The organism is Streptomyces sp. NPDC048411 (assembly GCF_040704695.1).
In the GTDB taxonomy this organism is placed as follows: Bacteria; Actinomycetota; Actinomycetes; order Streptomycetales; family Streptomycetaceae; genus Streptomyces.
The window spans coordinates 1-40,556 of sequence record NZ_JBEZKL010000065.1 but is presented as its reverse complement, the minus strand read 5'-3'; the positions used below and the strand labels follow the sequence as shown (position 1 = coordinate 40,556).

Sequence of the window (40,556 nt, the reverse complement as noted above, 5' to 3'; positions counted from 1 at the left end):
GGCTCGCCCCGATACGCCCAGTATCGGGGCGACCCTCCGCCTTGCGATCGCACGCACCAGACGCCGCCAGGCCCGCCCTACGGGCGGACGACGCTACTTTCGACACACGCCCTAGTGCCGGGAGGGGCACTAGCCGCGCTCCGGGGGCCTCTTCTCGTCCTCCCGGGTGAACACCTGCACCAGCCACGACGAGAACGAACCCGTCACGGCCCCCAGCAGCGCCAGACCGCAGACCATCAGCCCCACCGCGATGGTCCTGCCGCTCGGCGTGACCGGCGCGACGTCCCCGTATCCGACCGTGGTGAGCGTCGCGCACGCCCACCACGCCGCGTCGCCGAACGTCCGGATCGTGGCGCCCGGAGCCACGCGCTCCTGGTCGTACACGGCGAGCGCGGCCGAGAACCCGAGCAGCAGGGCGGTCATACCGGCGTAGCTGATCACCCGGGCGTACAGGCTCAGCCGCGGCCGCTCCCGCTGCCGCTGGACCGCTGTGTAGACCCGGATCAGACGCAACGGCCTCAGCAGCGGGAGCACCAGCACCACTGTGTCCAGCCAGTGGGTATGGAGGTAACGCAGACCCTGGCCGCTGAGCCGGATCCGTACGGCATAGTCCGCCGCGAAGAGGAGCCAGGTGCCGACGACCAGGGCCATGCCGAGGTCACGCCACGGCTGGGTGTGGTCGGGAACGAGGACGCGGACCGCGTACCCGAGGAGGAAGAACAGCGACGCGACGAAGAGCGGCACCTCCGTGCGCTGCTCCCAGCGCCTGAACCGGAGAGGGGCGGAGGAGTCCGAGGGCTGGTCGCTCATGGCCTCAGGATCGTCGCCCGGCGGTGGGGGGCGGCCCCGGCGACACGCTCCGCAGGAGTGAAGCAATATGCTGATCTGCATGACGACTGAGCCGGAGCAGCAGATCGGAGTGGGAACGCCCGACGCGTTCCAGCGCCTGTGGACGCCCCACCGGATGGCGTACATCCAGGGTGAGAACAAGCCGACCGGCCCCGAGGCCGGCGACGGCTGTCCGTTCTGTGCGATCCCGGCGAAGTCGGACGAGGACGGGCTCATCGTGGCGCGCGGCGAGAAGGTCTATGCCGTGCTGAACCTGTATCCGTACAACGGCGGACATCTGATGGTGGTGCCGTACCGGCACGTCGCCGACTACACGGAGCTGGACGGTCAGGAGACGCTGGAGCTGGCCGACTTCACCAAGCGGGCGATGACGGCGCTGCGGGCGGCCTCGGGGGCGCACGGTTTCAATATCGGGATGAATCAGGGGACGGTGGCGGGCGCCGGCATTGCTGCGCATCTGCATCAGCACCTGGTGCCGCGCTGGGGCGGTGACACCAACTTCATGCCGGTCGTCGGTCACACGAAGGTGCTGCCGCAGCTGCTCGCCGATACCCGGAAGATGCTGGCCGACGCCTGGCCCGCGGTCTGAGCCGAGCGGTACGAGCACGAGGCGCCCGGGATGTCCCGGGCGCCTCGTCCGTCTGCCCTACGCGTCGTACAGGTCGGCCTTCTTGGGGATCGGGTCCTGCACCAGTCCGCTGAGGATCATGGACCGGTTGTCGAAGCGCTCCGTGTCGACACCGTTCTCGTCCAGGACACGCATGGCCGCACTGTGCACGGCACGCAGGACGGGCGTGGCGGCGCGCATCGCGTCGTCCGCCATGAAGCGGTGGCGCCACGGCTTCTCCGCCCAGGCGTGGCGCAGGCCGAACGGCTCCGGGAGGGTGATCTTGCCGCCCAGGTAGTCGAGGAGCGGCGGGTACCAGGTGAAGGGGGCGCGCAGGGCCAGGCGGACGACCTCCTTGGACTCCACCAGCGGGAGAGTGATCTTGCGGGTCTCCCAGAATCTGACGGTCTTGTTGACCGTCTTCGTCTTGGCCTCGGGCTTGCTCGTGAAGAGCGAGTGGACGGGGCCGAGGGCGTGCCCGGTGACCTCGATCCGAAGCGTCTCGTGGAGCACCGTGACGGTGATCATCATGGTGATGACCAGCTGGCCGTCCCAGAGGGTGAACTGGACACCCAGGTAGTGGCGGTCGCCGCTGCCGAACTGCTGGTGGTTGCAGATGCGCTGTATCTCGTGCGGCTTGATCTGGAAGGTGGAGACGTCCTCGCCCTCCGGACGGGAGACCGAGTCGGCGTTCTCACCGACGGGCGAGACGATCCAGTGGGTGACCGAGGGCGTGGTGAATCCGCCGGTGTGCAGCGGTCCGCGTTCCAGCTGCTTGAGCTGGTCGTGGATGACGCGAATCAGGTCCCAGCTGCGGAACTGGTGGAATTCCTTGCCGGGTTCCTTGGGGACGAGCTCCTCGGCGAGCTGCCAGCTGCCCCAGCGGGTACCCATGCCGAGGATGCCCTTGGGACCGGCATAGAAGACGGAGTTGGACTGCTGTTCGGCGGACAGCTTCTCCAGGCCCTGGCGCAGCGCCTCGCGGGCGGTCTCGTTGGGATTCTTCGGTACGGCCTCGGGGATCTTGGCGATGACCCCGCCGCCGGAGAGCAGCCCCTCCCAGCGGGCGCGCATGTCCTTGGCGGAGGTCTCGGCGATCCGTTTGGCGATCAGCCAGCCGATGACGGGGGCGACGATCATCGCGCGCAGGTACAGCGCGAGGAGACCGCCGACCGGCAGTTTGATCAGGAAGATCAGGGCCACGATGCCGATGACGGGGAGCAGGGCGATGCCGAGGGCGCTGAGGGCCTTGTCCTTGGTGGAGCCCAGGCCGTCGCGGAGGCGGAACGCGAGGACCCACAGGAGCAGTCCGGGCAGGAAGAGGAAGCCGAAGAGCGCGGTCACCAGGGTCAGTTTGGTGTCCCGTGCCTTGCGGAGCCGGGTCGCGGACAGACAGTGCTCGACGACGGTCTGCGGATCGGTGCCGAAGGACTGGATGAGGGCCTTGCGGGCGCCGCCCAGCATGCGCTCCTGGACGGCGCGGGAGAATGCCTCGCCGAGGTTGGGAGTGAAGTACTTGCTCTTGAAGAGCTTGGACCGGCCTTCCTCGACCTTGGACTTGTGCCACTCGCTGTCGGCCTTGAGGATCTCTTCCACCGGGCTGTCGCGGTACGCGGCGGAGGCGAGGGCGTTCGTCGCCACCGCCTGTCCGGCCGCCCCCTGGAGCGGGATCTGCGCTCCGGGAGAGAAATCGAATCCGTCGTTGGCCACTGTCGCCCCCACTTGCCGCCAAGGAACCGCTCTTGCGGCTGTTTCCCAACTGCCGTGCCCGGCACACCTTCTGAGCTGGGACCACAGCGTATCGTCCGGATCGGAGCTCCGTCCGCCCTTGTGGACAAGGGCGGACGGAGCCGTTGGCTACACACTGTTTGTGGTGTTTTCCTGCTGTTCGCGGAAGCGGTCGGCGAGCTGCGGTGGCATCGGTTCGTGCCGGGCGTACGACCGGTCGAACCGGCCGGTGCCGTGCGACAGGGAGCGCAGGTCGATCGCGTACCGGCCGATCTCCAGCTCAGGCACCTCGGCCCGCACGAGCGTGCGCCCCGCCCCTGACTGCTCGGTGCCGACCACCCGGCCGCGCCGCCCCGACAGATCGCTCATGACCGGTCCCACGTAGTCGTCGGGGACGAGGACCTGGACCTCGGAGACAGGTTCGAGGAGCTGGATCCGGGTCTCCGCGGCCGCTTCCCGAAGGGCCAGTGCGCCCGCCGCCTGGAACGCCGCGTCGGACGAGTCCACGGAGTGGGCCTTTCCGTCCCGCAGGGTGATCCTCACGTCGACGAGGGGGTGGCCGGCCGCCACTCCGCGGGCGGCCTGGGCGCGTATCCCCTTCTCCACGGACGGGATGAACTGGCGGGGTACGGCTCCGCCGACCACCTTGTCGACGAATTCGATACCCGAACCGGGTGGCAGCGGCTCCACCTCGATCTCGCAGATGGCGTACTGGCCGTGGCCGCCGGACTGTTTGACGTGCCGTCCGCGGCCGGTCGACGGGCCGGCGAACGTCTCGCGCAGGGACACCTTGTGGGAGACGGTGTCCACCTGTACCCCGTACCGGGAACGCAGCCGGTCCAGTGCCACGTCCTGATGGGCCTCGCCGAGGCACCACAGAACCACCTGATGGGTGTCCTGGTTCTGTTCGAGGCGCATCGTCGGGTCCTCGGCGACGAGCCGTGCGAGCCCCTGGGAGAGCTTGTCCTCGTCCGCCTTGCTGTGGGCCTCGATGGCCAGCGGCAGCAGCGGGTCGGGCATGGACCAGGGCTCCACCAGCAGCGGATCCTCCGGAGCGGAGAGGGTGTCCCCGGTCTCGGCGCCGCCCAGTTTGGCGACGCAGGCCAGGTCCCCGGCGATGCAGCTGGTCAGGGCGCGCTGCTGCTTGCCGAACGGGGCGGACAGCGCGCCGACGCGGACATCTGCCTCGTGGAAGGGACGGGGTTCGTGGCCGGGGTCGGTGAGTCCGTGGCCGAGGACGTGGACCGTTTCGTCGGGCCGCAGCGTGCCGGAAAAGACGCGGACCAGGGAGACACGGCCGACGTACGGGTCGGAGGCCGTCTTGACGACTTCGGCGACCAGCGGTCCGTCGGGGTCGCAGGACGGGGCGGGGCGGAGGGCGCCGCCCGGCGTGGTGACAGCGGGCAGCGGGTGCTCCAGCGGGGTCGGGAAGCCCCCGGTGATCAGATCCAGCAGTTCGACCGTACCGATGCCCTGGCGGCCGTCCTCGCCGGCGGGCGCCGCCGTGAGGACGGGGTGGAAGGCGTCGCGGGCGACAGCGCGCTCCAAGTCGTCGATCAGGGACTTGATGTCGATGTCCTCGCCGCCGAGGTACCGGTCCATCAGGGTCTCGTCCTCGCTCTCGGCGATGATCCCTTCGATCAGCCGGTTACGGGCGTCCTGGAGCGGTACGTGCTGGTCGTCGGCGGGCGGAGTCTCTTTCCGTTCGCCGGAGGAGTAGTCGAAGATGCGCTGTGTGAGCAATCCGGTGAGCCCGGTCAGCGGGGCGTGCCCGTCCGGGCCCTCGGGCCCGAGCACGGGCAGATAGAGCGGCAGTACGGCGTCGGGGTCGTCGCCCCCGAAGATCTCGCCGCAGACGCGGGTCATCTCGTCGAAGGACGTGCGGGCGGTGTCGAGGTGGGTGACGACGATGGCGCGCGGCATGCCGACGGCGGCGCACTCCTCCCACACGGCGCGGGTGGTGCCCGCCACGGCGTCGGCCTCCTGGGCCGCCGAGACAACGAAAAGGGCCGCGTCCGCTGCTCGCAGACCGGCCCTGAGTTCCCCGACGAAGTCGGCGTATCCGGGGGTGTCCAACAGATTGATCTTGTACCCGCCCCATTCGACGGGGACCAGGGAGAGTTGTACGGAGCGTTGCTGGCGGTGTTCGATCTCGTCGTAGTCGGAGACCGTGCCGCCGTCCTCGACCCGGCCGGCCCGGTTGACTGCTCCGGCGGTCTGCGCGAGGGCTTCGACGAGGGTGGTCTTGCCCGATCCGCTGTGGCCGACCAGCACCACGTTCCGTATGGAGGAGGGCCGGTCGGCCGTTGCTGCTCTGCCGGCGGCCCCGGTGTGTGCATGTGCCTTGTCGCCCATGATGTGCCTCCCGGTGGGGGTGCGCTGTGCGGGGAGATTGCTGGCGAGGTGAGGGGAGAAGGAGGGCGCGGGCGCGAGGAGCCGCCGCGGCGGCTACGACGACGCTCGCGGTAATTCGAGCTTTCCACTCCGGTCAGGCTGCGTCCATACGTCGGACGCCGACGCACGAGCACGGACGCCCGGACAGTGGACGCGTCCGACTGGTGACTACGATGGGCCAGCCGGTGGCCGAAGGGGCCGCGCGGCCCACCGACCCTCGGGAAGGCCATGCTGAACAAGTACGCGCGTGCATTTTTTACGCGTGTCCTCACACCGTTCGCCGCGCTGCTGCTCCGTCTCGGCGTGAGCCCTGACGCGGTCACGCTCATCGGTACGGCCGGAGTGGTGGCAGGTGCGCTGGTCTTCTTCCCCATGGGGGAGTTCTTCTGGGGCACGATCGTCATCACGATCTTCGTCTTCTCCGACCTCGTCGACGGCAATATGGCCCGGCAGGCCGGCATCTCCAGCCGCTGGGGCGCCTTCCTGGACTCGACCCTGGACCGGGTCGCCGACGGAGCGATCTTCGGCGGGTTCGCGCTCTGGTACGCGGGCAACGGCGACGACAACATGATGTGCGCGGTGGCGATCTTCTGCCTGGCCAGCGGCCAGGTGGTCTCCTACACGAAGGCCCGGGGCGAGTCGATCGGGCTGCCGGTCGCGGTCAACGGTCTGGTGGAGCGGGCGGAGCGGCTGGTCATCTCGCTGGTGGCGGCCGGGCTCGCCGGGCTCCACACGTTCGGTGTGCCTGGGGTCGACATTCTGCTGCCGATCGCTCTGTGGATCGTCGCCGTGGGCAGCCTGGTGACGCTGGTGCAGCGGGTGGTGACCGTGCGCCGCGAGTCCGCGGAGGCCGACGCGGCAGCCACGGCGGACCGGGGGAGCGAGGCGACGAAGTGAGCGGCGCCGGGCGGGAACCGAGGACCGGGCTGAAGGATCGGCTGACCGACTGGCTGTACGGGCTCGGCTGGGGCGCGGTCAAGAAGCTCCCGGAGCCGGTTGCCCAGGCGCTCTTCCGTACCCTCGCCGACCAGGTCTGGAAGCGGCGCGGCAAGAGCGTGCTGCGGCTGGAGTCGAACCTGGCCAGGGTGGTGCCGGATGCGAGTCCGGCCCGGCTCGCCGCACTGTCCAAGGCCGGGATGCGCTCGTACATGCGCTACTGGATGGAGTCGTTCCGGCTGCCCACCTGGAGCCCCGAGCGGATCAAAGCCGGCATAGACGTCACGGACGTCCACCGGCTGACCGGGGGCCTGGAAGCCGGGCGCGGTGTGATCCTTGCGCTGCCGCACCTGGGGAACTGGGACCTGGCGGGAGCCTGGGTCACCACCGATCTGAAGGTGCCGTTCACCACGGTCGCCGAGCGGCTGAAGCCCGAGTCGCTGTACGACCGGTTCGTCGCCTACCGCGAGGGGCTCGGCATGGAGGTCCTGCCGCACACCGGCGGGTCGGCCTTCGGCACCCTGGCACGGCGGCTGAGGGACGGCGGACTGGTCTGCCTGGTCGCCGACCGCGACCTCTCCGCCTCCGGCGTCGAGGTGCAGCTCTTCGGTGACACGGCACGGATGCCCGCCGGACCCGCGCTGCTGGCCCAGCAGACCGGCGCGCTGCTGCTGCCCGTGACGCTCCGGTACGACGCGACCCCCGTGATGAAGGCCCGGATCCACCCGGCCGTCGAGGTGCCTGAGTCAGGTACGCGCACGGAGAAGACGTCTGTGATGACGCAGGCGCTGGCCGATGCCTTCGCCGCCGGAATCGCCGAGCACCCGGAGGACTGGCACATGCTGCAGCGGCTCTGGCTCGCCGACCTCGAACACCGTGGGGAGCAGCCATGAAGATCGGCATCGTCTGCCCGTACTCCTGGGACGTACCGGGCGGCGTCCAGTTCCACATCCGCGACCTGGCCGAACACCTGATCGGCCTGGGCCACCAGGTGTCGGTGCTGGCCCCCGCCGACGACGAGACGCCGCTGCCGCCGTACGTGGTGTCGGCGGGCCGGGCCGTGCCCGTCCCGTACAACGGCTCCGTCGCCCGGCTGAATTTCGGCTTCCTGTCCGCGGCGCGGGTGCGCCGCTGGCTGCACGACGGCACCTTCGATGTGATCCACATCCATGAGCCGACCTCGCCGTCACTCGGCCTGCTCACCTGCTGGGCCGCGCAGGGACCGATCGTCGCCACGTTCCACACCTCCAATCCGCGGTCCCGCGCGATGATCGCCGCGTACCCGATCCTGCAGCCCGCGCTGGAGAAGATCAGTGCGCGCATCGCGGTGAGCGAGTACGCGCGCCGGACTTTGGTCGAGCACCTCGGCGGCGACGCGGTCGTCATCCCGAACGGGGTCGATGTCGGCTTCTTCGACAAGGCCGAGCCCAAGGCCGAGTGGCAGGGCGGGACGATCGGCTTCATCGGGCGTATCGACGAGCCCCGCAAGGGCCTGCCCGTCCTGATGCGGGCGCTGCCCGCCATCCTCGCCGCACGCCCGGAGGCCAGGCTGCTGGTGGCGGGGCGCGGCGACGAGGAGGAGGCGGTCGCCTCACTGCCCGAGGCGATGCGCGAGCGCGTCGAATTCCTCGGCATGGTGAGCGACGAGGACAAGGCGCGGCTGCTGCGCAGTGTCGATGTGTATGTCGCGCCGAATACGGGTGGCGAGAGCTTCGGGATCATCCTGGTCGAGGCGATGTCGGCGGGCGCGCCGGTCCTCGCCAGCGATCTGGACGCGTTCGCCCAGGTACTGGACCTGGGTGCGGCGGGCGAACTGTTCGCCAACGAGGACGCGGAGGCGCTGGCGTCGGCGGCGATCCGGTTGCTCGGTGACCCGGAGCGGCGCGCGGAGCTGAGCGACCGTGGCCGGGCGCATGTGCGACGGTTCGACTGGTCGACGGTGGGGGCGGACATCCTCGCGGTGTACGAGACGGTGACGGACGGGGCCGCGTCGGTGGCGACGGACGAACGTACGGGACTGCGGGCCCGGTTCGGGCTGGCCCGGGACTGAGGCGGGCCCGGGCGCTCCCCTCGCGGGGCACGATGGCCTGGTCGGAACCCCGTCGTCCGCGGCCCAGGACCGAGCGGAAGAACGCTGTTACGCGGCGTGGGCACCGTCCTTCGCCCGGCCGCCGGGGCCGCGCACGCGGTGTCCTTCATCAGCCCGTTCACGGTTTCCTGATCACCGGTACCTGGCAGGACCGTCTCGCTGACGGGCCGCTCGGCGGGATCGGCTGAGGGACGGGCCTCGGAACCCCGCTCCCGGTGGCGGGCGTCGGCACCATCGGCAACGCGAGGCCCCGGTTCCCGGCCCGGTGTCCCGCGTTGCCGCGGGCCGGAGGGCGGGACAGGGCGCCCTCGACGGTAGCCTTGCGGCCCGTGATCGAAACCCTCATCTGGATCGCCGTCGCGCTCGTCGCGATCGGCCTGTACCTCAGCTGGACCGCCGGACGGTTGGACCGGCTGCACACGCGGATCGATGCCGCCCGCGCCGCCCTCGACGCCCAACTGCTGCGCCGCGCCTCGGTCACCCAGGAACTGGCCACGTCCGGTGTCCTCGACCCGGCCGCGTCCATCGTGCTGTACGAGGCCGCGCACGCCGCCCGGCAGTCCGAGGAGGAACAGCGTGAGGTGGCGGAGAGCGAGCTCAGCACCGCGCTGCGGGCGGTGTTCGGCGAGACGGCGCAGGTGGAGGCGGTGAAGGAGATTCCCGGCGGTGAGGAGGCGGCGTCCGAACTGGCCGCGGCCGTGCGCCGGGTGCCGATGGCGCGGCGGTTCCACAACGACGCGGTGCGCGCGGCGCGGGCGCTGCGCCGCCACCGCACGGTGCGCTGGTTCCGGCTGGCCGGGCACGCACCGTTCCCGCTGGCCTTCGAGATGGACGACGAGCCGCCTGTGGCCCTGGCGGACCGCCCGGTCAGCTGACCGGGACGCGGCGCCGCCGCCCACCCCGTACGGGGCCGTACGAGGCGGTACGCGGCCGTACACGGCCAAAACGATCCACCGGCCTCTTATTGGCCCTTGTCGTGGACTGGTCCCGGAGAGTTTGCTCTGCAGTGCATCACCCAGCACTTTCAGCATCTTTTTCTCCGAGTGAGGTCGATCCGTGTCCACGCTTCCCAGCACCCCGCAGTCCGCCGACTCCCCGGCTACCGGCACCGCCCGCGTGAAGCGCGGCATGGCCGAGCAGCTCAAGGGCGGCGTGATCATGGACGTCGTCAACGCCGAGCAGGCGAAGATCGCCGAGGACGCGGGCGCCGTGGCCGTCATGGCCCTGGAGCGGGTGCCCGCCGACATCCGCAAGGACGGCGGCGTGGCCCGGATGTCCGACCCGAACATGATCGAAGAGATCATCGAGGCCGTCTCCATCCCGGTGATGGCGAAGTCCCGCATCGGCCACTTCGTCGAGGCGCAGGTCCTGCAGTCCCTCGGTGTCGACTACATCGACGAGTCCGAGGTCCTCACCCCGGCCGACGAGGTCAACCACAGCGACAAGTTCGCCTTCACCACGCCGTTCGTCTGCGGCGCCACCAACCTGGGCGAGGCGCTGCGCCGCATCGCCGAGGGCGCGGCCATGATCCGCTCCAAGGGCGAGGCCGGCACCGGCAACGTCGTCGAGGCGGTCCGCCACCTGCGCCAGATCAAGAACGAGATCGCCCGGCTGCGCGGCTACGACAACAACGAGCTGTACGCCGCCGCCAAGGAGCTCCGCGCCCCGTACGAGCTGGTCAAGGAGGTCGCCGAGCTCGGCAAGCTGCCCGTCGTGCTGTTCTCCGCCGGTGGCGTCGCCACCCCGGCCGACGCCGCGCTGATGCGCCAGCTCGGCGCCGAGGGCGTCTTCGTCGGCTCCGGCATCTTCAAGTCCGGCGACCCGGCCAAGCGCGCCGCCGCCATCGTGAAGGCCACCACCTTCTACGACGACCCGAAGATCATCGCGGACGCCTCCCGCAACCTGGGCGAGGCCATGGTCGGCATCAACTGCGACACCCTGCCCGAGGCCGAGCGCTACGCCAACCGCGGCTGGTAGTCACAGATGAGCGACACCCCTGTGATCGGAGTCCTGGCTCTCCAGGGCGACGTACGGGAGCACCTGATCGCCCTGGCCTCGGCAGACGCCCTGGCCAGGCCGGTCCGGCGCCCCGAAGAGCTCGCCGAGGTCGACGGTCTCGTCATACCCGGCGGCGAATCCACCACGATGTCCAAGCTCGCCACCCTGTTCGGCATGCTGGAACCTCTGCGCGAGCGGGTCCGCGCCGGCATGCCGGTCTACGGCACGTGCGCCGGAATGATCCTGCTGGCCGACAAGATCCTCGACCCTCGCTCGGGCCAGGAGACCGTCGGCGGCATCGACATGATCGTGCGTCGTAACGCCTTCGGGCGGCAGAACGAGTCCTTCGAGGCCGCCGTCGAGGTCGCCGGGATCGAGGGCGGCCCGGTCGAGGGCGTCTTCATCCGCGCCCCCTGGGTGGAATCGGTCGGCGCCCGGGCCGAGGTGATCGCCGAGCACGGCGGCCATATTGTCGCCGTACGTCAGGAAAACGCCCTGGCGACGTCATTCCACCCGGAGCTGACCGGTGACCACCGGGTTCACGCACTCTTCGTCGACATGGTGCGCGCCAAGGGGTGAACGGATCCCGGTAGGATCTCCGTTGTTCATTTCTACTGGCGACGCGTTGTAAGGAGCTGGCGATGTCCGGCCACTCTAAGTGGGCTACCACCAAGCACAAGAAGGCCGTGATTGATGCCAAGCGCGGCAAGCTCTTCGCCAAGCTGATCAAGAACATCGAGGTCGCGGCCCGCACCGGCGGCGTGGACCCCGAGGGCAACCCGACCCTCGTCGATGCGATCCAGAAGGCGAAGAAGAGCTCCGTCCCGAACAAGAACATCGACTCCGCGGTCAAGCGCGGTGGCGGTCTCGAAGCGGGCGGCGTCGATTACCAGACCATCATGTACGAGGGTTACGGCCCGAACGGTGTCGCGGTGCTCATCGAGTGCCTCACCGACAACCGCAACCGTGCCGCCTCCGACGTGCGTGTCGCGATGACCCGCAACGGCGGCTCGATGGCCGACCCGGGTTCGGTCTCGTACCTCTTCAACCGCAAGGGCGTCATCATCGTCCCCAAGGGCGCGCTCACCGAGGACGACGTCCTCGGTGCGGTGCTCGACGCGGGCGCCGAGGAGGTCAATGACCTCGGTGAGTCCTACGAGGTCGTCAGCGAGGCCACCGACATGGTCGCGGTCCGTACCGCGCTTCAAGAGGCCGGTATCGACTACGACTCGGCCGAGGCCAACTTCCTGCCCACCATGCAGGTCGACCTGGACGAAGAGGGCGCGCGCAAGATCTTCAAGTTGATCGACGCGCTGGAGGACAGCGACGACGTGCAGAACGTCTTCGCCAACTTCGACGTCTCGGACGAAGTCATGGAGAAGGTCGACGCCTGAGACGGCGGGCGACGCATCGCCGCGTGAGCGGGGATGCCCCGGAGACGGGCAGCGTCCGGCCGCTGTACAGGGCACTCTCCGCGCGGGCGGAGCCGACGGGCCGACGGGGACACACCCCGTCGGCCCGTCGCATTGTCAGTGCGAGCCGATAGCCTGCGGGAACAGTTGACCGATCGGCGGAGGGGGCGCTTCATGCGGGTGCTGGGCGTGGACCCGGGACTGACCCGGTGCGGCGTCGGCGTCGTCGAAGGAGTGGCGGGCCGCCCCCTGACGATGCTCGGGGTCGGCGTCGTCCGCACCTCCGCCGATGCCGATCTGGGCCACCGGCTGGTCGCGATCGAGCGCGGTATCGAGGAGTGGCTCGACGAGCACCGCCCCGAATTCGTCGCCGTGGAGCGGGTGTTCAGCCAGCACAACGTCCGTACGGTGATGGGCACCGCCCAGGCCAGTGCGGTCGCCATGCTCTGCGCGTCCCGCCGCGGCATCCCCGTCGCCCTGCACACTCCCAGCGAGGTCAAGGCCGCCGTCACCGGCAGCGGCCGCGCCGACAAGGCGCAGGTCGGAGCGATGGTCACCCGGCTGCTTCGGCTCGACGCACCGCCGAAGCCCGCCGACGCCGCCGACGCCCTGGCCCTCGCCATCTGTCACATCTGGCGGGGACCGGCCGTCAACCGCCTCCAGCAGGCGCACGCGGCCGCCGCCCGTGGCCCCCGCGTTTCCCGTACACCCGCAGTTCCCGTCCGGAAGGTCCCCCGATGATCGCCTTCGTCAGCGGCCCCGTCGCCGCACTCGCCCCGACCACGGCCGTGATCGAGGTCGGCGGCATCGGCATGGCCGTCCAGTGCAGCCCCCACACGCTCGCCGACCTGCGGATCGGCCAGGAGGCCAGGCTGGCCACCTCCCTCGTCGTACGGGAGGACTCGCTCACCCTCTACGGCTTCGCCGACGACGACCAGCGGCAGGTCTTCGAGCTGCTCCAGACCGCCAGCGGCGTCGGCCCCCGGCTCGCCCAGGCGATGCTCGCCGTGCACAGTCCTGACGCCCTGCGCCTTGCCGTCTCCACCGGTGACGAGAAGGCCCTCACCGCCGTCCCCGGCATCGGCAAGAAGGGCGCGCAGAAACTCCTCCTCGAACTGAAGGACAGACTGGGCGAGCCCGTCGGCGCCCACATCGGCCACCAGGGTGTCGGCACCGCCGTCACCTCTTCGTGGCGCGACCAGCTGCAGGCCGCCCTGATCGGCCTCGGATACGCGACCCGTGAGGCCGACGAGGCGGTCACCGCTGTCGCCCCGCAGGCCGAGGCCGCGCTCGCGGAGGGCGCCCAGCCGCCCGTACCGCAGCTGCTGCGGGCCGCTCTGCAGACCCTCAACCGCGCACGCTGACCGCACGCCGGCCGGACGCGACACCCCCGACGCCCGGGCACCGCACGGCCCGGCACCGAAACACCCGAGGCGGGACTGACCGAATGAACTGGGACGACACCGGACCCGACACCGACGAGCGCCTCGTCGACGCCGGCGCGGACGGCGAGGACACGGCGGTCGAAGCCGCCCTGCGGCCGAAGGACCTCGACGAATTCGTCGGCCAGGAGAAGGTGCGCGAACAGCTCGACCTGGTCCTGAAGGCCGCCCTGGCCCGCGGCGCCACCGCCGACCACGTCCTGCTCTCCGGCGCCCCCGGCCTCGGCAAGACCACCCTCTCCATGATCATCGCTGCCGAGATGGGCGCCCCGATCCGGATCACCTCGGGCCCCGCCATCCAGCACGCGGGCGACCTCGCCGCGATCCTCTCCTCCCTCCAGGAGGGCGAGGTCCTCTTCCTCGACGAGATTCACCGCATGTCACGGCCCGCCGAAGAGATGCTCTACATGGCGATGGAGGACTTCCGCGTCGACGTCATCGTCGGCAAGGGTCCCGGCGCCACCGCCATCCCGTTGGAACTGCCGCCCTTCACCCTTGTCGGCGCGACCACCCGGGCCGGACTCCTGCCGCCCCCGCTGCGCGACCGCTTCGGCTTCACCGGACACATGGAGTTCTACGCCCCCGCCGAACTGGAACGCGTCATCCACCGCTCCGCCCGCCTCCTCGACGTCGCGATAGACGCCGAGGGCGCAGCCGAGATCGCCGGGCGCTCCCGCGGCACGCCCCGTATCGCCAACCGGCTGCTGCGCCGCGTCCGCGACTATGCCCAGGTCAAGGCTGACGGCCGGATCGACCGCGGCGTCGCCTCCGCCGCCCTCGGGGTGTACGAGGTCGACGGGCGGGGCCTCGACCGCCTGGACCGGGCGGTGCTCGGCGCGCTCCTGAAGCTCTTCGGCGGCGGACCGGTCGGTCTGTCCACTCTCGCGGTTGCCGTGGGGGAGGAACGCGAGACGGTCGAGGAGGTCGCGGAGCCCTTCCTGGTACGGGAAGGACTCCTGGCCAGGACGCCGCGGGGCCGGGTCGCCACCCCCGCGGCCTGGGCACATCTCGGTCTCGTCCCCCCTCAGCACGGCGGAAAGGGACAACAGGGTCTGTTCGGGGCGTGATGCGTCACAGGTTCACTCGGACTGGAACCAGGGTGCGATGCTGGGCGTTGTTCCATCGATGCGGACTCGCTTAGACTCCGCCGATGCCGCCCGTACGGGGCGGTGTACCCACCCCCGTAGATCAGGCCGCATTCCAGCGCGGTCGTGCGAAGGAAAATCGTCCCGTGAATCCCGTGACTCTCCTCCCCTTCATCGTGCTCATCGGGGCCATGTTCCTGATGACCCGGTCCGCCAAGAAGAAGCAGGCCGCCGCCGCGCAGATGCGCGACGAGATGCAGCCCGGCACCGGCGTTCGGACGATCGGGGGCATGTACGCCACCGTCAAGGAGCTTCACGACGACACGGTTCTCCTCGAGGTCGCGCCCGGCGTCCACGCCATCTACGCCAAGAACGCCATCGGTGCCGTCCTGGACGACGCGGAGTACAACCGCATCGTCCACGGTGACGACGAGATCGACGGCGCGGTCGTGCCGGACGACGCGTCCTCGCTGACCGAGCACGTCGAGGCCGACACGGACGTCGACACCGACGCGGACGACGCGGACGATGCCAAAATCGACCTGGGCAAGAAGGCCGAGGCCGACGACGTCGAGCCGAAGGACGCCAAGGCCGACGAGAAGTCCGAGGGCAAGGCCGACGGCGAGGCCGACGCGAAGTAATTCACGACCCGGGGATGCCATGAGCCCACCAGCGTCCGGCATCCCCGGGACCGTGCGATCTTCTGCGGGGGCAGGTCCCCACAACACTTCGTGGCCGCCCGTGCGCACAGCCGGCGCGGGGCGGTTGGACAGGGAGAAACGAGAAGGTGGCAGCACCGAAGAAGGGCCGAGGGCCGTCCGGCGGTCAGGGCAGGCCGGGGCGCGCCCTGGCTCTGATCCTGATCGCCATGGTCGCGCTCACCGGCGGGATGTTCTTGTCCGGTCACACCACGCCACGGCTGGGTATCGACCTGGCGGGCGGCACGTCGATCACGCTCAAGGCGCAGAGCCAGCCCGGTAAGCCGGACGCGATCAACCAGACCAACATGGACACCGCGGTCAGCATCATCGAACGCCGTGTCAATGGTCTGGGTGTCTCCGAGGCCGAGGTCCAGACCGAGGGCCGGGACAACATCATCGTCAACATCCCCAAGGGAACGAACTCGAAGCAGGCCCGGGAACAGGTCGGTACGACCGCCCAGCTCTACTTCCGGCCCGTGCTCGCCGTCACCGACGGCAAGGCGACGCCCACCGGCACCGCCAGCCCCTCGGCCTCCGGCTCGCCGAAGCCGAGCGCGTCGCCCAGCAGCAAGGAGACGGCCTCCGGATCCAAGGCCACTCCCTCGGCGAGCGCCACCACCCAGGGCCGTGCGGTCACCGGTGCGCTGACGAAGGACACGTCGCCCAGCCCCAGCGCCTCCGGCACGCCGAAGGCGTCCGCGAGCCCGTCGGCCTCGGTCGACCCGGCCGCCGCCGAGCTGCAGCAGAAGTTCGCGGCGCTGGACTGCTCCACCAAGGCCAGCCGCGCGAAGGCCGGTGCCAACGTCAAGCCCACCGACACCACGGTCGCGTGCAGCTCCGAGGGCGACGCCAAGTACGTCCTCGGCCCGGCCGCGGTCTCCGGTACGGACGTGGACAGCGCCAAGGCCGCGATCGACCAGCAGCGCGGCATGTGGATCGTGCAGATGGACTTCACCGACAAGGGCTCGAAGAAGTTCCAGCAGATCACCTCGAAGCTGTCCACGCAGCAGCCGCCGATGAACCAGTTCGCCATCGCGCTCGACGGCGAGGTCGTCTCCGCGCCCCAGGTGAACGAGACGCTCAGCGGCAGCGCCGAGATCTCCGGCAGCTTCACCCAGCAGTCCGCCCAGGACCTGGCGAACGTGCTGTCCTACGGTGCGCTCCCGCTGTCCTTCCACGAGGACACGGTCACCACGGTCACTGCGGCGCTCGGCAGTGAGCAGCTCCAGGCGGGTCTGATCGCCGGTGCGATCGGTCTGGCCCTGGTCGTCATCTACCTGGTGGTCTACTACCGCGGTCTGTCGCTCATTGCACTCCTGAGCCTTACGGCCTCCGGGATACTGACCTACACGCTCATGGCGCTGCTCGGCCCGGGCATCGGCTTCGCGCTGAACCTCCCCGCGGTCTGTGGTGCCATCGTGGCGATCGGTATCACCGCGGACTCGTTCATCGTGTACTTCGAACGCATCCGGGACGAGATCCGCGAGGGCCGCACCCTGCGTCCGGCCGTCGAGCGTGCCTGGCCGCGCGCCCGTCGCACCATCCTGGTCTCCGACTTCGTGTCGTTCCTCGCCGCGGCGGTGCTCTTCGTCGTCACCGTCGGCAAGGTCAAGGGCTTCGCCTTCACGCTGGGTCTCACCACCCTGCTCGACGTGGTCGTGGTGTTCCTCTTCACCAAGCCCGTCATGACGTTGTTGGCCCGTACGAAGTTCTTCTCCAGCGGTCACCCGTGGTCCGGCCTGGACCCGAGGCGGCTCGGCGCCAAGCCGCCGCTGCGCCGCTCGCGCCGTGTCAACGCCCCCACCGACCCGAAGGAGGCGTGAGATGTCGCGACTCGGCAATCTCGGCGCCCGGCTCTACCGCGGCGAGGTCGGTTACGACTTCATCGGCAAGCGCAAGATCTGGTACGGCATCTCGATCCTGATCACCATCACGGCCGTCGTCGCCCTGGCGGTCAGCGGACTCAACATGGGGATCGAGTTCAAGGGCGGCGCGGTCTTCACCACCCCGTCGACCAGTGCCACGGTTGCCCAGGCGGAGGAATCCGCGGTTTCCGCCTCCGGCCACCAGGCGATCGTCCAGAAGCTCGGCAACGGCGGTCTGCGCATTCAGGTCAGCGAAGTCGACCTGGCGAAGTCCGACGCGGTCAAGGCGCAACTCGCCAAGGACCTCAAGGTCCCCGAGGAGAAGATCAACGCCGACCTGGTCGGCCCCAGCTGGGGTGAGCAGATCGCCAAAAAGGCCTGGACCGGCCTCGGCGTCTTCATGGTCCTCGTGGTGATCTACCTGGCCATCGCGTTCGAGTGGCGCATGGCCATCGCGGCCCTGGTCGCGCTGATTCACGACATCACGATCACGGTCGGGGTCTATGCCCTGGTCGGCTTCGAGGTCACCCCGGGTACCGTGATCGGTCTGCTGACCATCCTCGGTTACTCCCTGTACGACACGGTCGTCGTCTTCGACAGCCTCAAGGAGGGCACGAAGGGGATCACCAAGCAGACCCGCTGGACGTACAGCGAGATCGCCAACCAATCGATCAACGGCACGCTGATCCGCTCCATCAACACCACGGTCGTGGCGCTGCTGCCGGTCGCCGGTCTGCTGTTCATCGGTGGCGGTGTCCTCGGTGCCGGCATGCTGAACGACATCTCGCTGTCCCTGTTCGTCGGCCTCGCCGCCGGCGCTTACTCCTCGATCTTCATCGCCACCCCGCTGGTCGCCGACCTCAAGGAACGCGACCCGCAGATGAAGGCCCTGAAGAAGCGGATCCTCGCCAAGCGCGCGGCAGCCGCCGCCAAGGGCGAGTCCGAGGACGAGCAGCCGTACGAGGACGACGCCATCGGGGACCCCGCCCCCGCCGCCGCGGTCGTCGGTCAGCGCCAGCAGCCCCCCAGGGGCCACGGCCGGACCTCGGGGAATCGTCGATGACCAGCACCACCGAGAGCACCAGGGAACTGCTGCTCAGCCGGATCCGTGACGTGGCGGACTATCCGAAGCCGGGCGTGATGTTCAAGGACATCACCCCGCTGCTCGCGGACCCGGTCGCGTTCACGGCCCTCACCGACGCCCTCGCGGAGCTGTGCGTACGGCACGGCGCCACGAAGGTCGTCGGTCTGGAGGCGCGTGGCTTCATCCTGGCCGCCCCGGTCGCGGTCCGGGCCGGGCTCGGCTTCGTACCCGTCCGCAAGGCGGGGAAGCTGCCCGGTGCCACGCTCAGCCAGGCGTACGAGCTGGAATACGGCACCGCGGAGATCGAGATACACGCGGAGGACCTCACGGCCGAGGACCAGATCATGGTCATCGACGACGTCCTTGCCACCGGCGGCACCGCCGAGGCGTCGCTGCAGCTGATCCGACGGGCCGGCGCCCGGGTCGCCGGTGTCGCGGTCCTCATGGAGCTCGGCTTCCTCGACGGCCGGGCCCGTCTGGAGGCCGGTCTGGCCGGTGCTCCGCTGGAGGCGCTCATCCGCGTCTGAGACTGTCACGCATGCATCGGGTGCCCGGAACTATTTCCGGGCACCCGATGGCGCGTCTGCGGTATTCACACCCACGTCCCAAGGAGCCGGGCCGGGCCCCGCCTCACCCGTCGCGCCGCTGCTCAGCCCCTGCGGCGCTTCGGACATCGGCACACAAAGGACGGGCACCGGGAACAGCTGGGTGCCCGTCCGGCGTTGTGAGGGTCCTACGGTCCGCGGGGGAGGCCGGGCCGCAGTCTCGATACGATGGCCTTTCCGGGAGTCCGGATCCGCACGAGGAGCGCTCTTGCCAGACGAGGCCCAGCCAGTCGCCGCCCCGCAGCCCGACAAGCCCGCGGCGGTCCCAGCCACGCCCGGGAAGAAGCAGCCCGCGGCGAAGGAGAAGCCGAAGCCCCCGGCTCCCGAACCGGCGAGCAGCGCCTCGCAGACTGCCCCCGCCGTGAACGGGGCCGCGCCGGTGTCCCCTGCCCAGCCGGCCCCCGTCTTTCCTCCTCCGGTCACCCCGAAGCCCCCGGCCAAGCCGACCGCCAAGCCCGCGGCCCCGGTCGGCCCGGCCCGCTCCAGCGGCTCCTCCAACCGGGTACGGGCCAGGCTCGCCCGGCTCGGCGTGCAGCGCTCCAGCCCGTACAACCCGGTCCTCGAACCGCTCCTGCGGGCAGTCCGCAGCAACGACCCCAAGATCGAGACGTCCACGCTGCGCCAGATCGAGCGCGCCTACCAGGTCGCCGAGCGCTGGCACCGCGGTCAGAAGCGCAAGAGCGGCGACCCGTACATCACGCATCCGCTCGCCGTCACGACGATCCTTGCCGAGCTCGGCATGGACCCGGCGACGCTGATGGCCGGTCTGCTGCACGACACGGTCGAGGACACCGAATACGGCCTGGACACCCTGCGCCGGGACTTCGGCGACCAGGTCGCCCTGCTCGTCGACGGCGTCACCAAGCTGGACAAGGTGAAGTTCGGCGAGGCGGCGCAGGCCGAGACCGTACGCAAGATGGTCGTCGCCATGGCCAAGGACCCCAGGGTCCTCGTCATCAAGCTCGCCGACCGGTTGCACAACATGCGCACCATGCGCTACCTCAAGCGGGAGAAGCAGGAGAAGAAGGCCCGCGAGACGCTTGAGATCTACGCGCCCCTGGCCCACCGCCTGGGCATGAACACCATCAAGTGGGAGCTTGAGGACCTCGCGTTCGCGATCCTCTACCCCAAGATGTACGACGAGATCGTCCGCCTCGTCGCCGAGCGGGCCCCCAAGCGCGACGAATACCTCGCCATAGTGACCGACGAGGTCCAGGCCGACCTGCGCGCGGCCCGGATCAAGGCCACCGTCACCGGACGGCCGAAGCACTACTACAGCGTCTACCAGAAGATGATCGTGCGAGGCCGGGACTTCGCCGAGATCTACGACCTGGTGGGAATCCGCGTCCTCGTCGACACCGTCCGTGACTGTTACGCGGCGCTCGGCACCGTGCACGCGCGATGGAATCCGGTCCCCGGCCGGTTCAAGGACTACATCGCGATGCCCAAGTTCAACATGTACCAGTCACTGCACACCACGGTGATCGGTCCCAGTGGCAAGCCCGTCGAGCTGCAGATCCGTACGTTCGACATGCACCGCCGCGCCGAGTACGGCATCGCCGCGCACTGGAAGTACAAGCAGGAGGCCGTCGCCGGCGCCTCCAAGATCCGCACCGACGTACCCAAGCACACCGGCCGCGGCCAGGACACCGTCAACGACATGGCGTGGCTGCGCCAGCTCCTCGACTGGCAGAAGGAGACCGAGGACCCCAGCGAGTTCCTCGAGTCCCTGCGCTTCGACCTCTCCCGCAACGAGGTCTTCGTCTTCACGCCCAAGGGCGACGTCATAGCGCTGCCCGCGGGCGCGACCCCGGTCGACTTCGCCTACGCCGTGCATACGGAGGTCGGCCACCGGACCATAGGGGCACGGGTCAACGGGCGGCTCGTACCGCTCGAATCCACCCTCGACAACGGCGACCTCGTGGAGGTCTTCACCTCCAAGGCGGCCGGTGCCGGACCGTCCCGGGACTGGCTGGGCTTCGTCAAGTCGCCGCGGGCCCGGAACAAGATCCGCGCCTGGTTCTCCAAGGAACGCCGCGACGAGGCGATCGAGCAGGGCAAGGACGCCATCGCGCGCGCCATGCGTAAGCAGAACCTGCCGATCCAGCGGATCCTGACCGGCGACTCGCTCGTCACCCTGGCCCACGAGATGCGCTACCCGGACATCTCGTCGCTGTACGCGGCGATCGGCGAGGGCCATGTCGCGGCCGCGGGTGTCGTGCAGAAGCTGGTCCAGGCGCTCGGCGGCGAGGACGCAGCCAACGAGGACCTGGCCGAGAGCGCGCCGCCCTCACGCAGCCGCGGCAAGCGCCGCTCCAACGCCGATCCGGGTGTGGTCGTCAGGGGCGTCGAGGACGTGTGGGTCAAACTGGCCCGCTGCTGCACGCCCGTCCCCGGCGACCCGATCATTGGCTTCGTCACCCGTGGCAGCGGCGTCTCCGTGCACCGGGCCGACTGCGTCAACGTGGACTCGCTGTCCCAGCAGCCGGAGCGGATCCTGGATGTCGAATGGGCGCCGACCCAGTCCTCGGTCTTCCTGGTCGCCATCCAGGTCGAGGCCCTCGACCGGTCGCGGCTGCTCTCGGACGTCACTCGCGTCCTGTCCGACCAGCATGTGAACATCCTGTCGGCGGCCGTCCAGACTTCACGGGACCGGGTGGCCACCTCGCGGTTCACTTTCGAGATGGGTGACCCGAAGCACCTCGGACACGTGCTGAAGGCCGTACGGGGCGTGGAGGGCGTCTACGACGTCTACCGCGTGACCTCGGCCCGCAGGCCCTGACCCCGACCGCCCCGGCAGCCCCCGCCCGACCCGGCGGGGGCTGCCGTGCGTCGTCGCACCGGCGGCCGGCTCCCCGTTGACCTCGGCGGCGCCGCGGACACCGTCGTCCGCCGCCGAAACTGGCCCTCCGCCGAAACGCCGAAGGGCCCTCCGTCGGCGACGGAGGGCCCTTCGGGCTGTCTGACCACAGCGGTCAGCCGCCGAACTCCTCCAGGCCCTTCAGCGCCTGGTCCAGCAGGGCCTGACGGCCCTCCAGTTCACGGGCCAGCTTGTCGGCGCGGGCGTTGTTGCCCGCGGCGCGCGCCGTGTCGATCTGCGTACGCAGCTTGTCGACGGCCGCCTGCAGCTGTCCGGTCAGACCCGCGGCGCGCGCACGCGCCTCCGGGTTCGTCCGGCGCCACTCCGACTCCTCGGCCTCCTGGAGCGCCCGCTCCACCGCCTGCATCCGCCCCTCGACCTTCGGGCGGGCGTCGCGCGGCACGTGGCCGATGGCCTCCCAGCGCTCGTTGAGGGCACGGAACGCGGCCCTGGCCGCCTTCAGGTCCTTCACCGGCACCAGTTTCTCGGCCTCGACCGCGAGCTCCTCCTTCAGCTTGAGGTTCTCGCCCTGCTCCGCGTCCCGCTCGGCGAAGACCTCGCTGCGGGCGGCGAAGAAGACGTCCTGCGCACCGCGGAAACGGTTCCACAGATCGTCCTCGGCCTCGCGCTGGGCGCGGCCCGCCGCCTTCCACTCCGTCATCAGGTCGCGGTAACGCGCGGCCGTCGTTCCCCAGTCCGTGGAACCGGAGAGCGCCTCGGCCTCGACGACCAGCTTCTCCTTGGCCTTGCGGGCCTCCTCGCGCTGGGCGTCCAGCGAGGCGAAGTGCGCCTTGCGGCGCTTGGAGAACGCCGAGCGCGCGTGCGAGAAGCGGTGCCACAGCTCGTCGTCCGACTTGCGGTCGAGCCGCGGCAGGCCCTTCCACGTGTCGACGAGTGCCCGCAGCCGCTCGCCCGCGGAGCGCCACTGCTCGCTCTGCGCCAGCTCCTCGGCCTCGGCGACCAGCGCCTCCTTGGCGTGCTTCGCCTCGTCGGTCTGCTTCGCCTTCTGGGCCTTGCGCTCCTCGCGACGGGAGTCGACCGTCGCGACCAGCGCGTCGAGCCGCTGCCGGAGCGCGTCGAGGTCGCCGACGGCGTGATGCTCGTCGACCTGCTGACGCAGATGCTCGATGGCGGTCGTCGCGTCCTTCGCCGACAGGTCGGTGGTCTTCACCCGCCGTTCGAGGAGGCCGATCTCGACCACGATGCCCTCGTACTTGCGCTCGAAGTAAGCCAGAGCCTCCTCGGGAGAACCGGCCTGCCACGATCCGACGACCTGCTCGCCATCGGCTGTACGCACGTACACGGTGCCTGTCTCGTCGACACGGCCCCACGGGTCGCTGCTCACAGCGCCTCCTCCACCTGATGCCTGTGAGAGGGTTCGCCCCCCCGGCATCGTCCACAGTTTCCTGGGGCGGGCCGCGCCCGCCCTGCACAACGCCAATCTAGGCGACCGGCCGCCCGGCTGTCCGCACTCCGCGCGGCCGAAATTCTTGAGCCCGCACACCGAGGGCCTGACCGGCACCGCCGGTCAGGCCCTCGGTGTCCGGTCAGACCTTGTCGACGGCCGCCTTGGAGATGGTGACGGCCTTGTTCGGAGCACCGTCGGCAGCACCGCCGGCGACACCCGCGGTCCCGACCTTCTGCACGGCCTTCAGCGAGGCGGCGTCCATCGTGCCGAACGGCGTGTAGGTCGGCGGCAGCTTGCTGTCCTTGTACACCAGGAAGAACTGGCTGCCGCCGGTGTGCGGCTGTCCGGTGTTGGCCATCGCCACCGTGCCGGCGGGGTACGTCACCGTGCCGTCCTTGCCCGCCTTGCCCAGTGCGGTCAGGTTCTCGTCCGGGATCGTGTAGCCGGGGCCGCCCGTGCCGTCGCCCTTCGGGTCACCGCACTGCAGGACGAAGATGCCCTGTGTGGTCAGCCGGTGACACTTCGTGCCGTCGAAGAAGCCCTTGTCGGCGAGGGACTTGAACGAGTTCGTCGTGTGCGGGGTCTTCGCCGCGTCCATCGTGAACGCGATGTCGCCCTGGCTCGTCTTGAGCGAGAACGTGTACTTCGCTTTCGTGTCGATCTTCATCGCAGGCTCGGGCGCACTGCTCTCGCTCGCCGAGGGCGACGCGGACGGGCTCGCGCTCGCCGCCGCGTCGCTCTTCTTGTCCTTGTCGTCGTTGCCGACGGAGACGTACGCGGCAGCCCCGACGACCGCCACCACGGCCAGCGCCGATGTGATGACGACGGTGAGCCGCCTCGTCTTCCGGCGGGCCTCCTCCCGGCGCTGCTGCTGCCGCTCGAACTTCTCCCTGGCGAGCTGCCGCCGCCGCTGATCGCTGCTGACCACCGGGTGATCTCCTTGTACGTCGTCTGATCGGGCCTGGGTTGCCCGTACCGTATATGGGTTAGCTGTGGAATGAGGAGCGCCGGTAGGCTCTGAACTGCCGCGACCCCCTCGGTCGCGGTCACCGCAGCCCTCCGTCGGACGACCATTAAGGACGATCGTGCTCATTGCCGGGTTCCCCGCCGGGGCCTGGGGGACCAATTGCTACCTGGTCGCCCCTGCCGCAGGCGAGGAGTGCGTGATCATCGACCCGGGCCACCAGGCCACGCAAGGAGTCGAGGAGACGCTGAAGAAGCATCGGCTGAAGCCCGTCGCCGTCGTGCTCACCCATGGCCACATCGACCATGTCGCCTCCGTCGTCCCGGTGTGCGGCGCGCATGACGTCCCTGCCTGGATCCACCCCCAGGACCGGTACATGATGAGCGACCCGGAGAAGGCCCTCGGCCGCTCCATCGGGATGCCGCTCATGGGCGAGCTGACGGTGGGGGAGCCGGACGACGTCAAGGAGCTGAGCGACGGCGCCCTCCTGAAGCTGGCCGGTCTGGAGTTCGGTGTCGCGCATGCGCCCGGCCATACCAAGGGGTCGGTGACGTTCAGGATGCCCGAGGCCGCGGATGTTCCGCAGGTGCTCTTCTCGGGCGACCTGCTCTTCGCCGGCTCCGTCGGACGCACCGACCTGCCCGGCGGCGACCACGCCGAGCTGCTCGAGTCGCTGGCCCGTGTGTGCCTGCCGCTCGACGACTCGACCGTGGTGCTGTCCGGCCACGGCCCCCAGACGACCATCGGCCGCGAGCGCGCAACGAACCCGTATCTGCACGGTATGGACGCGCCCCGACGAGGAATGTGACGAGAGACAGACTGTGAGCACGTTCAAAGCCCCCAAGGGCACGTACGACCTGACCCCGCCCGACTCCGCGACGTATCTCGCGGTGCGCGAGGCGATCTCCGCACCCCTGAAGAACTCCGGCTACGGCTACATCGAGACGCCCGGCTTCGAGGACGTCGCGCTCTTCTCGCGCGGTGTCGGTGAGTCCACCGACATCGTGTCCAAGGAGATGTACACCCTCACCACCAAGGGCGGCTCCGAACTCGCGCTGCGCCCCGAGGGCACCGCGTCCGTGCTGCGCGCCGCACTGGAGGCCAACCTCCACAAGCTCGGCAACCTGCCGGTCAAGCTCTGGTACTCCGGCTCGTACTACCGCTACGAGCGCCCGCAGAAGGGCCGCTACAGGCACTTTTCGCAGGTCGGCGCCGAGGCGATCGGTGCGGAGGACCCGGCACTGGATGCCGAACTGATCATCCTGGCCGACCAGGCCTACCGCTCCCTGGGCCTGCGGAACTTCCGGATCCTGCTGAACTCGCTGGGCGACAAGGAGTGCCGCCCCGTCTACCGGGACGCGCTTCAGGGCTTCCTGCGCGAGCTCGACCTGGACGACGACACCCGCCGCCGCATCGAGCTCAACCCGTTGCGGGTCCTCGACGACAAGCGCCCCGAGGTGCAGAAGCAACTGGTCGGCGCCCCGGTGCTGCGCGACTACCTGTGCGACGCGTGCAAGGCGTACCACGAGGAGGTCCGCGACCTGCTGACCGCCGCCGGTGTCGCGTACGAGGACGACGAGAAGCTCGTCCGCGGCCTCGACTACTACACCCGCACCACCTTCGAGTTCGTCCACGACGGACTCGGCTCGCAGTCCGCGGTGGGCGGCGGCGGCCGCTACGACGGCCTGTCCGAGATGATCGGCGGCCCGGCGCTTCCGTCGGTCGGCTGGGCGCTCGGTGTGGACCGTACGGTGCTCGCGCTGGAGGCGGAGGGCATCGAGCTCGAACTGCCCGCGTCCACCAGCGTCTTCGCGGTGCCGCTCGGCGAGGAGGCCCGCAGGGTGCTGTTCGCCAAGGTGACGGAGCTTCGCAAGCTGGGCGTGGCCGCCGACTTCGCGTTCGGCAGCCGCGGTCTCAAGGGGGCGATGAAGAGCGCCAACCGGTCCGGTGCGCGCCTGACCGTCGTCGCCGGTGAGCGCGATCTCGCCGACGGCGTGGTTCAGCTCAAGGACATGGAGTCGGGCGAGCAGCAGCCGGTCGCGCTCGACGCGCTGGTCGCCGAGATCCAGCAGAAACTGGCCTGATCCACCGATGCCTCTGTGCCCGCCCGGTCCGCCGGGCGGGCACAGAGCGTGGTGATCGCGCCGAGTGCCGCGTCCGGGCGGCGCCGCCGACCGCCGGAGAACGCCTTGATCCGGGTGTCCGCATACTGCTCCAGACCCACCATCGCGATGACGTCCGTGACGTCCGGCGGCTGCGGGCAGGAGCGGGCGAAGTGCGTCACGGCCTCCCGTACCGTCAACTCGGCGGGTGCCGATTCATCCTGCCGGACGACCCCGACCCCGGAACGCCGGCGACGGTCGGCGGACGCGAGCACCGAGACCGTTCCCGCGTCGCGGCTGCGATGCCCCTGGAGGATCTCCACCGCGGTGCTCTTCCCGGCCCCGTTCGGCCGCGGATGCCGAGCACCTCGCCCGGGCGGATTCCCAGGTCGAGGCCGTCCGGCGCGGTCGCTTCGCCGCAGCGCTTGCGCAGACCCTGTACGGCCACAGTGAATTCGGTCATGGCGCGGAGCGTCTCGCGGAGCTGTGAGTTCCGTGCCGCCGTCCGTACATCTTTATGTCCACCGAACGGTTGACCCGAGCGGTGGTGCGGCACAATGACCATGCTCAGTAGGCCACTCACTGATGGAACGGCGATATGACGACTGCAGCGGTTGACCATCCCTCATCCGACCAGGACGAGGACGGCGGGAAGACGACCTTCGGCGGCAGTCGCGCGTTCGCACTGCTGCTGGTGATCGCAGGCGCTGCCGGGCTTCTCGCCGCCTGGGTCATCACGATCGACAAGTTCAAGCTGCTCGAAGACCCCTCCTTCACCCCGGGCTGCAGCCTCAACCCCGTGGTCTCGTGCGGCAACATCATGAAGAGCGATCAGGCGTCCGCCTTCGGGTTCCCGAATCCGATGCTCGGACTCGCCACGTACTCGGTGGTCATCGGAATCGGCATGGCGCTGCTTGCCGGGGCCCGGTTCCGCAGCTGGTACTGGCTCGGACTCAACGCGGGCACCCTGTTCGGAGTCGGCTTCTGCACCTGGCTGCAGTACCAGTCGCTCTACCAGATCAACTCGCTCTGCCTGTGGTGCTGCCTGGCGTGGGTCGCCACGATCTTCCTGTTCTGCTACGTCACCACGCACAACATCAAGCACCGGATCCTTCCCGCGCCGAACTGGCTGCGCAACGGACTGACGGAGTTCCACTGGGTTCCGCCGGTCGTCTGGGTCGGCATCATCGGCATGCTGATCCTGACCCGCTGGTGGGACTTCTGGACCAGCTGAACCGGCAGGTCCCGTGCGGGAACCGGCCCGGCGGCGCTGTCGGTGCCGTGACATAGGCTTCACATCGTGGAGCCCGACCTCTTTACCGCAGCCGCCGAAGACCGCCAGGAGAGGGACCCGTCCAGCAGCCCACTCGCTGTCCGGATGCGTCCCCGTACGCTCGATGAGGTCGTCGGCCAGCAGCATCTGCTGAAGCCGGGCTCGCCGCTGCGCCGCCTCGTCGGCGAGGGGAGCGGCGGGCCGGCCGGCCCGTCGTCGGTGATCCTCTGGGGTCCGCCCGGCATCGGCAAGACGACCTTGGCGTACGTGGTCAGCAAGGCCACCAACAAGCGTTTCATCGAGCTCTCCGCGATCACCGCGGGCGTCAAGGAAGTGCGGGCCGTCATCGAGGGCGCCCGCCGGGCCACCGGCGGCTATGGCAAGGAGACCGTTCTCTTCCTCGACGAGATCCACCGCTTCTCCAAGGCCCAGCAGGACTCCCTGCTGCCGGCCGTGGAGAACCGCTGGGTGACGCTCATCGCCGCGACGACTGAGAACCCGTACTTCTCGATCATTTCGCCGCTGCTGTCGCGCTCGCTGCTCCTCACCCTGGAATCGCTCACCGACGACGATCTGCGCGCTCTCATGCACCGCGCCCTGACCGACGAGCGCGGACTCGGCGGCGCGGTCACCCTGCCCGAGGACGCGGAGGCGCATCTGCTGCGGATCGCCGGGGGAGACGCGCGGCGCGCGCTGACGGCGCTGGAGGCAGCGGCCGGCGCGGCGCTCGCCATGCAGGAGAAGGAGATCACTCTCCAGACCGTCGAGGCGACCGTCGACCGGGCAGCGGTGAAGTACGACCGGGACGGCGACCAGCACTACGACGTGGCGAGCGCCCTCATCAAGTCGATCCGTGGCTCCGACGTGGATGCCGCGCTGCACTATCTGGCCCGGATGATCGAGGCGGGGGAGGACCCCCGGTTCATCGCCCGGCGGCTGATGATCTCCGCCAGCGAGGACATCGGCCTCGCCGACCCGACAGCCCTGCCCACGGCGGTCGCTGCCGCCCAGGCCGTGGCCTTGATCGGTTTTCCGGAGGCGGCGCTCACCCTCAGCCATGCCACGATCGCGCTGGCGCTCGCCCCCAAGTCCAACGCGGCGACGCTCGCGATCTTCGCGGCCCAGGAGGACGTACGGAAGGGGCTGGCCGGTCCGGTCCCGGCCCATCTGCGCGACGGCCATTACAAGGGCGCCGTCGCGCTCGGGCACGCACAGGGCTACGTCTATCCGCATGATGTCCCCGGCGGGATCGCCGCCCAGCAGTACGCCCCCGATGCCGTCCGCGACAGGCACTACTACCGGCCCACGCGGTACGGCGCGGAGGCGCGGTACGCGGACGTGGTGGACCGGGTCCGCGAGCGGCTCGGCCGCAGCGGCTTCGACGGCGCGGCAGACGCCTGAGGCGCACGCTCAATGCACCGCCGCCTCGAACAGCGTGTGCATGGGCCCGCACCTCACCCGTGCCCAGCCGCAGCATCATCCGGCCCGGCCATCCCGGGTACGGGCGTGAGCCGGCCGGCGACCCGGCCGCGGATGCGGTGCGGCACCGATACCGGCGCGACGTCCGTGATCTCCAGCACAACGGCCAACTCCTCGTCCTGGGCGTGCGCCGCGGCCCGTACGGCCGGGGAATCGGCAGGAAGTCCGAGAAACAGATCCCTTCGGGGCCCACGCTCCGGCCCAGGGGAATCAGCTGATCGAAGCCCGCAGAGCTCATCCCGGGGACGAGCAGTACCGCCGAACAGGTACTCTGTACGAGAGTTCGTGTGCGCTCGGCTGCTGACGGCATCCGAGTGAGTTCAAGCCCGCTGGGACGCGGCTGACCACGATCTGATCGGTCCTCCGTCGTATCGACGCCCTCGGTGGCGTCGACGCTGTCTGTGCTGTCCGTGACGTGTGTGTGGTGTTCCCAGGGCGAGACATGCGATCTCCTTGAGTAAGGTGAGCCTAACCTAACCCACAATGGAGGTCTGGAGAACGTGCCTAACCAGTCGCGTCCCAAGGTCAAGAAGTCCCGTGCGCTCGGCATTGCCCTGACGCCGAAGGCCGTCAAGTACTTCGAGTCCCGCCCCTACCCGCCGGGCGAGCACGGCCGTGGCCGCAAGCAGAACTCGGACTACAAGGTCCGTCTGCTCGAGAAGCAGCGTCTGCGCGCCCAGTACGACATCAGCGAGCGCCAGATGGCGCGCGCGTACGACCGCGCCAAGAAGGCCGAGGGCAAGACGGGCGAGGCGCTCGTCGTCGAGCTCGAGCGCCGTCTCGACGCGCTGGTCCTGCGTTCGGGCATCGCCCGCACGATCTACCAGGCCCGTCAGATGGTCGTGCACGGCCACATCGAGGTCGACGGCCGCAAGGTCGACAAGCCGTCGTTCCGCGTCCGTCCCGACAACATCGTGATGGTCCGCGAGCGCAGCCGCGACAAGCACCCCTTCCAGGTGGCCCGCGAGGGTGGTTACGCTCCCGACGGCGAGACCCCGCGCTACCTGCAGGTGAACCTGAAGGCCCTGGCCTTCCGCCTGGACCGGGACCCGAACCGCAAGGAGATCCCGGTGATCTGCGACGAGCAGCTCGTCGTCGAGTACTACGCCCGCTGATCCAGGCGTAGCCGCTCTCACCAGCGCTCAGGCCCGCCCCTCCCCGATGTCGGGGAGGCGGCGGGCTTCCGCGTTCTGCTGCCCGGCGCGGGCACGGGTCCCGGCCGGTCCACGGGCCGGGCCGCCAGCGCCCTGGCCACAGCCGAGTCAGGATCCAGTCTGCCGCCCGAGCGTCGCATGAAACACGCAGAGCACTGGCACGGAAGCTCTCCGTACCATCTCCTTTGCACAACTACGGCTCCGCCCACCAGGAATGCGGTAGGGGGCGTGGCCCCCGGCGCGATAGGGTCGGGAGACGACGATTCGACAAGCCAGAGAGCGGTGCATTGTGTCCGGTGGAGAGGTGGCCGGGATCCTGGTGGCCGTCTTCTGGGCGATCCTGGTCTCGTTCCTCGCCGTCGTCCTGGTGAGGCTGGCCCAGACGCTCAGGGCGACCACCAAACTCGTGGCGGACGTGACCGAGCAGGCCGTTCCGCTGCTCGCCGACGCGTCCGCGACCGTGCGCTCCGCGCAGACGCAGCTCGACAAGGTCGACGCGATCGCGACGGATGTCCAGGAGGTCACCTCCAACGCCTCGGCGCTCTCCACGACTGTCGCATCGACCTTCGGCGGACCGCTGGTCAAGGTCGCCGCCTTCGGTTACGGAGTTCGGCAGGCCATCGGCCGCCGGGCCGCTCCGGAAGCCGAGCCGGCCCGCCGGGAACCCCGACGCACGGTGATCGTCGGCCGCACGGTGCCGTCCGCGCGAGCCAAGAAGCAGGGCGGCAGAAGCTCCCGCGGATCGAAGGACTGACGCAGCGATGTTCCGCCGTACGTTCTGGTTCACCGCCGGCGCAGCCGCCGGCGTCTGGGCCACCACCAAGGTCAACCGGAAGCTCAGGCAGCTGACCCCCGAGAGCCTCGCGGCGCGCGCCGCCGACAGGGCGATCGAGAGTGGTCACAAGCTCAAGGACTTCGCCCTCGACGTCCGCGACGGCATGGTCCGGCGCGAGGCCGAACTGGGCGAGGCGCTGGGCCTTGAGGCGCCGGTCGACCCCGAACTCCCCCTGCAGCGTCACTTCGCGGTCGAGGCGGCCGAGCCCGCCCCGGCCGCCGACGCCACCGCCTACCGCAAGCTCCCCTACAACTCGTACAACCGGAATGAGGACCACTGATGGAGTCGGCTGAAATTCGTCGCCGCTGGCTGAGCTTCTTCGAGGAGCGCGGGCACACCGTCGTGCCTTCGGCGTCGCTCATCGCGGACGACCCGACTCTGCTGCTGGTTCCCGCGGGCATGGTCCCCTTCAAGCCGTACTTCCTCGGCGAGGTCAAGCCGCCTGCCCAGCGCGTCACCAGCGTGCAGAAGTGTGTGCGTACGCCGGACATCGAAGAGGTCGGCAAGACCACCCGGCACGGCACCTTCTTCCAGATGTGCGGCAACTTCTCCTTCGGCGACTACTTCAAGGAAGGCGCCATCAGCTACGCCTGGGAGGCTCTCACCAGCTCCGTGGCGGACGGCGGCTTCGGTCTCGACCCCGAGCGGCTGTGGATCACGGTCTACCTCGACGACGACGAGGCCGAGCAGATCTGGCGCGACAAGATCGGCGTTCCGGCCGAGCGCATCCAGCGCCTGGGCAAGAAGGACAACTTCTGGTCCATGGGCGTCCCCGGCCCGTGCGGCCCCTGCTCCGAGATCAACTACGACCGCGGCCCCGAGTTCGGCGTCGAGGGCGGCCCCGCCGTCAACGACGAGCGGTACGTAGAGATCTGGAACCTGGTCTTCATGCAGTACGAGCGGGGCGCGGGCGACGGCAAGGAGGACTTCCCGATCCTCGGCGACCTGCCGTCGAAGAACATCGACACCGGCCTCGGCCTCGAGCGCCTCGCGATGATCCTCCAGGACGTGCAGAACCTGTACGAGATCGACACCTCGATGGCCGTCATCGAGAAGGCCACCGAGCTGACCGGGGTGCGCTACGGCAACAACCACACTTCGGACGTCTCCCTCCGGGTCGTCACCGACCACATGCGTACGTCCGTCATGCTCATCGGCGACGGCGTCACCCCCGGCAACGAGGGCCGCGGTTACGTGCTGCGCCGCATCATGCGCCGCGCCATCCGCAACATGCGCCTCCTCGGCGCCACCGGCCCGGTCGTCGCCGAGCTCGTCGACACGGTCATCGCGTCGATGGGCCAGCAGTACCCGGAGCTGATCACCGACCGCAAGCGCATCGAGACCGTCGCCCTCGCCGAAGAGGCCGCCTTCCTGAAGGCTCTCAAGGGCGGCACCAACATCCTCGACACCGCCGTCACCGAGACCAAGGCCGCCGGCGGCAAGGTCCTCGCCGGCGACAAGGCGTTCCTGCTCCACGACACCTGGGGCTTCCCGATCGACCTCACCCTGGAGATGGCCGCCGAGCAGGGCCTCGCCGTGGACGAGGACGGTTTCCGCCGCCTGATGAAGGAACAGCGGGACCGCGCCAAGGCCGATGCCAAGGCCAAGAAGACCGGCCACGCCGACCTGTCCGCCTATCGCGAGGTGGCCGACAACTCCGGCACCACCGAGTTCACCGGCTACACGTCCACCGAGGGCGAGTCGACCATCGTCGGCCTCCTGGTCGACGGTGTGCCCTCGCCCGCCGCCACGGAGGGCGACGACGTCGAGGTCGTCCTCGACCGCACCCCGTTCTACGCCGAGGGCGGTGGCCAGCTCGCCGACCAGGGCCGGATCCGGCTCGACACCGGCGCCGTCATCCAGGTGCGCGACGTCCAGCAGCCCGTCCCGGGCGTCTCCGTCCACAAGGGCACGGTCCAGGTCGGTGAGGTGACGATCGGCGCCTCCGCCTACGCCGCCATCGACAACACCCGTCGCCGCGCCATCGCCCGCGCCCACAGCGCCACGCACCTCACGCACCAGGCGCTGCGCGACGCACTGGGCCCGACGGCCGCCCAGGCCGGTTCGGAGAACTCGCCGGGCCGCTTCCGCTTCGACTTCGGTTCGCCCGCCGCCGTCCCCGGCACGGTCCTCACCGACGTCGAGCAGAAGATCAACGAGGTCCTCTCCCGGGAGCTCGACGTCCAGGCCGAGGTCATGTCCATCGACGAGGCCAAGAAGCAGGGTGCCATCGCCGAGTTCGGCGAGAAGTACGGCGAGCGGGTCCGCGTGGTCACCATCGGCGACTTCTCCAAGGAGCTGTGCGGCGGTACGCACGTCCACAACACCGCCCAGCTGGGCCTGGTGAAGCTGCTCGGCGAATCGTCCATCGGTTCCGGTGTGCGCCGCATCGAGGCCCTCGTGGGCGTCGACGCGTACAACTTCCTCGCCAAGGAGCACACGGTCGTCGCCCAGCTCCAGGAGCTGGTCAAGGGCCGCCCCGAGGAGCTTCCGGAGAAGGTCTCCGCCATGCTCGGCAAGCTGAAGGACGCCGAGAAGGAGATCGAGAAGTTCCGCGCGGAGAAGGTCCTGCAGGCCGCCGCCGGGCTCGTCGAGTCCGCCAAGGACGTGCGCGGTGTCGCCGTCGTCACCGGTCAGGTACCGGACGGCACCTCGGCCGACGACCTGCGCAAGCTGGTCCTCGACATCCGCGGGCGCATCCAGGGCGGCCGCGCTGCCGTCGTGGCCCTGTTCACCACGGCCAATGGCCGCCCGCTGACCGTCATCGCCACCAATGAGGCCGCCCGCGAGCGCGGACTCAAGGCCGGTGACCTGGTCCGCACGGCCGCCAAGACCCTCGGCGGCGGAGGCGGCGGCAAGCCGGACGTGGCCCAGGGCGGCGGCCAGAACCCGGCCGCCATCGGCGAGGCCATCGCCGCGGTCGAACGCCTCGTCACCGAAACGGCGTGACGGCGGGAGTGACGCAGATGCGCCGCGGACGTCGTCTCGCGATCGACGTCGGGGATGCCCGGATCGGGGTCGCCTCGTGCGACCCCGACGGGATCCTCGCCACGCCGGTGGAGACCGTGCCGGGACGTGACGTCCCGGCCGCCCACCGGCGGCTGGGACAGATCGTCGAGGAGTACGAGCCGATCGAGATCATCATCGGCCTGCCGAGGTCTCTGGGCGGCGGTGAAGGGCCCGCGGCGGCCAAGGTCCGGCTCTTCGCCCAAGAGGTTGCCCGCTCGGTTGCACCCATTCCAGTGCGATTGGTGGACGAGAGGATGACCACAGTGACGGCGAGTCAAGGACTGCGCGCCTCGGGCGTGAAGTCCAAGAAAGGCCGGTCTGTCATCGATCAGGCTGCCGCTGTGGTGATCCTTCAGAACGCTCTGGAGTCCGAGCGAGCCTCAGGCAAAGCTCCGGGCGAGGGCGTCGAAGTGGTTGTCTGATCGCGATACGGTAACGTTCCGCGCGATGCGGCGGTGTTCGAACAAACACCGCACAGCAAAGAGGCGGAACGTTGTCTCGCGGCTCTAGGGGATCGATGACTGAGTATGGCCGGAGCCCCGGCTCCGAACCGTGGCGCCCCGAGGATCCCTTGTACGGGGACCAGGGATGGGGAGGCCAGCAGGCTGCCCACGGCCAGAGCCAGTACGGCCCTCCGCAGGACCCCTACGCCCAGCAGCCGCCGCAGCAGGCGTACCCGCAGCACCAGCAGTACGGCGCTCCGCAGGACCCGTACGCGCAGCAGCCGCCGCAGCACGACCCGTACGGACAGCAGGCCCCTCAGCCACAGCAGCACGACCCGTACGCGCAGCAAGCCCCTCAGCCGCCGCAGCATGACCCGTACGGACAGCAGGCCCCTCAGCCGCAGCAGCATGACCCGTACGCGCAGCAGCCACAGCAGCACGACCCCTACGCCCAGCAGGCCCCCCAGCCGCAGCACAACGGCGGCTGGGACACCGGCCAGCAGGCCGCGATGCCGTACGGCACCCCCCCGAACGATCCGTACGGGAACGGAACGAACGGCTACGGCGAATCGCACGACAACTACGGCACGCCCGATGCGTACCCGCCGCCGCAGCCCCCGGGCCGACGCGAGGCGGGGCCCGAACAGGCCCCGCCGCAGAACACCGACTGGGACCCGGACGTGCCCCAGGAGGAGACGCACCCCTTCTTCACGGGCACCGACGACGACCGTGACGGCCGGGACCCCCGTGACGACGATGACGAGTACGACGACGATCCGCGCGACGGTCGCAGGGGCGGCCGAGGCGGCGGCGAACGCCGCGGCAAGGGCAAGAAGAAGAACCGCAGCGGTTGCGCCTGCCTCGTCGTCGCCGTGGTCCTCGCCGGAGGTGTCGGCGGGGCGGGCTACGTCGGCTACACGTACTGGCAGAACAAATTCGGCGCGGCACCCGACTACTCGGGCCAGGGCTCCGGCAGCGTCGACGTGGAGATCCCGGAGGGCGCCCTCGGCAACGAGATCGGCAGCATCCTGAAGGCGAAGGGCGTCGTCAAGAGCGTCGACGCGTTCATCGCCGCGCAGGCCGAGAACCCCAAGGGGAAGTCGATCCAGGCGGGGGCCTATCTCTTGCACAAGGAGATGTCTGCGGCCGAGGCCGTGAAGCTGATGCTCGACCCGAAGAGCCAGAACGCGCTGACCGTCCCGGAGGGCCGGCGCAACGCCGACGTCTACACGCTGATCGACAAGAAGCTCGGTCTCAAGGCAGGCACCACCGGCGATGTCGCCAAGAAACAAGCTGGCAGCCTCGGGCTCCCGCAATGGGCCAAGAACCACCCGGAACTCAAGGACCCACTGGAGGGCTTCCTCTACCCCGCGACCTATCCGGCTGCCAAGGGGATGAAGCCGGAGGCCGTCCTCAAGCAGATGGTCGCCCGGGCCAACGAGGAATACAACAAGGTCGACCTCGAGGCGAGCGCCAGGAAGCTGGGCCTCAAGGACCCCTGGCAGCTGATGACGGTCGCCAGCCTCGTTCAGGCCGAGGGTAAGTACAAGCATGACTTCGACAAGGTCGCGCGGGTCGTCTACAACCGTCTTAAGCCGGGCAACGTCGAGACGAATGGTCTGCTGGACTTCGACTCGACCGTGAACTATGCGAAGAGCCAGAGCACCCTGGACATCGGTACGGTGAAGGATCTGCGCCAGTGGAAGGAGCCGTACAACACGTATTACATCCACGGCCTGCCACCTGGGCCGATCAACAACCCCGGTAGTGCCGCTCTGCACTCCGCCATGAACCCGACGCCCGGACCATGGTTCTATTTCGTGTCGGTGACGGCGGACAAAACCCTGTTCTCCGTGACCAATGCCGAGCACAACAAGAACGTGGCCAAATACGAGGCAGAACGGAAGAAGTCGGGCCAGTGACCCACGCGCACAGGGCAGCCGTCCTCGGCTCGCCGATCGCCCACTCGCTCTCCCCGATCCTGCACCGGGCCGCGTACGCAGAGCTCGGTCTCACCGACTGGACCTACGACCGGTTCGAGATCGACGAGCAGGCGCTGCCCGGCTTCATCGCGGGCCTGGACTCTTCCTGGGCCGGACTCTCGCTGACCATGCCGCTGAAGCGCGTGATCATTCCGCTGCTGGACTCCGTCAGCGAAACCGCCTCCTCGGTCGAGGCCGTGAACACAGTGGTCTTCACGAGGGACGGCCGTCGCGTCGGCGACAACACCGACATCCCCGGCATGATCGCCGCTCTGCGCGAACGCGGCGTGGACACCGTGGAGTCCGCCGCGGTCCTCGGTGCCGGGGCCACCGCGTCCTCCGCGCTCGCCGCGCTCGCGGTGATCTGCACAGGGCCGGTCACGGCCTACGTACGCAGCCGGGAACGTGGCGACGAGATGCGCGGCTGGGGCGAACGCCTCGGCGTCGACGTGAGGATCTCCGACTGGGCGCAAGCGAAGCAGGCACTGCACGCCCCCCTGGTGATCGCGACCACGCCGGCCGGGGCGACGGACGCGCTGGCCGGTGCGGTACCGGACGCACCCGGCACGCTCTTCGATGTGCTGTACGAGCCCTGGCCCACCGTACTCGCTGCCGCCTGGGCAGCACATAACGGTGCAGTCGTCGGAGGTCTCGACCTTCTGGTGCACCAGGCCGTCCTCCAGGTCGAGCAGATGACGGGCCGCTCGCCCGCCCCGCTCGCAGCCATGCGGAACGCCGGCGAAGAGGCGCTCGCCGCCCGCTGACCACTTCGATCGCGGGCCGCGATCCGTCCGTCTGCTGGACCGGCGGCCGGTTCGGGGGCCTGGGCGTGGGAGGATCGAAGGCGGCGGGCCAGGGCCGCGCACCCGGTCGCGCCGTTGCAGTTCCAGGCGCGAGCATGAGGAGCACCGTTGAGCAGGTTGCGCTGGCTGACCGCGGGGGAGTCGCACGGCCCCGCACTGGTGGCGACGCTGGAGGGTCTTCCCGCCGGTGTCCCGATCACCACGGAGATGGTGGCGGACGCACTCGCCCGGCGGCGGCTCGGCTATGGCCGCGGCGCACGGATGAAGTTCGAGAAGGACGAGGTCACCTTCCTGGGTGGCGTACGCCACGGTCTGACCATGGGGTCCCCGGTCGCCGTGATGGTGGGCAACACCGAATGGCCCAAGTGGGAGCAGGTCATGTCGGCCGACCCGGTCGACCCCGACGAGCTCGCCACCCTGGCCCGTAACGCCCCGCTGACCCGCCCGCGGCCCGGCCACGCCGACCTCGCGGGCATGCAGAAGTACGGCTTCGACGAGGCCCGGCCGATCCTGGAGCGCGCCAGTGCCCGGGAGACCGCGGCCCGGGTGGCGCTCGGCGCCGTCGCGCGCTCGTACCTCAAGGAGACCGCGGGCATCGAGATCGTCAGCCATGTCGTCGAGCTGGCCGCGGCCAAGGCGCCGTACGGCGTCTACCCCACGCCCGCCGACGTCGAGAAGCTCGACGCCGACCCGGTGCGCTGCCTCGACGCCGCCGCGAGCAAGGAAATGGTCGCCGAGATCGACCAAGCCCACAAGGACGGCGACACCCTGGGCGGTGTCGTCGAGGTGCTCGCGTACGGGGTGCCGGTCGGCCTCGGCTCGCACGTGCACTGGGACCGCCGCCTCGACGCACGCCTCGCCGCTGCACTGATGGGCATTCAGGCGATCAAGGGTGTCGAGGTCGGCGACGGCTTCGACCTGGCCCGGGTTCCCGGTTCGAAGGCGCACGACGAGATCCTGGTCACCGAGGACGGCATCAAGCGCGCCTCCGGCCGCTCCGGCGGTACCGAGGGCGGTCTGACCACCGGCGAGCTGCTCCGGGTCCGTGCCGCGATGAAGCCCATCGCCACCGTGCCCCGCGCGCTCGCCACCGTCGACGTCGTCACCGGTGAGCCGGCCAAGGCACACCACCAGCGCTCCGATGTCTGCGCGGTGCCGGCTGCCGGCATCGTCGCCGAGGCGATGGTCGCGCTGGTCCTGGCCGACGCGGTGGCGGAGAAGTTCGGCGGGGACAGCGTCCCCGAGACCCACCGCAACGTGCAGTCGTACCTCGACCACCTCCAGATCCGATGAGCGGCCCGCTGATCGTCCTCGTCGGCCCGATGGGTGTCGGCAAGTCCACGGTCGGTGAGCTGCTCGCCGACCGGCTCGGCACCACCTACCGGGACACCGACGCGGATGTCGTGGCCACGGCAGGCAAGCCGATCTCGGAGATCTTCTACGACGAGGGCGAGGAACACTTCCGCGAGCTGGAGCGGCAGGCGGTACGCACCGCCGTCGCCGAGCACACCGGCGTCCTCGCGCTCGGCGGCGGCGCCGTGCTCGACGGGACGACCCGCGCCCTGCTCGCCGGCCACGCCGTCGTCTATCTCTCGATGGACGTGGAGGAGGCCGTCAGGCGGGTCGGGCTGAACACCGCGCGCCCGCTGCTCGCCGTCAACCCGCGCCGGCAGTGGCGCGAGCTGATGGAGGCGCGCCGCCACCTCTACGACGAGGTGGCCCGGGCGACCGTTGCCACCGACAAGCGCACACCCGAAGAGGTCGCCCAGGCGGTCCTCGACGCACTGGAACTGCCGGAGCGCGCGGTCGACCCCGCGGCGCCCGGCCGGGAGAACACACGCATGACGGACCAGGGCCCCACACGCATCCAGATCGCCGGCAGTGCGGGCACCGACCCGTACGAGGTGCTGGTCGGCCGACAGCTGCTCGGTGAGCTGCCCTCGCTGATCGGCGACCGCGCCCGGCGGGTCGCGGTCCTGCACCCCGAGGCGCTCGCCGAGACCGGAGAGGCAGTCCGTCAGGACCTCGCCGACCAGGGGTACGAGGCCATCGCCATCCAGCTGCCGAACGCCGAGGAGGCCAAGACCGCCGAGGTCGCGGCGTACTGCTGGAAGGCGCTCGGCCAGACCGGATTCACCCGCACCGACGTCATCGTCGGCGTCGGCGGCGGCGCCACCACCGACGTGGCCGGGTTCGTCGCGGCGACGTGGCTGCGCGGGGTGCGCTGGATCGCCGTACCGACGACCGTGCTCGCCATGGTCGACGCGGCCGTCGGCGGCAAGACCGGCATCAACACCGCCGAGGGCAAGAACCTCGTCGGCGCCTTCCACCCGCCGGCCGGGGTGCTCTGCGACCTCGCCGCCCTCGACTCGCTGCCGGTGCACGACTACGTCAGCGGCATGGCCGAGATCATCAAGGCCGGTTTCATCGCCGACCCTGCGATCCTCGACCTGATCGAGTCGGACCCGGAAGGCGCCCGGACGCCCGCCGGTCCGCACACCGCCGAGCTGATCGAGCGGTCCATCCGGGTCAAGGCCGAGGTCGTCTCCAGCGACCTCAAGGAGTCCGGGCTGCGCGAGATCCTCAACTACGGGCACACCCTCGCCCACGCCATCGAGAAGAACGAGCGCTACAAGTGGCGCCACGGCGCGGCTGTCTCCGTCGGCATGGTCTTCGCCGCCGAGCTGGGCCGGCTGGCCGGACGCCTCGACGACGCCACCGCCGACCGGCACCGCACCGTCCTGGAGTCCGTCGGACTGCCGCTCACCTACCGCGGCGACCAGTGGCCCAGGCTGCTGGAGAACATGAAGATCGACAAGAAGTCCCGCGGCGACCTGCTGCGCTTCATCGTGCTCGACGGCCTGGGCAAGCCCACCGTCCTGGAGGGACCCGACCCGGCGGTGCTGCTCGCCGCGTACGGGGAGGTGTCGGCGTGACCCGCCGGGTCTTCGTGCTCAACGGGCCGAACCTCGGCCGGCTCGGCTCCCGTGAGCCCGATGTGTACGGCGCGACGTCGTACGCCGGACTCGTCGAGACCTGCCGGACGCTCGGCAAGGAGCTCGGCTTCGACGTCGACGTCCGGGAGACCAACGACGAGGGCGAACTGATCCGCTGGCTGCACGAGGCCGCGGACGGGTCGATTCCGGTCGTTCTCAACCCGGGAGCCTTCACCCATTACTCGTACGGAATGCGGGATGCGGCCGCTCAGCGCACCGCCCCGCTCATCGAGGTGCACATCTCGAACCCGTACGCACGGGAGGAGTTCCGTCACACCTCGGTCGTCGCGCCGGTTGCCACGGGGACCGTCGCCGGCTTCGGTATCGGCTCCTACCGGCTTGCCCTGCGCGCCCTCGCCGACGAACTGGCGGACTGAGCAACCAGTCGGCCCCCGGGCTGCTCGGTGCGGTGCCCGCGCAGCGCCCGGCCGTGCCCGCCGCCGTCGAGGCACC

35 protein-coding genes and 2 pseudogenes are annotated in these 40,556 nt (G+C 69.8%); 30 read left to right on the top strand and 7 right to left on the bottom strand.

The window, feature by feature from the left end; all coding sequences use genetic code 11:
• Positions 1–129 precede the first annotated feature (129 nt).
• Positions 130–810, bottom strand: a complete 681-nt coding sequence (locus AB0915_RS22635) for a potassium channel family protein (protein ID WP_366692797.1) — start codon at positions 808–810, stop codon at positions 130–132.
• 67 nt (positions 811–877) lie between these two features.
• On the opposite strand from AB0915_RS22635, the gene AB0915_RS22630 reads away from it, so the two are divergent.
• Positions 878–1,438: an HIT domain-containing protein gene (locus AB0915_RS22630; protein WP_366692796.1), complete on the top strand. Its 561-nt coding sequence runs from the start codon at positions 878–880 to the stop codon at positions 1,436–1,438.
• A gap of 57 nt (positions 1,439–1,495) precedes the next feature.
• On the opposite strand, the gene AB0915_RS22625 is transcribed toward AB0915_RS22630, so the two are convergent.
• Together AB0915_RS22625 and AB0915_RS22620 are read right to left on the bottom strand one after the other, a co-directional pair.
• Complete coding sequence (locus AB0915_RS22625) at positions 1,496–3,166, bottom strand: hypothetical protein (protein WP_366692795.1); 1,671 nt, start codon at positions 3,164–3,166, stop codon at positions 1,496–1,498.
• A gap of 147 nt (positions 3,167–3,313) precedes the next feature.
• On the bottom strand, positions 3,314–5,539 hold the full coding sequence (locus AB0915_RS22620; protein ID WP_366692794.1) for an elongation factor G-like protein EF-G2: 2,226 nt from the start codon (positions 5,537–5,539) through the stop codon (positions 3,314–3,316).
• A gap of 267 nt (positions 5,540–5,806) precedes the next feature.
• Between AB0915_RS22620 and pgsA the strand changes: the two genes are divergently transcribed.
• The 15 genes from pgsA (at position 5,807) to AB0915_RS22545 (ending at position 21,577) form a co-directional block, all read left to right on the top strand.
• Positions 5,807–6,475, top strand: a complete 669-nt coding sequence (gene pgsA, locus AB0915_RS22615) for a phosphatidylinositol phosphate synthase (protein WP_366692793.1) — start codon at positions 5,807–5,809, stop codon at positions 6,473–6,475.
• Positions 6,472–7,407 (top strand): phosphatidylinositol mannoside acyltransferase, encoded by a 936-nt coding sequence (locus AB0915_RS22610; protein ID WP_366692792.1) that lies wholly within the window; start codon positions 6,472–6,474, stop codon positions 7,405–7,407. Before pgsA ends, AB0915_RS22610 begins: the two co-directional genes overlap by 4 nt.
• Complete coding sequence (locus tag AB0915_RS22605; protein WP_366692791.1) at positions 7,404–8,564, top strand: glycosyltransferase family 4 protein; 1,161 nt, start codon at positions 7,404–7,406, stop codon at positions 8,562–8,564. Before AB0915_RS22610 ends, AB0915_RS22605 begins: the two co-directional genes overlap by 4 nt.
• Positions 8,565–8,932: 368 nt before the next feature.
• Positions 8,933–9,478 carry a hypothetical protein gene (locus AB0915_RS22600; protein WP_358860771.1) on the top strand — a complete coding sequence of 182 codons (546 nt, stop codon included), beginning with the start codon at positions 8,933–8,935 and terminating at the stop codon, positions 9,476–9,478.
• Positions 9,479–9,659: 181 nt separating this feature from the next.
• Complete coding sequence (gene pdxS / locus AB0915_RS22595) at positions 9,660–10,580, top strand: pyridoxal 5'-phosphate synthase lyase subunit PdxS (protein WP_266987900.1); 921 nt, start codon at positions 9,660–9,662, stop codon at positions 10,578–10,580.
• 6 nt (positions 10,581–10,586) lie between these two features.
• Entirely contained in the window at positions 10,587–11,180 is a 594-nt protein-coding gene (pdxT, locus tag AB0915_RS22590; protein ID WP_366692790.1) for a pyridoxal 5'-phosphate synthase glutaminase subunit PdxT, read from the top strand.
• Between the two features lie 62 nt (positions 11,181–11,242).
• On the top strand, positions 11,243–11,995 hold the full coding sequence (locus tag AB0915_RS22585; RefSeq protein ID WP_366692789.1) for a YebC/PmpR family DNA-binding transcriptional regulator: 753 nt from the start codon (positions 11,243–11,245) through the stop codon (positions 11,993–11,995).
• Positions 11,996–12,187: 192 nt separating this feature from the next.
• Positions 12,188–12,754: a crossover junction endodeoxyribonuclease RuvC gene (ruvC, locus tag AB0915_RS22580; RefSeq protein ID WP_366692788.1), complete on the top strand. Its 567-nt coding sequence runs from the start codon at positions 12,188–12,190 to the stop codon at positions 12,752–12,754.
• Positions 12,751–13,377: a Holliday junction branch migration protein RuvA gene (gene ruvA, locus AB0915_RS22575; RefSeq protein ID WP_366692787.1), complete on the top strand. Its 627-nt coding sequence runs from the start codon at positions 12,751–12,753 to the stop codon at positions 13,375–13,377. Before ruvC ends, ruvA begins: the two co-directional genes overlap by 4 nt.
• An 83-nt stretch (positions 13,378–13,460) precedes the next feature.
• A complete protein-coding gene (gene ruvB / locus AB0915_RS22570; RefSeq protein WP_366692786.1) occupies positions 13,461–14,522 on the top strand; it encodes a Holliday junction branch migration DNA helicase RuvB in 1,062 nt (353 codons plus the stop codon).
• Positions 14,523–14,686: 164 nt separating this feature from the next.
• Positions 14,687–15,181: a preprotein translocase subunit YajC gene (gene yajC, locus AB0915_RS22565; protein ID WP_366692785.1), complete on the top strand. Its 495-nt coding sequence runs from the start codon at positions 14,687–14,689 to the stop codon at positions 15,179–15,181.
• Positions 15,182–15,327: 146 nt separating this feature from the next.
• Complete coding sequence (gene secD, locus AB0915_RS22560; RefSeq protein WP_366692784.1) at positions 15,328–17,064, top strand: protein translocase subunit SecD; 1,737 nt, start codon at positions 15,328–15,330, stop codon at positions 17,062–17,064.
• 1 nt (position 17,065) lies between these two features.
• Complete coding sequence (gene secF, locus AB0915_RS22555) at positions 17,066–18,169, top strand: protein translocase subunit SecF (RefSeq protein ID WP_366692783.1); 1,104 nt, start codon at positions 17,066–17,068, stop codon at positions 18,167–18,169.
• Positions 18,166–18,717: an adenine phosphoribosyltransferase gene (locus tag AB0915_RS22550; protein ID WP_366692782.1), complete on the top strand. Its 552-nt coding sequence runs from the start codon at positions 18,166–18,168 to the stop codon at positions 18,715–18,717. The genes secF and AB0915_RS22550 overlap by 4 nt, the downstream gene beginning before the upstream one ends.
• A 286-nt stretch (positions 18,718–19,003) precedes the next feature.
• Entirely contained in the window at positions 19,004–21,577 is a 2,574-nt protein-coding gene (locus AB0915_RS22545; protein WP_366692781.1) for a bifunctional (p)ppGpp synthetase/guanosine-3',5'-bis(diphosphate) 3'-pyrophosphohydrolase, read from the top strand.
• A gap of 193 nt (positions 21,578–21,770) precedes the next feature.
• On the opposite strand, the gene AB0915_RS22540 is transcribed toward AB0915_RS22545, so the two are convergent.
• Both AB0915_RS22540 and AB0915_RS22535 read right to left on the bottom strand, forming a co-directional pair.
• Complete coding sequence (locus AB0915_RS22540) at positions 21,771–23,000, bottom strand: DUF349 domain-containing protein (protein WP_366692780.1); 1,230 nt, start codon at positions 22,998–23,000, stop codon at positions 21,771–21,773.
• A 202-nt stretch (positions 23,001–23,202) separates the two neighbouring features.
• On the bottom strand, positions 23,203–23,991 hold the full coding sequence (locus AB0915_RS22535) for a peptidylprolyl isomerase (RefSeq protein ID WP_366692779.1): 789 nt from the start codon (positions 23,989–23,991) through the stop codon (positions 23,203–23,205).
• A gap of 157 nt (positions 23,992–24,148) precedes the next feature.
• Between AB0915_RS22535 and AB0915_RS22530 the strand changes: the two genes are divergently transcribed.
• The gene (locus AB0915_RS22530; protein WP_266987922.1) at positions 24,149–24,835 is read left to right on the top strand and encodes an MBL fold metallo-hydrolase; all 687 of its coding nucleotides are present in this window, start codon (positions 24,149–24,151) and stop codon (positions 24,833–24,835) included.
• Positions 24,836–24,848: 13 nt separating this feature from the next.
• A complete protein-coding gene (gene hisS, locus AB0915_RS22525; RefSeq protein WP_366692778.1) occupies positions 24,849–26,111 on the top strand; it encodes a histidine--tRNA ligase in 1,263 nt (420 codons plus the stop codon).
• Between the two features lie 53 nt (positions 26,112–26,164).
• On the opposite strand, the pseudogene AB0915_RS22520 reads toward hisS, so the two are convergent.
• Positions 26,165–26,592: pseudogene (locus AB0915_RS22520) on the bottom strand (ATP-binding cassette domain-containing protein); the annotation flags it as partial.
• Positions 26,593–26,727: 135 nt separating this feature from the next.
• On the opposite strand from AB0915_RS22520, the gene AB0915_RS22515 reads away from it, so the two are divergent.
• A complete protein-coding gene (locus AB0915_RS22515; protein ID WP_366692777.1) occupies positions 26,728–27,363 on the top strand; it encodes a vitamin K epoxide reductase family protein in 636 nt (211 codons plus the stop codon).
• 66 nt (positions 27,364–27,429) lie between these two features.
• Entirely contained in the window at positions 27,430–28,803 is a 1,374-nt protein-coding gene (locus AB0915_RS22510; RefSeq protein WP_366692776.1) for a replication-associated recombination protein A, read from the top strand.
• 52 nt (positions 28,804–28,855) lie between these two features.
• Here AB0915_RS22510 and AB0915_RS22505 read toward each other — a convergent pair.
• Positions 28,856–29,191 (bottom strand): annotated as a pseudogene (locus tag AB0915_RS22505) (DUF2470 domain-containing protein); the annotation flags it as partial.
• A gap of 190 nt (positions 29,192–29,381) precedes the next feature.
• Between AB0915_RS22505 and rpsD the strand changes: the two are divergent.
• The 10 genes from rpsD (at position 29,382) to aroQ (ending at position 40,480) form a co-directional block, all read left to right on the top strand.
• Positions 29,382–29,996 carry a 30S ribosomal protein S4 gene (rpsD, locus tag AB0915_RS22500; protein WP_358860756.1) on the top strand — a complete coding sequence of 205 codons (615 nt, stop codon included), beginning with the start codon at positions 29,382–29,384 and terminating at the stop codon, positions 29,994–29,996.
• 343 nt (positions 29,997–30,339) lie between these two features.
• Positions 30,340–30,789 carry a DUF948 domain-containing protein gene (locus tag AB0915_RS22495; protein ID WP_366692775.1) on the top strand — a complete coding sequence of 150 codons (450 nt, stop codon included), beginning with the start codon at positions 30,340–30,342 and terminating at the stop codon, positions 30,787–30,789.
• 7 nt (positions 30,790–30,796) lie between these two features.
• The gene (locus AB0915_RS22490) at positions 30,797–31,150 is read left to right on the top strand and encodes a DUF6167 family protein (RefSeq protein ID WP_366692774.1); all 354 of its coding nucleotides are present in this window, start codon (positions 30,797–30,799) and stop codon (positions 31,148–31,150) included.
• Positions 31,150–33,819: an alanine--tRNA ligase gene (gene alaS, locus AB0915_RS22485; protein ID WP_366692773.1), complete on the top strand. Its 2,670-nt coding sequence runs from the start codon at positions 31,150–31,152 to the stop codon at positions 33,817–33,819. Before AB0915_RS22490 ends, alaS begins: the two co-directional genes overlap by 1 nt.
• Positions 33,816–34,301, top strand: coding sequence for a Holliday junction resolvase RuvX (ruvX, locus tag AB0915_RS22480; RefSeq protein ID WP_064744960.1), 486 nt, complete (start codon positions 33,816–33,818; stop codon positions 34,299–34,301). Before alaS ends, ruvX begins: the two co-directional genes overlap by 4 nt.
• A 95-nt stretch (positions 34,302–34,396) precedes the next feature.
• Complete coding sequence (gene mltG, locus AB0915_RS22475; RefSeq protein WP_366692772.1) at positions 34,397–36,244, top strand: endolytic transglycosylase MltG; 1,848 nt, start codon at positions 34,397–34,399, stop codon at positions 36,242–36,244.
• Positions 36,241–37,068 (top strand): shikimate dehydrogenase, encoded by an 828-nt coding sequence (locus tag AB0915_RS22470; protein ID WP_366692771.1) that lies wholly within the window; start codon positions 36,241–36,243, stop codon positions 37,066–37,068. The genes mltG and AB0915_RS22470 overlap by 4 nt, the downstream gene beginning before the upstream one ends.
• 147 nt (positions 37,069–37,215) lie before the next feature.
• On the top strand, positions 37,216–38,400 hold the full coding sequence (gene aroC / locus AB0915_RS22465) for a chorismate synthase (RefSeq protein ID WP_037695345.1): 1,185 nt from the start codon (positions 37,216–37,218) through the stop codon (positions 38,398–38,400).
• The gene (aroB, locus tag AB0915_RS22460) at positions 38,397–40,043 is read left to right on the top strand and encodes a 3-dehydroquinate synthase (RefSeq protein WP_366692770.1); all 1,647 of its coding nucleotides are present in this window, start codon (positions 38,397–38,399) and stop codon (positions 40,041–40,043) included. The genes aroC and aroB overlap by 4 nt, the downstream gene beginning before the upstream one ends.
• Positions 40,040–40,480: a type II 3-dehydroquinate dehydratase gene (aroQ, locus tag AB0915_RS22455; protein ID WP_366692769.1), complete on the top strand. Its 441-nt coding sequence runs from the start codon at positions 40,040–40,042 to the stop codon at positions 40,478–40,480. Before aroB ends, aroQ begins: the two co-directional genes overlap by 4 nt.
• Positions 40,481–40,556 lie beyond the last annotated feature (76 nt).

What these genes read in the sequence shown, in the direction of transcription:
- AB0915_RS22635 (WP_366692797.1), bottom strand. Translation starts at nt 810, where the DNA reads ATGAGCGACCAGCCCTCGGACTCCTCCGCCCCTCTCCGGTTCAGGCGC.
- AB0915_RS22630 (WP_366692796.1), top strand. Translation starts at nt 878, where the DNA reads ATGCTGATCTGCATGACGACTGAGCCGGAGCAGCAGATCGGAGTGGGA.
- AB0915_RS22620 (WP_366692794.1), bottom strand. Translation starts at nt 5,539, where the DNA reads ATGGGCGACAAGGCACATGCACACACCGGGGCCGCCGGCAGAGCAGCA.
- pgsA (WP_366692793.1), top strand. Translation starts at nt 5,807, where the DNA reads ATGCTGAACAAGTACGCGCGTGCATTTTTTACGCGTGTCCTCACACCG.
- AB0915_RS22605 (WP_366692791.1), top strand. Translation starts at nt 7,404, where the DNA reads ATGAAGATCGGCATCGTCTGCCCGTACTCCTGGGACGTACCGGGCGGC.
- pdxT (WP_366692790.1), top strand. Translation starts at nt 10,587, where the DNA reads ATGAGCGACACCCCTGTGATCGGAGTCCTGGCTCTCCAGGGCGACGTA.
- AB0915_RS22585 (WP_366692789.1), top strand. Translation starts at nt 11,243, where the DNA reads ATGTCCGGCCACTCTAAGTGGGCTACCACCAAGCACAAGAAGGCCGTG.
- ruvC (WP_366692788.1), top strand. Translation starts at nt 12,188, where the DNA reads ATGCGGGTGCTGGGCGTGGACCCGGGACTGACCCGGTGCGGCGTCGGC.
- ruvA (WP_366692787.1), top strand. Translation starts at nt 12,751, where the DNA reads ATGATCGCCTTCGTCAGCGGCCCCGTCGCCGCACTCGCCCCGACCACG.
- ruvB (WP_366692786.1), top strand. Translation starts at nt 13,461, where the DNA reads ATGAACTGGGACGACACCGGACCCGACACCGACGAGCGCCTCGTCGAC.
- secF (WP_366692783.1), top strand. Translation starts at nt 17,066, where the DNA reads ATGTCGCGACTCGGCAATCTCGGCGCCCGGCTCTACCGCGGCGAGGTC.
- AB0915_RS22550 (WP_366692782.1), top strand. Translation starts at nt 18,166, where the DNA reads ATGACCAGCACCACCGAGAGCACCAGGGAACTGCTGCTCAGCCGGATC.
- AB0915_RS22515 (WP_366692777.1), top strand. Translation starts at nt 26,728, where the DNA reads ATGACGACTGCAGCGGTTGACCATCCCTCATCCGACCAGGACGAGGAC.
- AB0915_RS22490 (WP_366692774.1), top strand. Translation starts at nt 30,797, where the DNA reads ATGTTCCGCCGTACGTTCTGGTTCACCGCCGGCGCAGCCGCCGGCGTC.
- alaS (WP_366692773.1), top strand. Translation starts at nt 31,150, where the DNA reads ATGGAGTCGGCTGAAATTCGTCGCCGCTGGCTGAGCTTCTTCGAGGAG.
- mltG (WP_366692772.1), top strand. Translation starts at nt 34,397, where the DNA reads ATGACTGAGTATGGCCGGAGCCCCGGCTCCGAACCGTGGCGCCCCGAG.
- aroB (WP_366692770.1), top strand. Translation starts at nt 38,397, where the DNA reads ATGAGCGGCCCGCTGATCGTCCTCGTCGGCCCGATGGGTGTCGGCAAG.